The sequence below is a fragment of the Streptomyces sp. NPDC000151 genome, from assembly GCF_040301705.1.
Taxonomy (GTDB): Bacteria; Actinomycetota; Actinomycetes; order Streptomycetales; family Streptomycetaceae; genus Streptomyces.
This window is the reverse complement of record NZ_JBEPFC010000017.1, coordinates 1-56136: the sequence shown is the minus strand read 5'-3', so window position 1 is coordinate 56136 and position 56136 is coordinate 1. Positions and strand designations below refer to the sequence as shown.

Sequence of the window (56136 nt, the reverse complement as noted above, 5' to 3'; positions counted from 1 at the left end):
GGTCCAGACCGGCGTTCTCGAGCTTGAGGCCGACCTCCTCGGAGATGACGGTGCCACCGGTGAGGATGGCGATGTCGCCGAGCATGGCCTTGCGGCGGTCACCGAAGCCCGGGGCCTTCACGGCGACGGACTTGAAGGTGCCACGGATCTTGTTGACGACCAGGGTCGACAGGGCCTCGCCCTCGACGTCCTCCGCGATGATCAGCAGCGGCTTGCCCGACTGCATGACCTTCTCCAGCAGCGGAAGGAGGTCCTTCACGTTGGAGATCTTGGAGTTGACGATCAGGATGTACGGGTCGTCGAGCGACGCCTCCATACGCTCCATGTCGGTGGCGAAGTACGCCGAGATGTAGCCCTTGTCGAAGCGCATACCCTCGGTGAGCTCGAGCTCCAGACCGAAGGTCTGGGACTCCTCGACGGTGATGACGCCTTCCTTGCCGACCTTGTCCATGGCCTCGGCGATGAGCTCGCCGATCTGGGTGTCGGCGGCGGAGATGGAGGCGGTGGAGGCGATCTGCTCCTTGGTCTCCACGTCCTTCGCCTGCTCCAGCAGAGCGGCGGAGACGGCCTCGACGGCGCGCTCGATGCCGCGCTTCAGAGCCATCGGGTTGGCGCCGGCCGCGACGTTGCGCAGGCCTTCGCGGACCAGGGCCTGGGCCAGGACGGTCGCGGTCGTCGTGCCGTCACCGGCGACGTCGTCCGTCTTCTTCGCGACCTCCTTGACCAGCTCGGCGCCGATCTTCTCGTACGGGTCCTCGAGCTCGATCTCCTTGGCGATGGAGACACCATCGTTGGTGATCGTGGGGGCGCCCCACTTCTTCTCAAGGACGACGTTGCGGCCCTTGGGGCCAAGGGTGACCTTGACGGCGTCGGCGAGCTGGTTCATCCCGCGCTCGAGACCGCGCCGTGCCTCCTCGTCGAACGCGATGATCTTGGCCATGTGAAGTGGTCCTCCCGGACAGGGGTGGATTGCTCCGGACCGCGCCCGCGCCCGCGACGGACGGTCTGCGTGCCGTGTGGTTCCTTGCCCCACCCGGCCTGCGGACCTCGCTGACCCGATCCAAGTTCTGTCACTCTCACTGGGAGAGTGCTAAGCCCAATGATTAGCACTCGACCCCTCCGAGTGCAAGCTTGGGAACAGAGAAGCGCCTCCGCACCCGCGCACAACGAGAGGCCCGTGCCCCCCTCAGGGGACACGGGCCTCCGTACGCTGCAGTCGGTCGGCGCTTCAGCCGGCCACGCGAACCATGTCCGCCTGCGGCCCCTTTCTGGCCCTGCGAGATCTCGAACTCGACCCGCTGACCTTCCTCAAGGGTGCGGTAACCGTCCATCTGGATCGCGCTGTAGTGGACGAAAACATCCGCACCACCGTCGACCGCGATGAAGCCGTACCCCTTCTCCGCGTTGAACCACTTGACGGTGCCCTGAGCCATTCCTAACTCCCCTATTGCTGGCCCTTGCGCAGGACCGCACTCCGCGGACCCGGGTCAGACCTCACCCCCAAGGAGGGTGTGCGCCGGAACGCGTCGACCGCCGCTGAATGTATCTGCACCGATGCCCAGCGCAACAGGTCAATCGGACGAGAATTCTGCCCACGACCATTCGCCGATTTACGGCGAAGTCTCAATAATTCTGGGCAAGCCGGGCCGGGCATAGCTCATCAACACGACAAAATGCGCACACAGTTTGGGCACATCTTGTCGCGTTCTCATATGCGTCAGGCACGCGCGCGAAGAGGATTCACCTCAACTGTATCGCCTTTAACGACATGGAATCGCCCCGTCCGCTTTCGCTGCGGACGGGGCGATTCCAGGAGTCGTATGCCGTCACCCACGAGACGGTGCACAGGGGGCGCACACGGGGCGCACAAAGGGGCGTGCGCCGGGCGACGAGAGGCTTTTCAGCAGCCGCCGGCCACCGCGGGGATGATCGAAACGCCGGCGCCGTCCGGAGTCGGCGTCTCCAGCCCCTGCTCGAAGCGCACGTCGTCGTCGTTGACGTAGACGTTCACGAAGCGGCGCAGCTTGCCGGTGTCGTCCAGGACGCGGGCCGCGATGCCGGTGTGGTTCTTCTCCAGGTCCGCGATGACCTCGGAGAGGTTCGCGCCCTCGGCGGAGACCTCGGCCTTGCCGTCGGTGTAGGTGCGGAGAATGGTGGGGATGCGGACGCTCACGCTCATGGGGTTCTTCTACCTTCCAGGTTCCGGGAAAACGAGTACAAAGGCTCCGCGGCGCGGCGGAGCGGGGAGGCGGCGCGGGCCCGCCGACGGGCCCGCCGGAACCCCACTACTTGTCGAGGCCGGCCTCGCGGAACGCGTCCAGGCTCGGGCGGATGGTCGCGGTCGGGCCGGTGGTCGGCGCCACGGCGTCCAGCGTCTTGAGCCCGTCGCCGGTGTTGAGGACGACGAGGGACTTCGCCGGGTCGATCTGCCCGTTCTCGATGAGCTTCTTGGTGACGCCGACGGTCACGCCGCCCGCGGTCTCCGCGAAGATGCCCTCCGTGCGGGCCAGCAGCTTGATCGCGTCCACGACCTGCTCGTCATTGACGTCCTCCACCGCGCCGCCGGTGCGGCGGGCGATGTCGAGCACGTACGGGCCGTCCGCCGGGTTGCCGATCGCCAGCGACTTGGCGATGGTGTTCGGCTTCTGCGGGCGTACGACGTCGTGGCCGGCCTTGAAGGCCGTCGAGACCGGCGAGCAGCCCTCGGCCTGGGCACCGAAGATCTTGTACGGCTTGTCCTCGACCAGGCCCAGCGCGATGAGCTCCTTCAGACCCTTGTCGATCTTCGTGAGCTGCGAGCCCGAGGCGATCGGGATGACCAGCTGGTCCGGGAGCTCCCAGCCGAGCTGCTCGCAGATCTCGTACGCGAGCGTCTTGGAGCCCTCGCCGTAGTACGGGCGGAGGTTGACGTTCACGAAGCCCCAGCCCTCGCCCAGCGGGTCGCCGATGAGCTCGGAGCAGAAGCGGTTGACGTCGTCGTAGTTGCCCTCGATGCCGACCAGGTCGCCACCGTAGACCGCGGCCATGACGACCTTGCCGGCCTCCAGGTCGTGCGGGATGAACACGCAGGAGCGGAAGCCCGCCCGGCGCGCCGCGGCGCCGACCGCGCCGGCCAGGTTGCCCGTGGAGGAGCAGGACAGGGTGGTGAAGCCGAAGGCGCGGGCCGCCTCGACGGCGATCGCCACGACGCGGTCCTTGAAGGAGTGCGTCGGGTTGCCCGAGTCGTCCTTCACGTACAGCCCGCCGGTGACGCCGAGCTCGGCGGCGAGGCGGTCGGCCTTGACCAGCTTGGTGAAGCCCGGGTTGAGGTTGGGCTTGTCGGCCACGTCGGCGGGGACGGGCAGCAGCGGCGCGTACCGCCAGATGTTGTTCGGACCGGCCTCGATCTGCTTCCTCAGGCCCTCGGGGTCGCCGCTCGGCAGGTCGTAGGCCACTTCGAGCGGCCCGAAACATTCCTGGCACGCGAAGATCGGACCGAGCGGGAAGCGCGTACCGCACTCGCGGCAGGACAGCGCGGCGGCGGGACCGAGGGTGACGGCGGAAGTGGTGCTTTCGGAAGCTTGCACAGCCATGGAGGCGAGGCCCTTTCTCCTCATCTTCCTCACGACGCACTTCGCCGTGAGACGGATTTGGCACCTTCCCTAGCCGGGAGCCTCGCGCGGCGGACATCAGCGTCCTGGCGGCAAGACCGGCTGGAGGGTTGCCGGGGCTTCAACGGGCCGTATCCCTCTGCCCCTCTGGATGAGCGGTATGGCCTGTGTACGAAACACAGGCGTTTGTTCAGCGGTGACCCCGGCATGCGGTGGTCATCCGCGTTGTTCAAGACTGTAACCGAAGGGGTGGACGGTTGAGATAGCCGTCCGAACCGCGAGATGGCTCACACCGCGTAGCAAGATGGCTCACGCGCGTAGCAGAAGGAGACGGATTCGTGCTGGAAGAGGTGGAGCGCTGGCTGGCCGGCCGCTCATGGTCAGCCGCCGACCGATCGCTCGACCAGCTGCTGGCAGCGAAGAGCCGTACGGGGCAGACGGTCAGCGTAGTGCTGCCGGCGCTCGACGAGGAAGCCACGGTCGGCACGATCGTGGAGATCATCCGCCGCGACCTGATGTCCGCCGCGGTGCCGCTGGTCGACGAGCTGGTCGTGGTGGACTCCGGCTCCACCGACCGCACGGCCGAGGTCGCGGCCGCCGCGGGCGCCCGGGTCGTGCACCGCGACGCGATCCTGCCCCGGCTGGCGACGGTGCCCGGCAAGGGCGAGGTGCTGTGGCGCTCGCTGCTGGCCACCAGCGGCGACATCGTCTGCTTCGTCGACGCCGACCTGCGCGAGTTCTCCGCCGACTTCGTGTCCGGGATCGTCGGGCCGCTGCTGACCGAGCCGCGGGTGCAGTTCGTGAAGGCGATGTACGACCGGCCGCTGGGCGAGGGCGCCGGCGGCCCCAAGGGGGGCCAGGGAGGACGGGTCACCGAGCTGGTGGCCCGCCCGCTGCTCAATCTGCACTGGCCGCAGCTGGCCGGTTTCGTCCAGCCGCTGGGCGGCGAGTACGCGGCCCGCCGTTCGCTGCTGGAGCGGCTGCCCTTCCCCGTCGGGTACGGCGTCGAACTGGGCCTGCTGGTCGACGCGCTGCACACGGTCGGCCTGGACGCGCTGGCGCAGGTCGACGTGGGCGTGCGCAAGCACCGGCACCAGGACGGGCAGGCGCTCGGCCGGATGGCAGCGGCCATCTACCGCACCGCCCAGCTGCGGCTGGCACGCGGGCACCTCGTACGGCCCCGGCTCACCCAGTTCGACCGCGGTGCGGAGGGCGGCTTCGTCCCGCGGACGACCGACGTGGACACCGAGGAGCGGCCGCCGATGCGCGACATACCGGAGTACGCGGAACGGCGCGCGGCATGAGGGGACGCGGCGCCCGACGTGCGGCTGCGCCCTCGATGCGCTCCCGGCCGTACGTTTGAGCGGATCTGTGGCGGGTTAGGTCATCGGCATGGTCTCCTCCAGCTCAGGTGCCCAGGTTCTCGTCGCGTCCAACCGCGGTCCGGTCTCCTACGCCTTGGGCGAGGACGGCACGCTGACGTCCAAACGCGGCGGCGGCGGGCTGGTCTCCGGCCTGTCGGCCATCGGCCCGGACGCCGGGGCCGTGTGGGTCTGCGCCGCGCTCGGCGACGGCGACCGGGAGGCGGCGCGCCGGGCCGCCGCCGACGGCGACGGACTGCTGGACCCCGGCGACACCGGCGGGCAGTCCGTCCGGATGCTGGACATCGCGCCCGAGGTCTTCGCGGACGCGTACAACGGCGTCGCCAACTCCGTGCTGTGGTTCATCCACCACCTGCTGTACCAGACGCCGCTGGAGCCGGCGTTCGACGCGGACTTCCGCGGCCAGTGGGCGTCGTACGAGGCGTACAACGCCGCCTTCGCGGACGCGCTCGCCGCGGCCGCCGCGCCCGGCGCCGCCGTCCTCGTGCAGGACTACCACCTCACGCTGGTCCCGGGGCTGCTCCGCGAGCGCCGCCCCGACCTGCGCATCGGCCACTTCTCGCACACCCCTTGGGCGCCGCCGGACTACTTCCGGCTGCTGCCGGACGACGTGGCGGCCGAGGTGCTGCGCGGCATCCTGGGCGGCGACCGGGCGGCGTTCCTGACCCACCGCTGGGCCGCGGCGTTCGCGGAGTGCTGCGCCGCGGTGCTGGGCGCCGAGGTCGCCCGGGACGGGGAGGCGGGCCTGCGCGTCACGTACGAGGGCCGGACCACCCGGCTCGGGGTGCACGGCCTGGGCGCCGACGCGGACTTCCTGCGCGAGCGCTCCCGGCAGCCGGACGTCGACGAGCGGTTGGCGGACCTGCGCGAGCAGATCGGTACCGGGGAGGACGGCGCGCCGCGGAAGACGGTCGTGCGGGTGGACCGCACGGAGCTGTCGAAGAACATCGTGCGCGGCCTCCAGGCGTACCGGCGGCTGCTGACCGACCGCCCCGAGTGGCGCGGCCGGGTGGTGCACATAGCGTTCGCCTATCCCTCGCGGCAGGACCTGGCGGTGTACCGGCAGTACACCGAGGAGGTGGGGCGGCTGGCGGAGGAGATCAACCACGAGTTCGGCACGGACGGCTGGCTGCCGGTCGTGCTGCACGTCAAGGACGACTTCGCGCGCTCCCTGGCCGCCTACCGGCTCGCCGACGTCGCGCTGGTCAACCCCATCCGCGACGGCATGAACCTCGTCGCGAAGGAGGTGCCGGTGGTGTCCGAGGCGGGCTGCGCGCTGGTCCTCTCCCGGGAGGCCGGGGCCTGCGCGGAGCTGTCGGAGGACGCGCTGGTGATCAATCCGTACGACATCGGGGGCACGGCGGAGGCGCTGCACGCGGGGCTGACGATGCCGCGGGACGAGCGCGCGGAGCGCACGAAGCGGCTGGCGGCGGCGGCGACGGCGCTGCCGCCGGCGCAGTGGTTCCTGGACCAGCTGCGGGACCTGCGGGGCTGAAGCCGGGCGGTTCCGGGCTGCCCCGGGCGGTCCGTTGCCGGCTGGCCCGCCGTTGTGGTTGCTCGCGCAGTTCCCCGCGCCCCTGGGGCTGCGCCCCTGCGGGGCGCGCCCTCAGGCGTGCGTCGCCAGCGCCTCCGCCAGCCCCGTCAGCAGTTTCACGACCCCGGGTGGGCCCGGTACGACCAGGTCGGCGTGGGCCGCCAGTTCCTCGGCGCCCTCGCCCACCGTTGCCGAGCTGCACACCAGTACTCCGGGCAGGCCCTCGGCGCGCAGCGCGTCGACGGCGGCGTAGGCGGCCAGGTCCCCGAGGTCGTCGCCCGCGTAGAGGACCGCGCCGGCGCCCACCTCGCGGACGTACGACGTGAGCGCGACGCCCTTGTCGACGCCGGGCGGGCGCAGCTCCAGGACGAAGCGGCCGGGCTCGACGATCAGGCCGTGCCGCTCGGCGAGCGCGGCCAGCGGCGCGCGCAGCGCCTCGAAGGTGCCCTGCGGGTCGGCGGTGCGGCGGGTGTGCACGGCGACGGCCCGGCCACCCTTGGTCTCGATCGCGGTGTCGACCGGCCCGCCCTGCCAGGCTCCGGAGCCCTCCAGGAGGCCGGGCAGCTCGGCGGTCGCGGCGGCGACCCCCGGCGGCGGCGCGGGCGCCTCGATCCGGCCGGTGGCGGCCTCCCAGCGCTCCGCGCCGTAGTGCCCGAGGACGACGAGGTGGTCCAGGCCGGCCACGTCCGCGAAGCCGCCGAGCCGGACGGCCGTCTGCGCCGGGCGGCCGGTGATCACCACGACGGAGCGCAGCAGCGGGGCGAGGCGGGTGAGCGCCCGGACGACGCCGGGGTGGGCGCGGGCCTGCTCGGGGTCGGGGACGATGCCGGCGAGGGTGCCGTCGAAGTCGAGCGCGACGACGGCGTCGGCGGGCCGGGCGAGAAAGCCGGCCAGGCCCGCACGGCCCGCTTCGGTCTTCGGCTGCGCGAGGGGGTTCTCGGGGCTGCCCATGGGGCCGAGCCTATCGGTGGGGCGGGGCATACGGGGGGCGCATACCGCGATCCGTGGGCCGTCAGCGGCGGGCCCGGCGCTCCTCCCGCACCCGCCGCAGCCGGTTCACCGTCACGGGGTCGTGGGCGAGCGCGCGCGGGTCGTCCAGGAGGGCGTTGAGCAGCTGGTAGTAGCGGGTCGGCGAGATGCCGAGCCGCTCGCGTATCGCGCGCTCCTTGGCGCCGGGCCCCGCCCAGGAGCGGCGCTCCACGGCGAGCACGGCCTCGTCGCGCGCTGACAGCCGCTCGGACGGCGATTCGGGGACCACACGACCACGATAGCCCGGCGGTACGACATCCCTACTGATCACCCGGCCGGGCGGCCGCGGGGGCGGCCCGACGGGCGTCACTGCGTCGCGTTGTCCGCCTCATTGGCGGTGTTCTGGATGTCGGTGAGCACCGCCGCGGGGTCGCCGTTCTTCCCGACCGCGCCGCCCATATTGGCCTTGATGGTCTTGCTGACCAGCGGCCAGGAGGTCTTGTCGGCGGGGTAGAACTCCGCTTCCGGCAGCTGCTTCAGGAAGCCGTGCAGCTTCTTGTACTTGTCGTCCACGAGCATCTTCTGGGAGGCGGAGACGGTGACGGGCAGCAGGCCGTAGTCGCCGGAGAACCGCATGACGTTGTCCTGGTTGTAGACGAAGTCGAGGAACTGGCCGATCTGGGCGCGGTGTCCGTGCTGCTTGAAGCCCATCATCCAGTCGGCGACGCCCATGGTGGACTTGGCCGGGCCGGTGATGCCGGGGAGCGCGACGGTGCCGTAGTCGATGCCCTTGGCCTTGGCCTGCTGCATCAGCGTGGGGTGGCCGTTGAGCATGCCGGCCTGGCCGCTCGCGAAGGCGTTGAAGCCGTCCTGCCGGTTGAGCTTCGCGGGGTCGGTGCCGGTCAGGCCCGGGGCGACGAGGTTGTCCTTGACCCACTTGAACGTGCGGACGTTCTGCCGCGAGTCGATCGTGTACTTGCCGATGGAGTCGGTGTAGCCGCCGCCCCCGCTCAGCATCCAGATCATGGTCTCGGCCTGGGTCTCCTCGGGGCCGAGCGGCAGCGCGAAGGGGATCTTCACGCCCGCGGCCTTCAGGAGCTGCGCGTCCTGCTTGATGTCGGACCAGGTCTTGGGCGGGCTCGCGATGCCGGCCTGCGCGAAGAGCTTCTTGTTGTAGAAGAGGCGGCGCGTGCTGGCCCCGAAGGGCATGCCGTACTGGACGCGGTGGTACTCCCCCGCGTCCGCGAGGCCGGGCGTGAAGTCCGCCTGGGTGCTGATGGAGAGCAGGTCGTCGGCGCTGTAGAGCTTGCCCTCGGCGGCGTAGTCGGCGTAGGCGCCGATCTGGGCCATGTCGGGGGCGTTGCCGGCCTTGACCCGCTTCTCGACCTCCTTGTCGACGTCCTTCCAGCTGTAGACGTCGACGTCGACCTTGATGTGCGGGTGCTTGGCCTCGAAGGCCTCGACCACGTCGTGCCAGTAGTGCTTGCTGGAGTTGGCGGAGCTGTCGCCGTAGTCGGCGGCGACCAGCTTCAGGGTGACGTCGTCGTCGCCGACGGGGCCGCCGGAGCAGGAGGCCAGCGCCAGTGTCATGGCCGTCGCGATACCCGCCGCCGCCAGGCTCTTGTAGCGTCGCTGTACTGCCATTGCTGCCCTGTTCCGCCCTTTGAGTCCAGATGTGCACTACGTTCCGGGACGCGCCGCGGCGGTGGGGATCACCCCCCGACGGGCGCTGAGCTGCGAGTCTGCCCCGCACACCGTCACAAGGTCTACACCAAACCAGGTATCCATTTCGCATCAGCGAACCGGAATGCGAGCCTCCTCCATAGCGCCACCCGGCCGTCCCGCGCCCGCGACGCGCCGACGACCGGCCGGCGGCACGCCCGCGGCCCGCCGCCCAACTCCCCGTACACAGCGCGTGAACCGGCCTTCCGCCCCGGCGCCCGGGCACCGACACCGCAGTGGACTAGACCTCTCGGGGCGTCTCGCGGGAGACTGTGCCGCGTGAGACATGTCATCGCGCTCGATGTGGGCGGCACCGGGATCAAGGCCGCACTCGTCGGTACGGAGTCGTCGTCCTCCGACGGCACGCCGGTCCGGCCCCCCGTCCTGCTGCACGAGGCACGCCGCGCCACCGGACGCGAGCGCGGCCCCGAGGCGGTGGTCGAGACGATCCTCGACTTCGCCGCCGAGCTGCGCGACCTGGGTGCGCGGCGGTACGGCGTCCCCGCGGCGGCGGCCGGCGTCGCCGTCCCCGGCATCATCGACGAGGCCGCCGGCACCGCTGTGTACGCCGCCAACCTCGGCTGGCGGGACGTCCCGCTGCGCGCCCTGCTCTCGGAGCGGCTCAGCGGCGTCCCCGTGGCGCTCGGCCACGACGTGCGCACCGGCGGGCTCGCCGAGGGCCGGATCGGCGCCGGCAAGGGCGCTGACCGGTTCGTCTTCCTGCCGCTGGGCACCGGCATCGCGGCCGCCATCGGCATCGGCGGCCGGATCGAAGCCGGGGCGCACGGCAGCGCGGGCGAGATCGGGCACATCGTCGTACGCCCCCAGGGCGCGCCGTGCCGCTGCGGGCAGCGCGGCTGCCTGGAGACGCTGGCCTCCGCGGCCGCCGTCGGCCGGGCCTGGGCCGCCGCCTGCGGTGACCCGGACGCCACGGCGGCGGACGCCGCCAAAGCGGTCGAGTCCGGCGACCCGCGGGCCGCGGCCGTGTGGCAGGAGGCCGTCGACGCGCTGGCGGACGGCCTGGTCACCTGCCTCACGCTGCTCGATCCGCGGGTCCTGATCATCGGCGGCGGGCTCGCCGAGGCGGGCGACACGCTGTTCGCGCCTCTGCGGGAGGCGGTCCGGCGGCGGGTTACGTTCCAGCCGCTCCCCCCGATCGTTCCGGCGGCGCTCGGGGACGCCGCCGGCTGCCTGGGCGCAGGACTGCTGGCCTGGGATCTTCTCTCCACGGAGGTAACTGCCTGATGGCGGACCGAACCATCCTCAGCGGCGCCCGGGTGGCGCTGCCCGCGGGCGTCGTCGACGGCCTCACCCTCACGGTCGACGGGCACCGGCTCGCCGTGGGCCCCGCGGCCGGCGGCACCGCCGTCGACCTGTCCGGGCATCTGATCGTCCCCGGCTTCGTGGACATGCACGTACACGGCGGAGGCGGCGGCTCCTTCTCCTCCGCCGACCCCGAGGAGTGCCTGAAGGTCGCCGACACCCACCGCCGCCGCGGCACCACCTCCATGGCCGCCTCCACCGTCACCGGCGACCTGGCCGACCTGGCCCGGCAGGCGGCCGTGCTGTCCGAGCTGGTCGAGCAGGGCGAGCTGGCCGGCATCCACTTCGAGGGCCCGTTCCTCTCGGCGCACCGCTGCGGCGCCCACCAGCCCGAACTGCTGCGCGACCCGGACCCATCGGCCGTACGCAAGCTGGTCGACGCGGCCCGCGGCACGGCGAAGATGATGACGCTCGCGCCCGAGCTGCCCGGCGGCCTGGACTCCGTACGCCTGCTGGCCGACTCCGGCGTCATCGCGGCCATCGGCCACACCGACTCCACGTACGACGCGACGCGCGCGGCCATCGACGCGGGCGCCACCGTCGCCACGCACCTCTTCAACGCCATGCCGGGCCTGAACCACCGCGACCCGGGCCCGATCGCCGCGCTCCTGGAGGACGAACGGATCACCGTCGAGCTGATCAACGACGGCACCCATCTGCACCCGTCCGTACTGGAGCTGGCGTTCCGTCACGCGGGCGCCGAACGCGTCGCGTTCATCACCGACGCGATGGGCGCGGCCGGCATGAACGACGGCATGTACCCGCTCGGCCCCATGGAGGTCGAGGTCAAGGACGGTGTCGCGCGCATCCACGGCGGCCCCACGGCCGGCTCGATCGCGGGCTCCACGCTCACCCTGGACCGCGCGTTCAAGCGGGCCGTCACGATCGACGGGCTCGGCATCGAAGCGGCCGTACAGGCCCTGTCCGCCAACCCCGCCCGGCTGCTGGGCATCGACGACCGGACCGGCTCCATCGAGCCCGGCAAGGACGCCGACCTGGTCGTACTGGACGCGTCGTACGACCTGGTGGGCGTCATGCGCAGGGGCGAGTGGGTGGTACGCCCACCGCAGGCGGGGTAAGGAAACAGGTGCGGACGGTCCGGGCGGCACCCCGCCCGGACCAGGGCGCGTCTGCCGGCGGGCCGGTCCGAAAGACACGCACTGGGCCGATTGGTCCGCATCCGCGGCCCGGGCGGCACCCGCGCCCTGTGCCAACTGCCGTCAGCGATGGCATGATCGCTCGCGCACTCGTCCGTAACCGGCCGCTCACCACGGCCGTCCGACCACTGCGCGGGAGGGGGAACCATGATCCTCACGGTCACGCTGAACGCCGCACTCGACATCACCTACCGGGTACCGCGGCTCCGCCCGCGCGGCACCAACCGGGTGACCGAGGTGTCCGAACGCCCCGGCGGCAAGGGCCTGAACGTCGCCCGGGTGCTCGCCGCCCTGGGCCATGACACCGTCGCCACCGGATTCGCCGGCGGCGGCACCGGCGACGCGCTGCGCGCCATGCTCGCCCAGGAGACCGGCGTCACCGACGCGCTGGTACCGATCGGCAGCGCCACCCGGCGCACCGTCGCCGTCGTGGACACCGCGGGCGGCGACACCACTCAGCTCAACGAGCCGGGCCCCACCGTCTCCCCCGCCGAGTGGGACGCCTTCCTCACCACGTACCGCGAACTCCTCGACGACGCGCAGGCGGTGGCCCTGTGCGGCAGCCTGCCGCCCGGCGTGCCGGTGGACGTGTACGCCCGGCTCACCCGTACGGCCCGCGCGGCCGGCGTCCCCGTCCTCCTCGACACCAGCGGCGAGCCGCTGCGCCGCGGCCTCGCGGCGCGGCCCGACCTCGCCAAGCCCAACGCCGCCGAGCTGGCGTCGCTGACCGGGCACAACGAGCCGCTGCGGGCCGCCAGGGACGCGCGCCGCCGGGGCGCGCACACGGTCGCGGCCTCGCTCGGCGCGGACGGCATGCTCGCGGTGACCGCGGACGGCTCCTGGCAGGCCGCGCCGCCGCAGCGGATCGCGGGCAACCCCACGGGAGCGGGCGACTCGGCGGTGGCCGGACTGCTGTCCGGCCTGGTGGAAGGGCTGTCCTGGCCGGACCGGCTGGTCCGCGCGGTGGCCCTGTCGGCGGCGACGGTACGCGCCCAGACCGCGGGCGAATTCGACCGCGCGACGTACGGGGAACTGCTGGACCAGATCAAGGTCAGGGAGGGCCCGGCGGCCGCGTGAGCGGCCTGCCACGCGGCTACGGCTTGGTGACCTGACCCGCCTTCAGCCACACCTGATCAAGGTTGAAGTCGCACTGGTTCCCCTGCTCGCAGGAGATCTTGATCGTGTTGGTGCCCTTGGTGAGGTCGACCCAGGCGAAGGTCCGGGTCCAGCCCTTCTCCCAGTCGCCTTCCTTGGCCCCCGCGAAGTTCTTCATGTTGAGCTTCGAGTCGCGGGCCTTGCCGTTGATCGACAGCGTCGAGTCGGCGTCCTTGCCCGGCACGCCGTACCCCACGAAGACGGTGTACTGGCCGTCCTTGGGCACGTCCAGGTTCCAGGTGGCGGCGGCACCCGGCGTGTTCATGCCGGTGACGTACAGACCGCCGGCCGAGCGGGCGCCCGGGATGTCCTTGGCGGTGGTCGCCGTGCCGTCCAGCCGCAGGCTGCCCGCGTCGGCCTTGGGCAGGTCGAGCTCGGCGGGCTTGCCGGACGGCTTCTCGCTCGGCTCCTGGCTCTGACCGGTGGACGTGCCGGCACCGCCGGCCTCGTCGGGCTTCTTCTCGTCGCTGTTGGAGATCATCGCGACGCCGATGCCGACGCAGACCACGGCGACCACGGCGATGGCGCCGATGAGCAGGCCGTTGCGGTTGCGGCGCGGGCCCTGGTCACCGGCGCCGGCACCGTGCCCCGCAGGGCCCGCCGGGCGCTGGCCACCGTTCGGCAGCGTCTCGGGCGCCGCGTAGTGCGCGTTCTGCCGGCCGTACGCCTGCTGCTGCGCCTGCTGGCCGTACTGCTGCTGGCCGTACTGGCGCTCGCCGACCGCGCGCACCTGGTTGTACGACCTCCTGGGAACGCCCGGCTGCCGCACCGCCGCGCCGTCGCCCGCCGATCCCTGCGCGCCTGCCTCGCCGCCCTCCGAGCGGTAGAGGTAGCCGAAAGGATCGTCGTTCTCCGGCGTGTCCGTGCCGTTACTACCGGCCGTCATTCCGCGTCACTCCCCAGCGGTCTTGCAAACTGATGTCTACGTGATTGTGAGGCCCCCGGCGGCCAGCGCCGCATCGGCGCAGCCTACCCGGTGCGGAGCCGCGTACGCCGGTTCCGTACGGCCACAAGATCACTACAGCACGGTGAACAGCGGGCGCCCGGCGGGGTCGGCGGCGGTCAGCGCGGTGCGGGCGGCCTCCGGCGGGCCGGAGGTGTCATCGGACACATGGCCTGCCGAGGGGCGAAGGACGGCGCGAAGGGGCTGCCGGGGGCGCAAAGCGGTGGGCAGGGGCTGCCGGGGACGCAGGCGCGCCCGCTCCTCCGGGCGCCCGCCGCTCAGCTCACCCGCCGCTCAGCTCACCCGCCGGTTCGCCTTCGAGCGGGACCGCTTCTCGACGTACATCCGCTGGTCGGCGGATTGCAGGACCTCCTCGGCCGACATCCCGCAGCCGGCCCAGCCGATGCCGAAGCTGGCGCCGACCCGTACGGCCCGGCCGTCCACCCGGATCGGCGGGATGATCGCGTTCCGCAGGCGTACGGCCAGGTCCTCGGCGTCCGCCTTGCCCAGCCCGTCCGCCAGCACGACGAACTCGTCACCGCCGAGCCGGGCGACCGTGTCCCCGTCCCGTACGCCGTTGGTCAGCCGCCGGGCGACCTCGATGAGCACCGCGTCACCGGTGTGGTGCCCGAACCGGTCGTTGATCGATTTGAAGCCGTCCAGGTCGCAGAAGAGCACGGCCAGCCCCTTGGCGCCGTCGTCCTCGGGCCCGTCCGACGGCGCGACCGCGTGGACATGACTGTCGTACGTGGCACTCGTACGGGAGAGGTGGAAGCCCTCGAACGTCTCGGCGCCGCCGTCCGGCAGGAAGCCGTGCCCGTCGTCCTCCCCGCCGACCGCCGAGGCGAACGCGTCCGCCTCGTCCGTGCCCGGCGGCCGCGAGCACAGCCGGGCGCTGAGCCGGGTCCGCAGCTCGGCGCTGTTGGGCAGGCCGGTCAGCGCGTCATGGCTGGCGCGGTGGGCGAGCTGCAGCTCGTGCCGCTTGCGCTCCTCGATGTCCTCGACGTGCGTGAGCAGGAAGCGCGGGCCGTCGGCGGTGTCGGCCACGACGCTGTTGCGCAGGCTCACCCAGACGTACGAGCCGTCCCGGCGGGCCAGCCGCAGCTCGGCGCGGCCGCCCTCCGCCGAGGTCCGCAGCAGCGTCCCGATGTCCTCCGGATGCACCAGGTCGGAGAACGCGTACCGGCGCATCACGGACGCCGGCCGCCCCAGCAGCCGGCACAGCGCGTCGTTCGTCCGCAGCAGCCGGCCGTGCTGGTCGCCGCCCATCTCGGCGATGGCCATGCCGCTCGGCGCGTACTCGAATGCCTGCCGGAAGCTTTCCTCGCTGGCCCGCAGCGCCTGCTGCTCGCGCTCCAGCCGGACCAGCGCACGCTGCATGTTTGCCCGCAGCCGGGCATTACTGATCGCAATCGCGGCCTGGAAAGCGAACATCTGCAACGCCTCGCGTCCCCAGGCACCCGGACGCCGGCCGTTGCGCGGCCGGTCGACGGAGATCACGCCGAGCAGGTCGCCGCCACCCGAGGAGGCCGCGTACATGGGTGCGAAGAGGCGGTCCATCGGATGCCACTCGTCCGGGAAGCGCGGCGCGGGCCCGGAGGTGTGCCACTGGGGGACATCGTCGTCGTCCAGCACCCAGCCCTGGGTGTACGGGATGAAGCAGAGGTCGCCCCAGCGCTCCCCCATGGCCAGCCGGCGCTCCCAGGACTCCCTGGAGCCGACGCGGCCGGACAGCAGCGCCTCGGCGCCCGCGCTTCCGGCGACCGCGGCCACCACGAGATCGCCGTCGGGCCGTACGAGATTGACCGCGGCGAGCTCATAGCCCAGCCCGCCGATCGCCCCGTCGGCGACGGCCTGCAGGGTGTCCGCAAGGCTGCGTGCGGTGTTCAGGTCGGCGACCACTTGGTGCAGCTGCCGCAGGGTCGCAAGACGGACGTACGGCTCCGACTCGGTCTCCATCGCTCGCTCTCCCTGAGACCTCGACAGCAACTCCAGGCTTCTTGTCGTCCTCTAGTCGTCCGATTGCCACGGCCACTGAATCACAGTGAGCTGTACACCCGGTACACAGGGTCAACAATTACCCCTTGCTGTGACTCAAGTCACAGAACACGCCGCGAAGTTACGGAGCCCGTCCGAAGCCCCTTCCGGGCCTTTTCGCCCCCTTCCCCGACGTCCACTTCGTCACCTTCTTCGACGCATTCGTAAACTTCCTGTACGCAAATTCCGCCCCCTGGCCCCCGCGGACTCCGTCGCGGGTCCTAGGACGCGGCTGGTCCCAGGGGCCGATGCGGGCCGCCCGCGGTCCCGTTTAGCGTTCATGACGTGTTCACGAACAACCCTGCCGCCGCCGTCACCGACCCGCACACCGGATCCGCCCGGGATGCCGGGCCGCGGACGGGCCCGGAGCCGAGCCCGCCGCCGGAGACCAGCCCTGATCCGGAGATGATCCCGCATGCTGGTGGGGTGAGTGCCGACGAGTTCCGTGCCGCCCTGTCCCGGCTCGCCGCCGGGGTCGTACTGATCACCGCCCTCGACCCGGAGGACGATCCGGCCGACGGTGACGACCCTGCCGACGAGGACGACCCGGCAGGGGACGACCTTCCGGTCGGTGAGGACGCGGGGATGACCGCCACGGCGTTCATGTCCGTCTCGCTCGACCCGCCGCTGGTGATGGTGAGCGTCCGCAACGATTCACGGATGGACGACATCCTGGAGCGGCAGCCCCTGTGGGCCGTCTCGGTCCTGACGGAGGGCCAGCGCAACATCGCCGGCCAGTTCTCCATGAAGGGCCGCCTCAGCGACCGCCTGCTCTTTGCGGGCGTCCCGCACGTACGGGGCGAGAAGACCGGCGCCGCACTGGTGAAGGGCGCCCTCGCCACGATGGAGTGCCGCACGGAACAGCGCGTCGTGGCCGGCGATCACACCCTCGTCATCGGCCGCGTACTGACCGCCCACACCCCGAACATCGAGAGCAACCCGCTGACGTACTTCCGGGGGCGGTACCGGAAGCTGGGGTAGGGCCAGGTCCTTGCGGTACTCACGGGCCGGGGCAGGGCCCGGCGGGGTCCGGCCCTGTCCTGGGCCCGGTCAGTGCCAGTCGCGGCTCAGTGCCAGTCGCGGCCCGAGCGGCCGCGCTTGGTGTCGCCGCGCTGCTTCTTCTCGCGCAGCCTGCGCTCATTGATGCCGCGCGGGATCCGCGTCTTGCGGCGTGCCTTCGGCGGCGGCGCGGACGCCTCCGCCAGCAACGACGCGAGCCGGACCGCGGCCGTCTCGCGGTTGCGCCACTGGGAGCGGTGCTCGGACGCCCGTACGGACACCACGCCACCGTCGATCAGCCGCCCGCGCTCCTCCAGCCGCTGCAGCGCGCGCTCCTTCCAGACCTCGGGCAGCGCATCGGTCGCGGCCAGGTCGAAGCGCAGCTCCACCTGGCTGTCGGAGGTGTTGACGTGCTGGCCGCCGGGCCCGGAAGACCGTGAGAAGCGCCAGACGAGCTCCGACTCCGGGAGGACGACCGAACCGCGGATGACATAGGGCCCGGACATGCCCCCATGATCCCGCGTCCGGCCCCGTTCCGTCACCCGCATTTCGGCAGCCGCGCGAACGGCGCCGACGGGGACGGCGTCAGGGCTTGGCAAAGAAAGTAAAGGAAGCTGGAACCTCCTGGTCCCCGGCTGACGTTGTGCAGGGTGACGGTAGCTTCGTCCGGAGTACGGAGCCCGATGATTCGACGAGGAAAGGGCACTCCCATGGCTGTAAGCCTGTCCAAGGGCGGCAACGTCTCGCTCACCAAGGAGGCTCCGGGCCTGACCGCCGTCACGGTCGGCCTCGGCTGGGACGTCCGCACCACCACGGGCACGGACTTCGACCTCGACGCGAGCGCGATCGCGGTCAACCCGAGCGGCAAGGTCTTCTCGGACCAGCACTTCGTGTTCTTCAACAACAAGGCCACGCCGGACCAGTCCATCGTGCACACCGGTGACAACGTCACCGGCCAGGGCGAGGGCGACGACGAGCAGATCAACGTCAATCTCGCCGCGCTGCCCGCCGACGTCGAGAAGATCGTCTTCCCGGTCTCCATCTACGACGCCGAGAACCGCAGCCAGAACTTCGGCCAGGTGCGCAACGCCTTCATCCGCATCGTCAACCAGGCCGGCGGCGCCGAGATCGCCCGCTACGACCTCAGCGAGGACGCGGCCACCGAGACCGCGATGGTCTTCGGCGAGCTCTACCGCAACGGCGCGGAGTGGAAGTTCCGCGCCGTCGGCCAGGGCTACGCCTCGGGCCTGGTCGGCATCGCCCAGGACTTCGGCGTCAACGTCTGATCACGCTGACGAAAGGCCGTCCGACCTGCCGTTGAGCGGGTCGGGCGGCCTTTGCTGTCCGCATATGGCCCGCGGATGTACTGACTTCGACAACACGCCGGTCATGATGACGCCGCCTCCTCCACCTGCGGCCCGCCGCCATCCGACCGGCCCGTACGCACCTGGTCGACGGCCGCCCGCGCCTGCGACGCCGGCATCATTCCCGCCCACCCCGAGGCGACGTTGAAGCCGGTTGGTGGCGCTCAGGGCGGCTTCGGTCGGCGGGGGTCGCCACGGGCCCGCCGGTGGGGGTCAGGCGGCTTCGACCGGTGGGGACGTGGCGGGGTCGGATGCGGGGGCGGCGAGTGTCGCCAGTTCGTCGAGGGACATGCCGAGCGTCGCGCCCAGCGCGGCGACCGTGAAGAACGCCGGAGTCGGCGCCCGCCCCGTCTCGATCTTGCGCAGCGTCTCCGCCGAGAGCCCCGCGGCCGCCGCGATCTCGACCATGCTGCGATCGCCGCGCGCCGCCCGCAGCAGCGCACCCAGCCGCTCGCCGCGCTCGCGTTCCCATGGAGTCAGAGGTGTACGGACCATACCCGTGATACTAATACCGGTAAAGAAATACCGGTATAAGAATTGGCGACCGGCATCGTCAGTCGTTCCCGCGCCACACGGCCGGCATCACGGAGGTTCACCCATGGTCGAGATCAAGACCGACACCGCTCTCGAAGCGATGCGCCCCGCGGGCCGCGTCGTCGCCGACATCCTCACGGCCGTACGCGCGGCAGCCGCGCCCGGCGTGCGGCTGAGCGAACTGGACGAGGTCGCCCGGTCGGTACTGGCCGAGGCGGGAGCCACCTCCCCCTTCCTCCACTACCGCCCGTCCTTCGCCCCCGTCCCCTTCCCCGCCACCCTCTGCATCTCCGTCAACGACGCGATCGTGCACGGCGTCCCGGGTCCGTACCGGCTGCGCGACGGCGATCTGCTCAGCATCGACTGCGGCGCGGCCCTGGACGGCTGGACGGGCGACGCGGCGGTCACCGTCGCCGTCGGCACGCCGAGCCCCGAGGACCAGCGGCTCATGGACACCACCCGGCGCGCGCTGGAGGCGGGCATCGCGGCGGCCGTGGTGGGCGCCCGCATCGGCGACATCTCGCACGCCATCGGCAGCATCGGCCGCGCCGCCGGCTACGGCATTCCGGCGGACTTCGGAGGGCATGGCATCGGCCGCCACATGCACGAGGATCCGGCGGTGCCGAACGAGGGCCGGCCCGGCCGCGGCTTCGTGCTCCGCCACGGCCTCGTCATCGCCATCGAGCCGATGTTCCTGTCCGGCGGCGACGACGGGTACTACGCGGCGGACGACGGCTGGACCCTGCGCACGACGGACGGCAGCCGCGCCGCCCACTTCGAGCACACCATCGCCGTCACCGACGACGGCCCCCGCATCCTCACCCAGCACTGAGAGCGAGAGCCCGTGCCGTAAACCGGGCCGGCCGCCCGGCGCCCGGCCCCGGCCACGCCCGGCCCCGGCCACGCCCGCCCCCTGCCGCGCCCGGCCCCGCCGCGTCCGGCCCGGAGCGATCACTCCGACCGACGTGCGACCATCAGCTACGTGATCGACCTCGGCTACTCGCTCTCCCGGCGCTTCCCTGACCCCCCGCAGACGGACTACCGCACCGCGGACGCCCGCGCGCTGCGCCACGACCTGTTCTGCGGGGACGTCTATCTCGCCGACACCGAGACGGACCGGGAACTGTCCACGGCCTGGGGCTGGGTGCCGGTCCTGGACTTCGCCTGGGCCCTGTGCGACATCGTCGAGCGGCTCGACCGCGACCCGCACGGCAGCCGCGCCGCCCGCCCGCAACACGCCGAACTGGACTTCACCGAGTCAGCCGACCGGCTGCTGTTCGAGCGCCGCTTCGGCTGGGTCGACGTCACCGCCGACTGGGTGCCGGTCGACGAGGCGCCGCTCAGCTTCAACCACGCCGTGCTGCGCCGCGAGGCCCGCGACTTCCTGCACGACCTGATCGCCGACCTCACGGACATGCATGACGGGCTGGCCGACAACCCGCTCGTATGGGACCTCCAGGCCCGCTTCCCCCGCGTCTGACCACGCCCCCGCTCCCTCCGTCTCCTCCGCTTCCGCGTCCCCTTCCGCGTCCTCTTCCGGGCTCCCGCTCGTCACTCCACCAGTACGCCCACCTCGGCCGCGAAGGCCGGGGCCAGGTCCATGAGCTGGGCCGGGCTGATCACCGCGCCCGCGAGCCGGTCGACGCCCCGCGCGATGTCCAGCGCCGCCGCGCTCCGCAGATCGACGTCCCGCATCCGCGCCTGGCTGAAGTCCGTACGCGCCAGCGTGCAGCCGTCGAACGTCACGCGCTCCAGCTCGGCCCCGCCGAAGTCCGCCTCCAGCAGCACGCAGTCCTCGAACGCAACGTCGCGGAGCTTCGCCTTGCGCAGGTTGAGGAAGTCCATCTTCCCGCCGCGCACCACGACCCGCTCCAGGACCGCGCCGTGCAGCTGCGTCCCGCCCAGCCGGGCGTCCCGCACCTCCACATCGCGCAGCGACACCTGCGAGAGGTCCGTGCCGACGCCCCGCACCCCCTCCAGCACGCTGTCGATGAAACGCGCCCGGGTCAGCACCGTCTCGTCCCACGCGCACCGCCGCACCGCGCAGTCCATGAACCGGGCGCCCCGCGCCGACTGCCCCCCGAAGTCCGCGTCGGCGAACTCCAGTCCGTCGTAATCCCCCTCCGGCTCCCACTCCCCTCCGTCGTACGCCACCAGCTCCGGCAGCCGCACCTCCGGTCGTCGTACGGCCCGCATCGTCCGCCCCGCGTTCCCGTCCCGGCCGGTCACACGACCACCGCCCTTCTCCGCGCCCGATCGCGCCCGATCGCGCTCAATCACGATCGATCCGCACTCAGTCCGCTCTCGCCCACGTCCGCCCCGTCCTGATCCATCGTGCACCCCACCACTGACAATCGCTCTGACCAGCGGAAACAACCGCGTCTGCGGCGGCGGGACGCACGCTCGGACGGCGCGCCGGATGTGACGAGGTGACACGCTCTAGCCCACGATCCCCATCTCCCGGGCCGTGTTGTTCAGCCGTCGTCCGCCCGTCTCCGTGCACGTCACGATGTCCTCGATCCGTACGCCGAAGCGTCCCGGGAGATAGATCCCGGGTTCGATCGAGAAGCACATCCCCGGTACGAGGGGCAGGTGTTCGCCCTCGACCATGTACGGCGGCTCGTGTGTCGTCACACCGATGCCGTGCCCGACCCGGTGGATGAAGTACTCGCCGTACCCCGCCGCCTTGATCACCTTGCGCGCCACCCGGTCGATGTCCTGGCAGGCGGCCCCCGGCCGCACCGCTTCGAACGCCGCCTGCTGGGCCTCCCGGACGATGTCGTGGACCTTCCGCTCCTCCGCTGTCGGCTCGCCCACGTGCACGGTCCGCGTCGTGTCCGAGCCGTACCCGTCCTTCAGGCCGCCGAAGTCCAGTACGACCATGTCGCCGTTCTCGATGACCCGGTCGCCCGCCTCGTGGTGCGGGTCGGCCCCGTTGGGCCCCGAGCCCACCACCGTGAAGTCCACCTGGCTGTGCCCGTGTTCGCGCAGCAGCCGCGCCAGGTCCGCCGCCACGTCGCACTCCCGCCGGCCCCCGAAGGGCACCTCCAGGATCTCCTCGTATGCAGCGTCAGCGGCCGCGCCCGCCGCCGCCAGCCGCTCGACCTCGTACGCGTCCTTGACGGCGCGCAGCATCGGCAGCGCCTCCGTGAGCGAGGCGTACGCGCTGCCCGGCAGGGTCCGCTGCAGCCCCAGGAGGTGCATCGCCCAGGCCGCGTCGGAGATGCCGTACCGCCGCTCCGGTTCCAGCAGCTCCGCCAGCACGGCATGCGGGTCGTCGCCGTCGCGCCACCCGAGGACCTCCGTCGCGCCGGCACCCGCGGCGTGCCGCGTGTCCGCCCGCTCCAGTACGGGCACCAACAGGCGCGGCTTGCTGCCCACAGCGAGCAGCAGGGCGGTCAGCCGCTCGGTGATCGCGGTCGGCTGGTAGCCGGTGAGCCACACCAGGTCGGGCCCCGGCGTGACGATCAGCCCGGCCAGCCCGGCATCGGCGGCCGCCCGACCGGCCCGCTCCATCCGCCGCTCGTAATCCTCCCGGGTCACCCCCGTACGCGCAGTCGCATCCGTGTCAGCAGTCTCCGTGCTCGCCGTCGCCGCCGTCGTCCCCTCAGAAGTCGCCATGCCCCGGAATTTACGCGGAAAGAAGCCGTCCGGGGACCGAACGTGCCGGAGAGCCCGACATCCGCGCCCCGGACGCAGCGTTCGCTCCGCCCGGGGCGCGCGTGGGCTCAGCCCTCCAGCAGCTTCTCGACCGCCGCCAGTTCGGCGCAGAGCGCCAGCCCCTCCAGCGCGTCGCCCAGCTCCTCCAGGCGGGGGTAGCTGGGCGCGATGCGGATGTTGCGGTCCCGCGGGTCCTTCCCGTACGGGAACGTCGCCCCGGCGGGGGTCAGCGCGACGCCCGCCTCCTTGGCGAGCTGTACGACGCGGGCAGCGCAGCCGTCCAGGATGTCCAGGCTCACGAAGTAGCCGCCCCGCGGGCGGGTCCAGGTCGCGATGCCGGTGTCCCCGAGCCGCTTCTCCAGTACGGCATCCACCAGCTCGAACTTGGGCCGCAGCAGCTCGGCGTGGCGCTCCATGTGGGCGTGCACGGCCTCCGCGTCGGGCAGGAAGCGGGCGTGCCGGAGCTGGTTGATCTTGTCCGGGCCGATCGTCCGCTTGGAGAGGTGGCCGAGCAGCCAGCCCACGTTGGCGGGCGAGGAGCCGAAGAAGGCCACGCCGCTGCCGGCCGCGGTGATCTTCGAGGTGGAGCCGAAGACGAACACCCGGTCGGCGTTGCCGTACTCCTCGCACAGACCCAGGATGTCGGCGAGCGGCTCGCGCTCGCCCTCCAGCTGGTGCACGGCGTAGGCGTTGTCCCAGAAGACGCGGAAGTCCGGCGCTGCGGTCTCCATGGCGGCCAGCCGTCGCACCGTCTCCGGCGCGTAGCAGGCGCCCGTGGGGTTGCTGTACTTCGGTACGCACCAGATGCCCTTGACGCGTTTGTCGGCGACGAGGCGCTCGACCTCGTCCATGTCCGGGCCGCTCTCCGTCATCGGCACCGGGATCATGTCGATGCCGAGCTTCTCGCACAGCGCGAAGTGCCGGTCGTAACCCGGTACGGGGCACAGTACGGCCGTCCGCCCCTCCCGCTGCCAGGGACCGGGCGCCCCGGGCAGCCCGAACAGCACGGCGTCCACCACCGACTCGTACATCAGCTCCAGGCTGGAGTTCCCGAAGGCGACCAGCTGCTCCACCGGCACCTGGAGCAGCCCGGCGAACGTCGTACGCAGCTCGGCCAGCCCCTGGAGGCCGCCGTAGTTGCGGCCGTCGGTGCCGTCCTGCGCGGTGTGGTCGCCCGGGCCCGGCAGGGACAGCAGCGGCTGCGCGAGGTCCAACTGTTCGGCGGACGGCTTGCCCCGGGTCAGGTCCAGGCGCAGCCCTCTGCCCTTGAGGCGGGCGTGCTCGTCACGGAGCCCTTCGAGCCGGTCGGACAGTTCGGTGTGCGTGAGAGTGGTCAGATCCATACCTGTCATCCCTGCTCAAAGTCGCGTGCGGTACTCCGTGACCGCGGCCGGTCCGCGTCGGGGCCACGAGGCACAGCGACCGTCCGGTCCCCGCCGGCCGGCCGACGGCCCGCCGCGGTCCCCTCCACCCACCAGGCACGCGGGCAGCGCCGAGAGTACCCGGACCGTGCGGCACTGCCGATCTCTTTATGACGCGCCTCGCCGGGCCTGCCGGCCCCCGGCCGGGCCCGCGTCGTCCGTACGGGAACGGCGCGGCAGCAGTGCGACCGCCAGGAGCGGGACGGCGGCGAGGACGAGCCAGGGGGCCGGGGCCGGCAGCCCGGTGTCGAGCAGCGAGCCGGTCGCGGCGCTGCCCGCCAGGACGAGCAGGCCGGAGACCGAGGACATCGCGCCCGTATAGAGGCCGAGCCGGCCGGTGGGTGCCAGGTCCGGTACCCAGGCCCGGGCGGCCGGCGTGACCAGCATCTGGCCCAGCGTGAGGAGGACCACGAAGGCCGCGGCGGGCAGCAGCCCGGCGGTGCCGGTCCAGGCGGCCGGGCGGGCGGCGGCCACGACGGCGAACCCGGCGGAGATGAGGAGCAGCCCGGCCGCCATGGAGCGGCGGAGGTCGAGCCGGTCGGCGGCCCAGCGGGTGACCCGCAGCTGCGCGACCACGACCAGCAGCGAGGAGAGGGCGAAGAGCCAGGCCAGCGGGGACTGCGAGCCGGCGGCGCGCTCCACTTCGGCGGGGAGGGCGAGGTAGAGCTGGTTGTACGCCAGGAGGTAGGCCGCGTATGCGCCGCACACCGCGAGGAAACGCCGGTTGCGCAGCATCTCGCGCACCGCGCCCGGCGCCCGTACCCGCTCCCGGCCAGGGATGTGCTGCGGCAGCAGCCACAGGTGCCCGGCCAGTACGAGCACGAAGACCCCGGCCCCCGCCAGGCACGCCGTGCGGAAGTCGACGGCCAGCAGCAGGGCGCCCAGCAGCGGACCGAGGAACGCGCCGGCCTGACCCGCCACACTGAGCAGGCCCAGAACGCGAGTACGGGGACCGTGCCCGGTCTCCTCCCAGAGCACCGACTGGCGGGCGACCTCGGACTCGACGGCGGGCGAGAACAGGGCGGCGGCGAACCCGATCAGCAGGACGGCGCCGATGACCGCCCACGGCTGCTGCGCGTACCCCAGCCAGCCGAAACCGGCGATCCGCAGCACGCAGCCGGTGAGGACGACGGGCCGCACGCCGTACCGGTCGGTCAGGGCCCCGCCCAGTACGAAGAGCCCCTGCTGGCTGAACGTCCGCAGGCCGAGCACCAGGCCGACCAGCCAGCCCGCCATGCCGATGGCCGTGCCCAGGTGCTCGGCCAGGAAGGGCAGGACGGCGAAGAAGCCGATGTTGAAGGCGAGTTGGGTCGCGATCAGCAGCCGCAGCAGCGGGGAGAGGTGCCGCCAGGTTCGTTCGCGACGGGGGCGTCGGGAACGCCGCGCGGCGGCGATCCCCGTCACCGGGCCACCGTCCCGGCACCCGCTCCGGCCGCTGTCCCGGCCGCCACGGCCTCCCGCACCTCGGGCTCCGGTTCCGCCGCAGACGCGGAGCCGGATCCCGCGGGCACGTCCGCGCGCCGCGTACGCCGAAGAACCCGCGGCATCCGCACCCCGCCCGCCGCGGTCACCGCCAGCGCCCCCAGCAGCGCGAGCACGGCGGCCGGCGCGAGCACCGTCCAGGGGGCCCGCTCGGCGTACGGCTGGTTCTCGGAGAGCAGCAGGCCCCACTCGGGCGACGGCGGCTGCGCGCCGAGCCCGAGGAAGCCCAGCGCGGCGAGGGCCAGCGCGACGGAGGGGAGGCGCAGCAGCGCGTGGCGGGTGACGGGCGGCAGGACGGCGGGCAGCAGCTCACGCCGGAGCAGATACCAGCGGCTCGCGCCGAGGCTCCGGGTCGCCGCCAGGTGGAGCGTGGCGCGCTCCTGTTGCAGCAGCGCGGAGGCGTGGGCGGCCAGCGGTGTCCAGGTGACGGCGGCCACGGCGAGCGCGGGGGTCGCGGGTCCGCTGCCCGCCACGCCCGCGACGAGCAGACCGGCGAGCACGGGCGGTACGGCGTTGACCGTGTCGACGAGCGGCCCGGACAGCCGGGGCAGCAGGCCGAGCAGTACGCCGATGACCAGGGCGGCGGCGCTGATCGCGAGGGCGAGGGCGAGGGTGGTGAGCGCGCCGTGCCCGACCCGGGCCAGCACGTCCCGGCCCAGGGAGTCCGTACCGAACGGGTGCGCCCACGACGGAACCTCCAGCCGCGCCGCCGTATTCAGGGCGAGCGGATCGCGCGGCAGGCCGCCCGCGACGACGCACACGAGCAACGCGCCGTACAGGAGCGGCAGCCGGCCGGACGCGGGCTGCTTCGGGCCGCGCAGGGACTGCAGCGCGCCGTCGCGCAGGGCGGGGCCGAGCGCGAGCCGGGCCACGAGGCGGACCAGCCCGCCGGCCACGGCGGCGAGCAGGACGAGCGCGAGCGTACTGGTCTGCAGTACGGGCAGATCCTGCGCCACGGCGGCCTGCAGCGTCGACCGCCCGAGCCCGGGGATGTCGAAGACCTGCTCCACGGCGACCGCGCCGCCGGTCAGGCCCACGAGGAACAGGCCGAGGTTCGGCAGCAGTCCGGGCACGCAGCGACGCAGCGCCTGCCGCGCGATGCGCCCCTCCGGTATGCCGCGGGCGGCCGCGGCGCGCGCCCACGGTTCGGCGAAGGCGCCGGGCAGCTGGTCGTCGAGGAGCCGCCCGAGCAGCGCTCCGGCGGGCAGGCCGAGCGAGAGCGCGGGCAGCACCATCCACTGGGGCCCGTACCAGCCGAGCGCCGGCAGCCAGCCGAGGTGCACGCCGACCACGGTCGCGAGTACGGAGGCGGTCAGGAACTCGGGCAGCGCGGCGAGCACGGCCGCACCACTGCCGCCCGGACGGCGCCCGGAGAGCCGGCGGCGCGCGCCGAGCCGCAGCGTACGGGCGCACACCGCGGCGGCCGTACCGACGGCCACCACGATCGCCGCGCCCATCAGCAGCAGCGAGACGCCCAGCGCCTGCACCACCGACGGCAGCACCGCGTCCCCGGAGATCCACGACCGCCCCGCGTCCCCGTGCAGCAGACCGCCCGCCCACTGGCCGAGCAGATGCAACGGCCCGGCGTCGAGCCCGATGTCGGCCCGGACGGACGCCAGTACCTCAGGAGTGGGCGTACGCTCCGCCGCACGCGCCTTGAGCACGGTCAGCGCCGGATCGGTACGCGACAGCCAGGGCAGCAGCCCGATCCCGCACACGAGGGCGGCGGCGAGGACGAGCCGCCAGAGGGGCGCGAGCCCTCCACCGCGTACGAAGTGCCGTACCCCGCCGCGCACATGCCCCTTCGGCACCGACCGCATACCCCGCATACCCCGCATACCCCGTATACCCCGATACCTCGTATACCGCTCAGCGCCGGGTGCCGGTGCCGACCAACGTGCGCTCGTACGGGTCGAGGAGCACGCCCTCCACGGAGGTGCCGACGCCGGTGATGATCCGCTGGTGGACGAGCGGGACGACGGCGTCCGTGCCGAGGATCGCGGCCTCGGCGGCCATCGCCGCGTCCTGCCGCTTCCCGGTGTCGGCCGTGTCCTCGGCCTTCCGTACGGCCGCGTCGACCTTCTTGTCGCACAGCTGGGAAAGGTTGTAGCTGCCGTCGCAGGTGTAGTCGCTGGCGAGGATGGAGACCGGGTCACCGGTGTCGAGCATGGTGTTACGGGCGCCGACGAACGCGTCGAACTTCCCCGCCAGCGCGTCCCCCTCGATCCGCGCGGACTCGCGGACCTCCAGCTTCACCTTAAATCCGGCCTTCTGCAGCTGCTGCTTGAGCACCTGGGCGACCTCGGGCAGCTCGGGCCGGTTGTCGTACGTGCCGATGGTGATCGGCGTGCCGTCGGGGTCCGTCGCCGCGGCCCGCCCGGCAGGCTTGCCGCGCTTGCCGTGCGCCCAGGTCAGCGCGGGCCCGAAGACGCCCTCACCGGGGTCGGCATGGCCCTCGTACACGTCCTTGGCGAGCGCGGAGGTGTCGATCGCCTTACGGGCCGCGGCGCGCAGCCCCGGGTCCTTGAAGGCGCCGGACCCGGTGTTGAGCTGAAGACTCGTCGTACGGGCCGTGGCGGTCTCGCGCCCGCTGCCCTTGTCGAGGGAAGCGGCCTGCGAGACGGGAACCGCCTCGGCGATGTCCACATCATGTGTGCGCAGCGCGTTCGTCCGGGCGGTCCCGTCGGCGATGAACTTCGCGTCGATACCGGACGCCTGGGCGCGGCCGCCCCAGTAGTCGTCGAAGCGATCGAGGGTGGCGGCCGTGGCACCGCTGGTCTTCGTGAGCTCGAACGGCCCGGTGGCGGTGCCGACCGGGCTGACCTTGGCCCCCTTCTCGTACGCCTTCGCGGAGAGTACGGCCAGTCCAGGGCTGGACAGGCGCTGGGGAAGGGCCGGGTCGGGGGCCTCGGTGGTGATCCGGACCCGGTCGTCGCCGACGGGCTCGGCGGTGAGCGTGACGCCCGACAGCGCGGCGGTGACGGTCTTGGCCTTGGCGGCGTGCCCGAGGGCATCGGCGACGGCGGACGGCGTGACCCGCGTACCGTCCTGGAACTTCGCCTCGCGCAACGTGAACAGCCAGCTGCGGTCGTTCTCCTTGGTCCAGGACGCGGCGAGCGCGGGCGCCGCGGCGCCGTTGGCGTCGAGCTTGGTCAGGCCCTCGGTAACGCCGAGCCGGCTGAGCAGGGTGGCGTCGGCGCCGTACGGCGAGAAGTTCTCGGAGGGCGGGAAGGCGAGCGCGACCTTGAGCCGGGCACCGTCCGCCGACCCGTTCGAGGACGAGCCGCTCCCGGCGGCGAAACAGCCGGAGAGCAGGCCGGAGAGCAGGGGGGCGACCAGCAGGCCGGCTATGAGCTGACGGCGGCGGACGGAGCGCATGGTCCTCGTTCTCGGGTGGGGTTCAGGGGCGTACAGCAGCCAAAGGCTACCCGACAATCATTTTCATTAAATGCGTGCATGCACCGCCCACGAGGTGTTCGTCGATACGGCGCGACGCGCACGCACGACATCCGCGCGGCCGGAATGCGGCGCGACGCGCACGTACCGCATTCGCCCGCCTCGCTACATCCGCATGGCCACCTCGAAGTGCACGACCCGCGACCCGCCGGGCTCCCCCCGCTCGTCATGCACCGCTTTACCCATCGAGTGCCAGAAATCCTCGGCACCGGGCACCGCCGGGTCCGTGTGCAGATAGACCGACCGATACCCGCCGGCCGCCGCAGCGAAGTCGAGCAGCTCCCCGACCAGCCGCCGGGCCAGCCCGCGGCGCCGGTGCTCGGCCCGTACGTACACCCGTCGCAGCTGCGCCGTCTCCCCCGAGGGAAACCGCTCGGCGATCCAGGCCGGATTCGGCGGATGCGCGGGCCCCCGAGAGTCGAGCGCGCCGGTGGCAACGACGCCACCGTCCTCCTCATCCACCGCGACCAGCAACGTATGCCGCTCGGGCCGCAGGTAAGCCCCTTCCAGATCGATGATGTCGCCGTGCCACCGCGGCACATATCCCGTACCGAAGTCGCGATAGACGGTGTCGAGCATGACGGCACGCGCAGCGCCGACGTCGTCGCGGGTAGCTGTTCTGATGCCGTAATTACGCACTTGCGCATCATAGGCATTAAGCCGCAATGGACTGCGGCGGGTACGTACCGGGGCATCGCCACCCGGCACACAGGCCCGAATGGCCACGGCAGAAGTGCACCCACCGCGAGGAAGTGCCCTACTGATGTGGGTGCTGCACCGATGGGACGGAAAGTCGGCAGGCTGCTCACCGCGGCGCGCACCGCTCCGCACACCGGAGGACGCCCCGCTCATCCATGGAGGCCACTCATGCCCGATGTCACCGGTCCCTACGCACCCGGCACACCCTGTTGGCTCGACCTCATGGTCCCGGACCAGCAGGCCGCTCTCGACTTCTACCGTGACCTGTTCGGCTGGCAGGGAGAGGTCGGGCCGCCCGAGACCGGGGGCTACGCGGTCTGCTCACTGAACGGCAAGCCGGTCGCCGGAATCATGGCGGCGAGGAACCCGGACGGCAGCGTGCCCGACCCGATGCCGCCGACGGTATGGACCACCTATCTCGCCACCGCCGACCTGGACGCCACCGAGAACGCGGCCACGGCCAACGGTGGCCACGTGATCATGCCGGGCATGGACGTGCTCTCGCTCGGCCGCATGGCGCTGGTCAGCGACCCCACGAACGCCGTCTTCGGCCTCTGGCAGGCCCGCGACTTCCCCGGCGCCGGAATCGTCAACGAGCCCGGCGCGATCATCTGGAACGAGCTCAACACCAGCGACCCCGACACCGCCGCGTCCTTCTACTCCAGGACACTGGGCCTCACCGCCGCCCCGATGGAGGGCGCGCAGGGCTACTACTCGCTCTCGGCGGCCGACCGCATGGTCGGCGGCATGCAGGACCTCTCCGCCCTCGAGGACCTCCCCCCGGACGTACCGTCGCACTGGCTGCCGTACTTCGCGGTCGACGACACCGACAGCACGGTCGCCGCCCTGACCCGCGCCGGCGGCAACGTCCTCAAGCCCCCCTTCGACATGATGGCCGGCCGCATGTCCATCCTCCAGGACCCCCAAGGCGCCACCTTCGCCATCATCAACGCAACCGGCCCCGCGTGACCCCAGCCACAGACGCCAAACGCCCCGAACCAATCACGGTTCGGGGCGTTCGCGCAGTTCAGCACCTGAGCCCCCTGCCGGATTCGAACCGATGACCTTCGCTTTGGAAGATCTTCTTGCGGCACTGGAGGGGGCACTCTTGCAGATCAAGCCGGGGCTACAAGGTGCGCGGAGAGTTCCCGCAGTACAGCGACGCGCCCCCTTGTTGCCGTCAACGGCTGCCGTCGCGTACCCGCCACCAGCGTCGACGCTTCGAACTGATCCAGGCGAGTGTCAGACACACCTCATACGCTCATAGTAGACAGGGGAGCGGTCATCAGCGCGCTTGGAGCGCGCTGGGCTCACGAGAGTCGTGGCACGCCGAGCCTAAACGCCTACTGGCACGCTCGAATAAGACGGGAGTGCGAATGGAAAGAAGCAGAGTAGCGGAACTGCACTACATAGCGCCTATCGAAAATGTAGCGTCCATTGGCCAACATGGACTCGTCAGCCACAACATGGCCGACTCACTGCCTCACCGATCGGTGGCGTTGGAAACCGTTCAAGATTTACGCAAAGGCAAAAGAGTACCGAACGGCGAACCGCTCCACTCCTACGCGAACCTTTACTTTAGCGCCAGAAATCCAATGATGTTCCGCCTTATACATGACGGTCGAACTGGACTGGCAGTAATTCGAGTGACAAACGAAGTACTTGACATTCCACAAACCGTCATTACAGACGGAAACGCAGCCACGGCAACCACTCGCTTTTACCCTTCCCCCGAAGGTCTAGAGCATCTCGATGCAACTCGCGTGTACGCAAAGTACTGGACCAACGACAATCCATTTGAATATAACGAGCGCAAGCGTCAGCGGTGTGCCGAAGTGCTAGTCCCCGGGCGCGTTTTGCCGCAATACATCATTGGTTGCTATACTCTCACTGGGGACGACTATAAAACTTGCGTTGATTCGCAACCTCGATGGAAGGTAGAGGTAAATGCTCATGTCTACTTCCGCTAGGAACGTGCGGATCACGCAGGGAGACCTGCTTAAGTCCTCCATGCATGGCTTGGTTAACACCGTGAACACTGCGGGCGCCATGGGAAAAGGCATCGCCGCCGCTTTCAAGAAGCGGTATCCCGAGATGTACGAGGACTACGTACGTCGGTGCCACGCCGGAGAAGTGCATCTCGGCCAGCCCTACCCCTTCGATGTCGGGGATCATGTCGTAATCAATTTCCCCACCAAGGGACATTGGCGCAGCGTTAGCAAGCTAGACGACATCGTGGCCGGCCTGGAATACATGCGCGCAAACTACCAGCGCTGGGGGCTCAAGAGCCTAGCGGTGCCACCGCTAGGCTGCGGAAATGGCCAACTCGAATGGTCTGTCGTAGGCCCCACGCTGGTGCAGCATCTAGCGAAGTTCGACATTCCAGTCGAACTTTACGCCCCTTTCGGGACCAATATCGGAGGACCTGAACAGCTAAATCTCTGGGATTCCGCAGAGAATACCGAGCGTCCAATCCAATTCGTGGACTCGTGGCAAGTCGCTCTGGTTGAAATCCTAAGTAGGCTTGAGCGGCAGCCTTACCGATGGCCAGTAGGTCGTGTCATGTTCCAGAAAATCGCCTATTTCGCGAATGCCGCTGGAGTCCCGACCGACCTTGCGTATGAGCGTGCGAGCCACGGCCCCTTCGCGCCACAACTGAAACCCACTGTCGCGAAGCTCCAAAATAACGGCCTCATCAACGAGCGTCAACTCGGGAAAACGATCGAGGTTCGAGTGGGCAGCACTTTCGAATCCGCCCGCCAAGAGTATCGCGTCGATCTGGAAAAGTGGGAACAGGCAATTGATTCCACATGCGACCTCATGGCTAGGTTCGACACCACGCAGGCAGAGATTGCGGCCACCATTCACTACACTACTGATTTCCTGACCCGTAAATACGGCGCATCACCTACTGCCTCTCAGGTGATCCATGCAGTGGAGGCTTGGAAAGTGCGCCGGAGGCCTCCATTGCGACGCGAAGACATCATTCAGTCCATTGTGAACCTCGCGACGCTGGAGTGGATCTCAGTGGTGCCTGATGCCAGCATCGAGCAAGCTTTGATGGAGTTTTCACCCGCCTAGGGACACGCATAGCGCTGAAACCGAGCTGACAGTTCTCGGCGGCCCGCACTGGATGGTTCCGCTGCACGCCCCCCCCAACGCATTGTCGGGGCTGCAGTGCTGGCGGCCTCAATGTTCCCCGCCAGCGCCCGTCGCGCCTCTTCTTGACTGATGCCGCGCCTGCGCTTGCCGGCAGTGTGACAACTTCTGACATGCACAGCCACCATCCGCCAGCAGCCCGATGAAGAAGTCCAGCCCCAGCGGGGCGGCGATCTCGTCGGCGAAGAAGCGGCCCGGGGGGGGCGGCTGGACACGTGGCGGATCACCTCACCGATCAGCCAGCCGAAGGTACGACGGTGGTACCCGTGCGCGGTGTCCGGGGCCCACAGGGGACGTTGAGCGGCCAGTGCATCCGCTATCGGCTGCCAGGCCAGCGCATCGGCCAACGGCACCGGCTGGTCCAGTGCGACCAAGCCGACCTGGTGGGTGAGTAACCAGCGCACAGAGACGTCCGCCTTGCCGTTCGCGGCGAACCCCGGCCAGTACTCGGCCACCTGAGCGTCCAGGTCCAGCTCGCCGCGCAGGGCCAACAGGTGCGCCGCAGCTGCGGTGGCCCCGTTCAAGGTTCGCCGCGAACGTCTCGCGTACAGGTTCGAATCTGGGTGCGACCCCACCGTCGATCGTCGTCATGCCGCACATGCTGGCGCTGTGTCCGTTGCTCCGAGGCCGGGCTCACTCGTGATGCAACAGGCGGACCGATCTGGCCGCGATCGGCAATGTCTGAACCGGGTACGGCCCCATTCAGCGTGTGCGCTGGATACGTTCGAGGTGGATGCCGGTGAAGACAGCGACCTTGGCGCGCAGGGCCCAGGGGTCGCAGGGCTTGCCGATGTAGTCGACGGCCCCGGCCGCATACCCGCGGGCTGAGTGCTCCGGGTCGGCGCCCATGGCCGTGAGAAAGATGATCGGGATGTCGCGGGTGCGGGGCCGGCGTTTGATGTGCGCGGCGGTCTCGTACCCGTCCATCCCGGGCATCTGCACGTCCAGGAGAATTACGGCGAAGTCGTCGTGGTCCAGGAGGGCCTTGAGGGCTTCTCGTCCGGAGGAAACCGTGACGATCTCCTGATCGAGAGTCTCCAACACGGCCGTCATCGCGAACCGGTTGTCGGCCTGATCGTCCACGAGCAGCACCCTCGGCATACGCAGTTGCCGCGCCCCGGCCAGAGGCGGAGCATCGTCCAGGGACGCTGCGTCATTCATGCCCTCTTCTGCTTCTCCCTCTTCCGCCGAATTCCCCTCCAGGCTCCGCAGCTGCCGTTCCAGCAAAGCGCAGCGCTCTTCTGCCCGGACCCGGCGCAGCTCCGCCTCGTGTGCTTCGCCGACGAGCCGTTTGATCTCCTCCTGGAGTTGGTCGCGGTCCCGGATCAGTTCGGCGATGTCCGGGGCAGCTTGGGCCAACGCTTCGGCCCGGGCCCGCTCCGCGACCCATTCGGCTTCGAGCTGATGCAGCCGCATCTCCAGATCCGCGATGCGGTGTCGGCGGTCCAGCAGGGCTTCCCCGAGCACGTCGCGGTGCTCTTTCGACACGCGTGAGTCCCGGTCCGCCTGCGCCAGCTGGTTCTGCAGCAGCTCGACGCCATGCCGTGGCGAGGGGTTCGCCCGGACAGCATGACGGTACAGCGTACGCAACAGGTCGATCGCCTCCGGCTTCGGTGGCACGCCTCGATGTGCCCCAAGGTCGGTCAGAAGGTCTGTGACCACTTCCCACGGAGGGACCCGCGTGCCGTTCAGGTAGCGGGACAGGGCGCCGGGGTCGCGCCTGCGACGGGCCGCGTAGCGCCGTACCGATATTTCCAGTCCGCCGAAGATCCCGCGCAGGGCGTCGGCGAGCGCGTAGGACTCGCCGGTCAGGTCCGGGTCGAGAGGCTTCAGTTCGCCCATGTACGCTCCCCTCCCGCTTCCGCCTCGGGGCTCCGGTGACGCTGCCGGTCGCTGGTGTGGGAGGCATCGGCCCGCTCGGGCGCCACGATCCGGTTGAAGAACCCCGTTGCCACTCCGAAGCTGCCGCCGCCGCAGAGAACGCACGACGCAAGACCGCCGCCCGACAAAGCGGTCAGCACCCCGGCAGCGAGGCCGGTCAGGACTGCGAGCAGCAGCACAAGCGCAGCCCTCGCTGAAAGTAGGGGGTGGTCCATGATGCCTCCCACGGCATGAACGGATGGCCTGGCCACACAGCTTGACGGACCCGTCACGTGTTGCGCCGCGTCGTCTTTGAACCCTGCAACACCCTCAGCATCAGGCTCAGCAGCAGCTTCATTGCGGCGAGCGGTTGCTGTCTCCCCGGACGTGGCAACGGACCCGGCAACACCTCAGCGCCCCCATGATGCCGGTGGGCAAACGCACCCGTGATCGTTGCAGCGGGTGACTCGACCATTCCGCATCGCCGCTGACACGGCCGAGCTCGCCAACGCCGAGGGCGCAGCCCGGCTCGTGCCGCGCGCCCGCATGGCGGGACGGTGCCGAAAAGTCCGCAGCGAAGCCCGAGGCTGGCGGCACGTCCGCTCACGCAAACGGCCTCGGACGAGGAGTCCGAGGCCGAGTAGAGCGCCCACCTTGCGGGGAAGCCATAGATCAGCGCGTTCTTTTCTTTGAGACCTCTGTCGCTTTCGAACCGACGACCTTCGCCTTACAAGTTTTCTCCGGTCAAGTTTTCTCCGGTCAAGGGTGTGACGTACACAAACGCCGGCCATAGCGCACCTGACCCGGGAAAGCACCTCTCCCGGGTTCTCATGCGTTCGCAGCGCTTTCCGGCCTTATGTGTGCCGGACCCGTGCCGGGCCTGGCCTGTTGCGTGTGACTCTGGGGATCGCAGGATGATCGACAGGATGATCGGCAGGTTGATCGCCATCTGGTCCGATGTGTTCTGTTGTGATCCGCCATGTGGCACATGCGGGCACTTTGTCGTTAACGGTCACGGAGCGTGGCGCGGTGGTGCAGGCTGCCGTTCGCGGCACACGCAGCGGGGCGTGGAGCCGGGCCGGGGAGGGCGATCGTCGTGGCGGCGAAGTGGCAGCGCGAAGAGCCGCACGAAGAGCGGAGGGTGGGGAATCTGACCCGGCCGCGGACGGGGACGGTCGATCGCCGGGCGGAGGTGGCGGAGATCCGACGGCTGTTCGAGGGGTCGTCGCGCGAAGGGCCGACGCGGCTGGTGACGCTGACCGGGGTCGGCGGGGTGGGCAAGACCCGGGTGGCGCTGAATGCCGCCGCCGCCCTCCAGCCCGGCTTCCGTGACGGCGCCTGGCTGGTGGAACTCTCACCACTCCGCCAGGGCGAACTGCTGGCGCACACCATCGCCGAAGCCCTGCCGCTGGCCGATCAGACCACTCGGCCGATGATCGACGTGCTGACGGAGTACCTGGCCGACCGGGAACTGCTGCTGGTGCTGGACACCTGCGAGCACCTGACCGACGCCTGCGCGCTCGCCGCCGAGGCCCTGCTGCGGGCCGCGCCCGGCCTGCGGATCCTGGCCACCAGCCGCCGCACCCTGAACGTGACGGGCGAACGGGTCCTCACCGTCGAGCCGCTGCCCGTGCCCGAGGCCGACGACGCGTCGGCGGGCAGGGCGGACGCGGTGCTCCTGCTCACCATGCGCGCCACGGAGGCGGTGCCCGGTTTCACCGTCACCGACGCCGACCGCGCGGAGCTGGTCCGGCTGGCCCGACGGCTGGACGGACTGCCCCTGGCGATCGAACTGGCCGCGGCCCGCCTGCGTGATCTGCCAGTACGGGAACTGACCGCCCGGCTGGACGACCGTTTCGCCGTCCTCGGCGACACCGACGACGCCGCGCGCGACGCCGAACCTCCCTGGCACCAGGCCCTGCGCACCGCCATCGGCTGGAGCCACGAACTGTGCACTCCCGCCGAACGGCTCCTGTGGGCACGGCTGTCGGCCTTCGCCGGCAGCTTCGACGCCGACACCGCCCGGCAGGTCTGCGCCGACGACCACCTCCCGGCCCAGCAGATCCCCGCCGTACTGGGCACGCTGACGGAGAAGTCGATCCTGATCTGGCAGCCCACCGGGGGCGGCGAGCGCTACCGCATGCTGGACACCATCCGCGAGTACGGCGCCCACTGGCTGCGCGGCCTCGGCGAGGACGACACGCTGCGCCGCCGCCACCGCGACCACTATCTGCGGCTGGCCCGCCGGGGCGACGCCGCCTGGATCGGACCCGACCAGTTCGCCTGGTTCGACCGGATGACCGCCGAGCACGACAACATCCGCGCCGCCCTGGAGTACAGCCTGACCGAAGCCGAGGGCCACACCGAGGGCCACACCCCGGGCCACACCGCGCTGGAGCTGACCGGATCACTGTGGTTCTTCTGGCACGGCTGCGGGTTCCTCAAGGAAGGCCGGCACTACCTGGACCGGGCCCTGGCCGCCGACCCCGCCCCCTCCAGGGCGCGCGCGAAGGCGCTGCACGCCTGCGGCCAGCTACTGTGCTTCCTGGGCGATCTGCCCGCCCTTGAGGAACGGGCCGCCGAATCCGCCGCCCTGGCCGCACACTTCGGCGACTCGGAGCGGATGTACGCGACGGCCACCGAGCTGCGGGTGGCGTCGCTGCGCGGCGACCTGACGCAGGGGGTGTCCCTGGCCGAGGCGCAGCTCGCCACGGACTGGCGCGAGAAACCACTCACCTACCTCCCCCTGGCGGCCTTGACTCTCGGCACCCACGCGCTCGTCACCGCGGGCCGCTTCGAGGAGGCCGTCGCCTGGCTGGACGAGCTGAGCGCCGCCTGCGACCGCAACGGCGAGCGCTGCATGCGCGCCTGGGGCGACCTGGTCCGTTCCTGGGCCGAGCTGGCCCGTGGCCGGTTCCCGGCCGCGCGGGAGCACGCCCGGGCCGCGCTGCTGGTCAAGCACCGGCTGCGCGACGGCGTGGGCAGCAGCCTGGCCCTCGAATCGCTGGCCCGGGCCGCCGTCGCCATGGTGCAGAGCCGGGACGCCGCCTGGTTGCTCGGCCTGGCCTCGCAGCTGTGGGACACGCTCGGCCGGCCGCAGGCGGGCGTCGCCACAATGATGGCCGCCCGCCAAACCTGCGAAAAGCAGACCCGCGCCGCCCTCGGCGACCACGCCTACCAGCGTGCCTTCGACGCCGGCTACGCCACCGACCTGGACACCGGCATCGCCCACGCCCTCAGCCCCGACTCCGCACCACCCCCTCCCTGACCCAACAGCCACCACCGGCCGTCCGCAACGCGCCGAGGTGCCGGTCGAGAGGACCCGTCGTCGCGAAGCACGCACGGCCCCGCCAACCGTGAACAGGGGAATGTTGCTGCCGCACGCCATCACCGAGACCCTGCAGCCGTCCGGATGGATCACCTGCTCAGTGATCGACGTGCTGACCGAGGTCCGCCCGATGAACGCCCAGGCACTGTCATCGGCATCCGGCCAGCGTGCAGCGGCGCGCGGCGCCGCCAACCCGCGGCTGCCCTCATCAGCGACTCCGACCGGGCGATCAGCTTCTCGTGTCGGCGCCGGGACAGCTCGTCGTCCAAGGTCACCGTCGGCAGCCCCCCGCCTTCCGCGCGCACCGCATGTGTGCCATACGTGTGCCGCGAGCGCAGGGGCCCTCCCGTCCTCTGGACGGGAGGGCCCCTGACCTGGCGTTTCGCAGAGCCCCCTGTCGGATTCGAACCGACGACCTTCGCTTTACAAGTTCGACCCGAGCCAACACCGGCTGCTGTCATCGACTGGCACGACGACCGGGCAGAGGCACTGGTGACCAGGCTCGTCCGGCACTGTTGATGTCAGCCGGTGATGTCAGCCGGTGATGTCAGCCTTCCATCAGATTCGAGTGGAGGCAGAGCCCCAGCCTGACCACCAGCCCTGGGCGTCAACCCACGGGCCAGAGTGGCTAACCTGCGGGTTCATTTGGGACGGCTGCGACTCGTCCCTCAGTGCCGATCGTCGCTCAGCGCCCCGGCCATCGTCACACAGCCCAGAGAAGCCTACGAGACACGCGCAGGAAGAGGCACCAGCCCTGACGGATGTGCGAGTCGGCAACTACCCCTGTTAGGTAGGATGTTGTTGACCTTTCACGGATGCTCAGGGGGACTCCATGATCGAGATAGTTGCCGCCTTGATCGGCGGAGTGGCCCTACTCGGCGGCGCCGTGATCACAGCGAGGTGGACACGCTCACGATCCGCCGGTAGTCCTGCCCCCACCTCTCCGCCTCCCGCCAGCAACACGCAGTCGGACGATGGCGTCACCAGCACCCCTCACCCCCCTCGCAGCGCCCGGTCGGGCGGCTTCACCGTCAACGGACAGTTCATTGAAACTAACAATGGCACCGTGTCCCAGAATAACTACCGCGACGGCAAGCGGTGAGGCTCCCTACCACTAACGGTGCAGGGTGGCTTGGGATCGCTTATTACGTAATCGGCACTATCTTGGCCATCCTGGCGACCTTGCTCGGCATCGAACTGATCAGTAAATACTTTCCCTATGCGTGGCCAGCTCTCGAGTGGTTCATAGGGCGCCTAGTCCAGCTTTCTTCTGACGAGTACGTCGGGGCTTTTGTCCGAGATCGAGTGCTCGTGTTTGCCGTCATCGGCATGGCTTTCGTCTTGTGGGTCACACACAAGTGGCCCACCTTGGTCAGGACGATCGGCCAAGCGCTCAATCCATTTGCGCGGATCGGCGTGGCCACCGTCTCGGCTATCGCCGCGGTCTTGATCGCGATAATTCTGGCCGGTCCACTTGGCCAGTCCAAGAGCGGAGGAGAATGCGCCTCTTCTTTTCGCCTAAGTCTGGAACACGCGCCCTCACTAGTGAGCAACACGAAATGCGGTGGAGGGGATAATGGCCGGGACGGCGATTGACCAGTACATTCAAACCAACAACGGCAGCGTATTTCAGACCATTATTAACAACGAGGGGATTGACGAGGAGACCAAACGAAACGTGCGACGCCTGGCGGTCTCCTCGCCCCAGATGTTGGCCAAAGTGGATGCGATGCTGAAGGAATCGGGCGACGTGAAGGCGGCCGCTGCACTGGTCCGGGATGCGAGTGACATCCTGACTGGCAAGACAGCCTCGCCAACCCAGTTCACCGACGAGGGTGACGATCCCATGTTTCCCGGCAAAGGTGAACGTGAGCTTCGTAAGGCAGTTGCCAGTCCCTTCCTTGTGCTCGCTGTGATTGTTGCCCTGATTCTCTGGCTGTGACCCTTGCTGCAGCTGGCGAGGGTTCGATAGCCACCCGCCCTTACCCACCACTCACCCCGGCTCCCATCCAGCGCACGCCACACTCGGAACTCGCCTACGGTGCCCCCATACATCACGGCAGCAGGAGGGCCCCACGGGGCGCACGTCTTTGACCGCGGCCGTGTTCGTTCGGGCTCCTGCTCTCCGGCCGTCGCTCGCTGCGGTCCCGGGGGCCAGCCCGCGCCGTGCGCGGGCACTCGACCCCATAGAGGCCGACGGACCGCGAAGAGGCCGGCCATGTCGCCTGGGTGCTGCTGGCAGACACCTGGTCTCATCGCCCAGGGGCAGTTGATGGGGTCAGGACGCTTGCTGCCCTGTTTCACACCCCTGGCTAGTGCCTCTGCCGCCACCCCGTGAACAGGCCGTTTTGATGGTGATGACGCGCTGAGTCAGGCAGTCGCTTTGCCCGACCCGGCTAATACTGGAAGCCCGGCACCCACGAGCACAGCAATCTAAGTTCGATCTTGCGCATCACGGACCAGCGCCTTAGCCCCTTGCCAAGGTAGGCAGTTCTGTCAGTCCAATTGATTTCGCTGCTACATCAGGCGACACTAGAGCAGTGCCGGGATGTTGCTCACAGGCAGCCTGGCCAAGTCTCAGTAGGGTGGGGGCATGGGGATGGAGCCGCGAGTTTTTGGATCTTGGCGCCTTCACGGCGGCCGTTACGAGCAGCACGGTTTGCCCGTTGAGGTACTAGCCGAGTTCTCACGCTATGAGCGATTGGTGGTAGACGTCGCTCGGGGCATCTACAAGCAGCGTCACGCATCCCGGCAGCGCGTACCAAGAGGGTTCGCCTCATCTTTTTCTCTACGCCTTTCCGACATCCGTGTCGGCAGCGTAATCCCCGTGCTCGAAAGGACACAACCCGACGCCACGTCATTGTTTGATGACGTCGGTGCAGGGATTTTCGAAGAAGCGCGTATGGTGATTCAAAACGCTCTGCGCTCAATCGAGGCAGGTAAAGGAATTCCCCGCTCCTTCCCTCCGAACGCACTGAGGGAATTTTCGCGCTTCGGTCGAAGCCTCCAAGACAACGAGTTTATCGAGTTCGACGAGGGCACCCCTACGTCTGCGACTTATTCACAGTCTCTCCGCCGCCTGATCCATGAACAGGCCCGCTTGGACCGATTTGAGATCGAAACCAAGCTCTCCGGTCAGGTCACTAGCGTAAACGCAGAGAAGAGCACTTTCGACTTCCGCCTCACGCGAAGCGGCAGGGTAATCTCAGGGCGCTTTTCATCAGATGACCTCATTGGGGATCTTCGACAGTATCTTGATCGATCCACGATGGCGCCAACTGTAACCATTAGCGCGGTAGCCATTCAGTCGATAGATGAAGAGGCAATCGAGATCCAAGACGTCCTGGCGATCGAACCAGGCTTGCCGCCAGAGTGGTCCGAGCGTCTTTATGAGTTGCTCCAACTCGAAGAAGGGTGGCTCGACGGCGTGGGCGCGCCGGTGAGCCGCACGGTGCTACGCGAAGCCGAATCGCTACTTCTAGAATTCCTGGATGAAGGCGTCCGGCGGCCTTACATTTACCCAACCGAAGCCGGCGGTGTGCAGTTCGAGTGGCCTTTCTCGACAGGCGAGGTCATGGTGACTGTCACTCCAGAGGAGAAAGTGGAAGCTTTCTCATTCTCCAAGGAGGACGACAGGGAAACCGAACGCACCTTCCACTGGAGGCAACTGGAAGAAGTCAGAGAGTTCGCGCTCGGGGGGATTCGAGAGTATGCAGACTGAAAATGAGAACCTGAAGCCTGGCGAAACTGAGATATTGGATCACGCTGAGCGTCTTTGGCGCCAGGTACACCCGGTCTGGATACAAGAAGGGCGAGTCACTAGCCAGGTTTTTAGCCCAACACCCAAAGATACTGGGCAACTTTCCGTGACGAGATCCTCGCGTCTGAGCGCAGAAGAATCTTTCGCCCATCACACGACATCCATGGGGCTCGATTCTGTCGGAGTCTACTCGGTGGACGTGGCAGAGGTCGAAGAGGTCGGACTACGCGCTGTGGACGACTCTGAGGGGGCCGACGGAGCAAACCGCCCTCCAGGTCACGCTTTCGTCGACTTCAGGTCGGTACCCAACAGCAACCAGCGGAAGAAGCGCGCAGTGAAACTGCGCGACAAGGCAGAAAAGCGAGGCTGGCAATATCAGCCTCCTGCGCAATAGGCCCTTCCCGAATGCGCGGCGGATACCAATCTGAATAGACCAATCCGATTTCAGGGCTCCGCGCAGTGTTCCCATCTGTCGTTTACCGTACGGTGGATTGCTAGAGTGCGCCCGTCGTCACGGAAGGCCACGCCACCGACAGATGCCGAGCAAGAGGGCTACTCACTGGCATCAGGGGGCGCCCACGAGTCGGCTCGTGAAGCCGTCATTCCGGAGGCGACGGAACGACTCGACGACGTCGGCCGGCACCACTTGCTCGATCATGAAGCCTTGCTTCGGGTAGATCATGAGCCGTTGCAGGGCCCCCACGAGCATGTCGATGACGAGGTGTTCGTCTCCGATGGAGTCGACGTACTCCTCGTAGGTCATGGGTGATGAGGCGCAGATTACGTCCACCTCGGGCCAGAGCTGCCGGGCGGTGGCGTAGGCGCGGCGTTCCTCGTATGGCTTGGTGACGAGGAGGATCGAGTCGACCGCCACGCCGGCTTCGTCCAGGGCCGCGCGGGAGAAGCGGATGTTCTCGCCGGTGTTCGTGGCCTTCGGCTCCACGATGATGGCTGACTCAGGGACGCCCAGCTCGACGGCGTGCTCCTTGTAGTGCACCGCTTCGCCGCGGGGCATCCGCTCGCGCGTCGTGGGGCTGTTGGAACCGGTGAAGACGATCAGGGGCGCCAGGCCGGCCAGGTACAGGTTCGCCGTCGCGGTCGCTACACCGAGGTCGTGGCTGCCCAGGCCGATGGCGACCGAGCACGGCCGCGGCTCGTGGTGCATCTGGTGGTAATCCCAGATGCGGCGCGCGTCTGCCCGGGCCTGCTCGGAGATCACTGTGCGGCCTTTCCGTCGCGGGTGGAGTCGGGGACCTGGAAGTCGTACTTCCAGGCGAAGCGCGAGGCGGCGTGGACGCCGATCGCGTACTCGACCACGGTTCCATCTGCCGTGTACGTGGTCCTGTGCAGCTCCACGACGGGTTCGCCGGCGGGCAGCTGCAGGAGCTTCACCTCGTCCGGGGTGGGGATGCGGGCGAACAGCTCCTCGGTCATGTGGTCGATCTCGTAACCGGCGTCGTACAGCACCCGGAAGCCACCGCCGCGCCCGGCGGGGCCCGGAGTCGGGTCGACGATCCGCGTGCCTTCAACGTGCTCGGGGCGGTAGTAGCTGGTCAGGGTGTGCGTCGGCTGCTCGCCTTCCTTCACCAGGCGAGCCCGTGCGTATACCTCCGCGCCCGGCTCCAGGCCATGGGCAGCAGCGACGGCCGGCGGGGCCTCGATACGGCTGACGCTTTGCGTCTGCTCTCCACGCCGGTACGAGCGTCCGGTGGCCACACGGTCAGCGATGAAGGCCACCTCATCGGCGTCGCGCCACTTGGCCTTGTCGTACCGGGCGGTGCCGAGTCGCTTGAGCGGAGTCTGCTGGCGCACAACGGTGCCGTGGCCTCGTGACGAGGTGACCAGCCCTTCTGCCTCCAGCGCGCGGTAGGCCGCATGGACGGTGGACTTCGAGCCCTCCCCTGCCTCAACGAGGTCCCGGATGTGCGGCAGCTGCTGGCCCGGCGCGTACTCGCCGTTCCTGATGCGCTCGGCCAGCTTGTCCGCCAGCTCTCGCCATTTGGGCGCCATGGAGCCCTCCTCTCGACATGCCCAGTCAAACACAGTCCCAGGACTGTTGACAGTCCTGGGACTGTGCGGCATGGTCTTGCTCACGGCCTCGCAGTCCTGGGACTGCAAGGCGGAAGTGGCCCTATTTGGGCTGCTTCAGCACGCCCGGAGAGCTCTGCGGGGCTCGAAGGAAGCGCACGTTCTTTGACAACTGGATGGGGATTACGCCGCCTCTCCTCGGCCAAGTAGGCGGCCACGCGGTCTTCCGCGTGAGGTACAGCGCAACCCGACCTGTTCCGCAGCGCTTCGCGTGCTGCGGCCGGTTGCCTCCTCCGTCCGTCCGGCCGCCGTGGCCGTACGGGCGGGGTTGAGGGGAGCCGGAACCCTTCGACTCCACACGAGCGCGGCCCCGGTGCTGGCACACCGGGGCCGCTTCTTTGGGCCGTTCCACAACGAGAGGAGCCCGACCCCATGAAGCGCATCGGCACTGTTCACAGCCCTGTTACCGACCGCGAGCCGACGGCCGCGGAGCTAGACGCGATCGAGCACGAGATGCCCGTCATCCAGGCGGAGGTCGAGCTGCTGGACGCGTACATCGTCACTCTCTACCGGCCGGCATCCGAGCTGGACACCCGCCGCCTCCTCCGCACCCGCCGCAAGGTCCTCGCCGCCCGCCGCGCACTGGAGGAGCGCCGCGGCCGGGCCGGTTCGCCGGAGGCCGCCTGATGCCCACCCCCACCGTCACCGCACAGATCAGAGCGCTCAACCGGCTGCAGGCCGGCCTGACGAGCGTCCTGGTGGTGGTCGCGGTGATCGCGCTGGTTTTCACCGCCACCAACGTGACCACCTTCGCCACCGATCACCACGTCTCGCCGTGGATCGCCTGGCTGCTGGACCCCATGGTCGCCGTCGCCCTGGGCGCGGTACTCATCTTCGACGGGCGACTGTCGGAGTACGGCGTCCACCCCTCCGGCTGGGCCACCGGGCTCCGCTGGTTCGCAGGACTTGGCACCTGGGTCATGAACTGCTGGGGTTCGCTGTGGCCAGAGGGGACGCCGTTCGGTGTCCCCCGCGCGGTGGATCCGGCGGGGCTGGTTCTCCACTCCATCCCCCCGGCCCTGCTGATCATCCTGGCCGAGGCGATCACCCACTACCGGCGCGCGATCCTGGCGAAAATCGCCGAACTCCGCGCTCAGGTGGACACCGTCACGGCCGCGGGGGACGCGGTGGTGGAGAAGGTGGACGGCCCGGCCGGTCACCCGGCATCCACCGCGCCGTCCACCGTCCGTCCGACCCCGGTGGCCGCCGAGCCTGCCGTGGCACCGGTGCGGCGGCCGTCGCTGGTCATCTGCGGTGACCGGCAGGTGTATCCCCTCACCGTCCCTGCGGCGTCCACCTCGGAGCCGCAGGAGGCGCCGGAGCCGGAAAAGCTGTCCTCCTTTGAGGCGCTGAACGTCATCCGGACGTGCTGGGTGATGGGCGAGACCATCGCCGAGGCAGCCCGGAAGTCCACCCGGTCCACCTCATACGTCCACAAGGTCTACCAGCGCCTGACCAAGGAGAAGGAAGCCGCCGAAACGCAGCCGGCCCCCGCCCGGCTGGCGCTGGAGGCCGCCCGATGACGCCTCTCGTCCTGGCCTGGTGGGCGGTTACCGCCCTGGCTCTGGCCGGCCTGGCCGCCGTATCGCCCCGGCGGATTCTCCCCGCCCTGTGCGCCACCGCCGTACTGCTGCCCGTCGCCGTGGGCCTCGCCCTGGCCTGCGCCGCCCTGTGAGGAGGGCCGATGACCACACCACCGCCGATGCCCTCCGAACCGCCGACCGTCCACCTACCGCAGCAGGTGGACACCGGAGCTGACGACTGGTGGGACCGCCTGTACGCCGACGAGGACCAGGTCCCCGCCGAAGACCCGGCCCCGCTCCGGGTTGCCGTTCCGGCCGACCGGCTCCCGGACTGGTGGGCGGACAAGCCCGTCCACCTCGGCCCGGAGGAGGACACCGAGCCTGAGCCGGAGGACACCGACCCCGACGAGGTGGACGAAGAGCCGGAGGAACTGGAGGAGACCCACGGCCAGGAGCACGACGCCGACGGCTCCGACGGCATCGCGGCTCCGGTCCCGGCCCCGAAAGCTCCGGCCGCCGACTCGTTCTGGCGAGGTTGGGCGCCGGCGGGTGCGGTGGGCATGCAGCTGCTCCACCCCAGCCGCGGCCGCCGCCTGATCTACAACGCCTCGGCCGCCGCCCTGGGCTGGGGCTTGCACCTGGACGACCCGGTGCAGCAGCTGGTCGCGTACGTGGGCCGCGAGTTCTCCGACACCGCCGTTCTCATCCTCAGCGCCGCCCTGGTCGTCGCGGTCGGCGTGCTGATTGACCACAAGACCCGCCACTGGTGGCCACCACTCGCCTGGATCTGTCGCATCCCGCTCGCCACCACCCTTCTCGCCCTCGCCCTCGCCTACTTCTAAAGAGTCCCGTGTACACCGCTGTTCTCGCCGCCGACGGCATCCAGGCCGGGCAGATCTTCGGCAGCCTCGGCGCCTCCGGCGCCGCCCTCGCCGTCACCGTCTTCCTCATCCTGGGCATCAAGGGCAAGCACAAGATCAAGCTGGATGCCGATCAGGCCGCCATCGTCGGCCTGATCGCCGGCACCCTCTACGCCACCGCCGCATCCGTATGGAGCACACCCGGCAGCATCACCAAGGGCATCGCGGCCGCCGTCCAGTCAGGCATCGGCGGCAACGTCGGCCTCGGCGCCATCGCCCTGGTCATCTGCCTGATCATCTACGGCGCCAAGCTCAAGCCCCGTACGGCAGCCCTGTTCGGCATCGCCGCCGCCTCCGTCTTCGGGGCCGCCGGCGGCCTGTGGAGCATCCTCAGCACCGTCCTCGCCTCCGGCCTCAACCAGGTCCTGGGAGTGGCCTGATGACCGACGAGACCACGGGGGAGCGGCCCACCGAGGAGGCCGCTCCCGGCCGGACCCGCATCGACGTGCGGCCCTACCTGCCCAACCGTGAGGCCGCCGGTGCGCTGTTCACCGGCTCCTCCGCCCTGATCGCCCGCGGCTGGGCCTGGGTCACGGCGGAGGACTGGAAGGAGGCGCTGGCCCGCCTCGGCTATGTCGCCGGAGGTGGCTACGTCCTCGCCTACCTCGCTCACAACCATCCGTCGGTCGTGATGCCGGTCGGCCTGGTCGGCTGGGGCGTCGCCGCCTGGATGCACACCCCCTCCCCTACCCCAGCCACCAAGAGGCCAGCGGCCGCCGAGGACGCGGACCAGGAGCATGACGAGGATCTGGACGACCAAGCCTTCTCCCCTGCCCCGGACCTGGAGTTGGTGGCCGCGCTCGTACGGAAGCTGGCCGGGACCGAGCACCAGGGCGCCCACCTGGACGACCTGATCGCCACGGGCGAGCTGGGCGACTGGGAGAAGGCCGATCTCAAGGCCGCGCTCACCGCCTGGGAAGTGCCGGTCGAGGAGGGCCTGAAGCTCCGCTTCAACGGCCAGCAGCGCAACCGGCAGGGGGTGCGGCTGCGGGACCTCCCGGCCGGGCTCGGGGAGGCCCCCGCCGAGGCCGGGGAGGGGGCCCCACCGACGCCCGCTCAGAACCCCGCCCCGGTCGCCGCCGAGCACCCGCCCGCGGCCGCCGCGTGAGGGGTCGCCGGGGGCCGCGCCGACCGCTCCCCTCCCCTATCGCTCCGGCCCTCTCCTGGGGTCCCGGTAGGGAGGTAGGAACCGCAGGTCAGAGTGCCTGCCTACCACCTTCCTACCGGCCGCCTACCTACCGCGCCTACCACCCACGAAACGGACATTTGATGACACGCCACCGCTACCGCTGCGATCGCTGCAAGAGGACCTGGCCGCCCGTTACGACCCGAGAGGAAGCCGACCAACAGCGGGCCCGCCACCGCGCAGTCGTCCACGGCGGAGCCGTCCCGGACGGGGACGACATCTGGCTCCTGGAGGACCGGCCCGTCGACGGCGCCGGCCTCTCCCGCCCGGCCCGCCGGATGCTCATCGGCCTCGGCATCGGCGGCACCGCGATGGCCGCCTGGAACTGGATCGACGGCCACTGACAGCTGCCCGTCCGCCCCGCGGCCACCGCCGGGCGGGCGGGGAGCCGGACAGCAGTCCGCGCTCCAGGCATGAATGCCGGGCCGGTCGTCATCCGCCAAGACACCGACCGACCCGGCTCCTATCCCGCTAGAGACAGGAGCCCCATCGTGGCATTACGTCGCGACATGCCGATCAGCGACCCCGGCCGGGACGGCGAACGGCCGCAGGACGTACGGGAGTACAGCCAGACCAGCGGCGGTTGGACGCGCGACCCCAGCCCCCGTCCCGTCCCCGGCACGCCGAAGGGCGGTGACCGGCGATGACGGACGCAGAGCGCGCCGAGCTGGAGCGCAAGGTCGCCGAGGCCAACCGGCAGTCCACCGGCCCCAACGGCGGAAAGAACGGCTGAGGGGTCGACGTGGACAGGAACAACCCGGCTGACCGCATCTGCCGCATCCAGCGCTTCGGCAGCACCCCCATCACACCTCAGCAACCGCCGCCATCACGCTCCTACGAAGCCTGCTGCGGGCCTCCACCTCCCACGGCATCACCCTCGCCGACTGGGACAAGGTCACCGACCTGCCCGCAGCCTGCCTCGGCGTGGTCATCACAACCCACCACTGACCCACATGAAGAACAAGGCCCCGCCGAACCAGGCAGGGCCTCCACATCACGCACGACAAGGGCGGCCCGCGTCTCGCCAAAGCCTCGGGCCGCCCTGCCCTCCCATCCCAGTCACGACACAGGAGGTGTCCAGCATGACCTGTTCCCTGTTCTGGCCCAAGGCACTGCGCGACGCGCTGACTGTCGCGGGCCGTGGCCTTCCCGTCTTCCCACTCGCCTCCAACAAGCTGCCGGCTCTCCGCAGCCCGCATCAGCGCGGCGAAGCGTGCCTCGGCGAGTGCGGGCGTCCCGGCCACGGCGTCCATGACGCCACCACCGACCGGGACCGCATCCGTGCGCTCTTCCACGCGGCCGGACGCGCGACGGGTTACGGCATTGCCTGCAACCGGGCGCCGGTTAACCTGATCGGCCTGGACCTCGACCGCAAGAACGGCGTGGACGGTGTGGCCGCCCTGCGCGGTCTCGCCCACGAGCACGGCTTCGCCATCGGCAGCACTGTCACCGTGAGCACTCCGAGCGGCGGCCTGCATCTGTGGCTGTTGGCCCCGGCCGGGACGGTCGTGCCGAACTCGGCCAGCCGCATCGGCCCCGGCATCGATGTCCGCGGCCAGGGCGGCTACCTGGCCGGCCCTGGCTCCTGGACCCCGCGCGGCGAGTACCGCCTGTGCCCCGGCACCGGCGCCACCGTCGCGCCCGTGCCCCCGGCACTGCTCCGGCTGATGCTTCCCGCTCCCTCCGCGACACAGCCTCGGCAGCAGACCTCTCCGGTCGGCCATGGAGACGATGACGCGCTGGTGCGCTTCGTTCGCGACGCACCGCGAGGCCAGCTGAACAACCGCCTGTTCTGGGCCGCCTGCCGCGCCTATGAGCAGGCCGCCGACCCCGACACCACCGCCGAGCAGCTGCTCGCCGCTGCCATCGAGGCCGGCCACCCGGAGCGCGGCGCGGCTCGCACCATCGCCAGCGCCCGCACGCGCATCGCAGGGAGGGCAACCCGTTGAGCGAGAAGGAAGGCAAGGGCCCCTCCCAGGCCAGCCAGCTCGTCACCATCGCCCGCGACCGGTACGAGCTGGTGACCTCCGAGGACGGCCGCCCTTACGGCGTGAAGAAGAAGGGGCCGAACCTGGCGATGCCGCTGCGCGGAAAGGCCGGCCTGCGCTCGCAGCTCGCCCGCATCTACACCGACCTCAACGACGGCGCGGTGGCCTCTCAGTCGGCCCTGGCCGACGCCATGACGGTGCTGGAAGGCATCGCCGGCGCCACCGACCCCGTACCCGTGCTGCTGCGCGTGGCCGGGGACGCGGACCAGGTCGTCGTCGACCTCGGCACCGCCGACGGCCGCTGCGTCGTCGCGGACCGCTCGGGCTGGTCGGTCCTGGAGCGGTCCCCGGTGCTCTTCCGCCGCTCCGGTGCGATGGCGCCGATGCCCGAGCCTCAGCCCGACGGCGACGGCCTGGCCGCGCTCCGCTCGCTGGTGAACATGGACGACGACGCCTTCCACCAGCTCGTCGCCTGGCTGGTGGCCGCATGGATCCCGCACATCCCGCACCCGGTCCTCACCTTCAAGGGCGAGCAGGGCACGGGGAAGTCCAAGGCCGCGCAGACGATCGTGAACCTGGTGGATCCCTCACCCGCGGCCAAGCGCTCGCAGCCGCGGGACGTGAAGTCCTGGGCGACGCAGGCGTTCAACTCCTGGGCGCTGTGCCTGGACAACATCAGCACCATCCCGCCGTGGCTCTCGGACACCCTGTGCAAGGCCGTCACCGGCGACGGCATCGTCGACCGTGCCCTGTACACCGACGACGACGTCGTGGTCCTCACCTTCCGGCGCGTATTGGCGATGACCACCATCGACGCTGGCGCCCTGGCCGGAGACCTCGCCGAGCGGCTGCTGATGCTGGATCTACAGCTCATCGACGAGAACAAGCGCCGCACGGAGGAAGAACTGGACAGCGCCTTCCGCGACGCCCGGCCCTCGATCCTGGCCTCCCTATTCGACCTGCTCTCGGCGGTGCTCAAGGAGCTGCCGAACGTGCAGTTGGAGCGGATGCCGCGGATGGCGGACTTCGCCCGCGTCCTGGCGGCCGTCGACCGCATCAAGGGCTGGCGCACACTCGCCTCGTACACCGCCTCGTCCGCCAACGTCGCTGCCGACGCTCTGGAGGGCGACCCGTTCGGTAGCGCCGTGGTCTCCCTGGTGGAAGCCAACGGCGGCTGGGAGGGCACGGCCGGGATGCTCCTGGAGCACCTGCCGCACCCCGAGGTGCCGCACCCGAAGTGGCCCAAGGACGCCACCCGCGCTGGCGGCCAGCTCAAGCGCCTCGCCCCGATCCTGCGCTCGGTCGGCATCACCTTCGACGACACCGCACGCACCCCCGACCGCCACCGGCAGCGCCTGTACAAGCTCACCGCACCCGCGAACACCAGAGATGAGCGGATTTCAGCGTCCGCAGCGTCCACAGTGTCCGCAGCGGTCTCTGACCTGGGTGGACTCGCGGACACTGCCGGCCTTCGCAGTGTCCGCGAAGTGTCCGGTCAGCGTCCGCAAAGCGCACTTGCGGACGCTGCGGACAGCGGACCGGACGCTGGGTCCACATCAGCGTCCGCAGCCACCCGTGCGTCTGAGCTGCAGGAACACCAGTCGCCGGACGCTACGGACACTGCGGACGCTGGAAAACACGCAATCTCTGGACGACAGCCCCTCTGCGCCGTCTGCCACGAACCGATGGACCGCGGCCTGGCCGCCCTCGGGGACACCACGCACACCTGTTGCGCTCGCTAGCCGCCGCATCGCGGCAGCAGCCGCCTGCCCTCTGAGGAGGAAATTCGTGCACTTCTCCCTGCCCACCTCGCACAAAGCACTCACCGTTCCCGAGGTCATGAAGGCACTAGGTCTGGGCCGGAGCACGGTCTACGACCTCATCCGCTCCCGTCGGCTCGAAAGCTTCACCGTCGGCCGGTCCCGCCGTATCCCCGCCGACGCACTCCACCGCTTCATCCAGCACCAGGTAAAGGAAGCCGCTTGATGGCCCAGCAGCGAAAGCGCAATCCCAACGGTGCCGGCACCATCACCAAGCGGAAGGACGGCCGCTACCAAGCCGCTGTCTACGTCCTCCAGCCCGATGGCACCCGCGCCCGGAAGTTCGCCTACGGCAAGACGTGGGCCGAGTGCGACGAGAAGCGCCGCGACCTGCTCGACAAGGTCAGCAACGGCATTGCCGTACCGACCCGTTCGGCCAAGCTCGCCGAGTGGCTGCCGTACTGGCTGGAGAACGTCATCAAGCCGAACCGAAAGCGAAGCACGTACAGCAAGTACGCGATGCACGTGCGGCTCTACCTCGTGCCGCTGGTCGGTAAGAAGCGGCTGGAGAGTCTTGGTCCACGTGACGTCCGGGTGTTCCTCGCCGAGGTCTCCCGGAAGTCGTCGGCCGCCACGGCCAAGGAAGCCCACCGCGTGCTGCGTACAGCTCTCACGGCGGCCGTCCGGGAGGAGCTGGTGACGCGGAACGTCGCTTCGCTCGTGGAGGCGCCGAAGGTCGTCAGCCGGGAGACGACGCCGTGGTCTCTGGACGAGACGCTGAGGTTCCTGGAGGAGGCACGGAGTGACCCGCTGTACGCGGCCTTTGTGCTCGCCATCGCGATGGGACTGCGGCGCGGTGAGGTGCTGGGGCTGCGCTGGTCGGATGTGGACCTGGACGGGCGCGTCATCCGCATCAGCAACCAGGTGCAGCGCATCGGCGGCGAGCTGTACCAGGACACCACGAAGACGGGGAAGCGCCGGCCGGTACCTCTCCCGCTGATCTGCCTGGCCGCTCTCCGCTGGCATCGGCTCCGCCAGGCCGCCGAGGCGGAGAAGCGGGGCACGGCGCTGGTGCAGGACGACGCGCTCGTCTTCACGACCCGCTACGGCCGTCCCATCGAGCCGCGGAACCTCAACCGGTCCTTCTCCCGGCTCACCGCGTCCGCCGGCCTCCGCTCCATCCGGCTGCACGATGCGCGGCACGGGTGCGCGACTCTCCTCACCGCCGCCGGAGTCGCGCCCCGCGTCCTGATGGAGATCCTCGGCCACAGCCAGATCAGCATGACCATGGACGTCTACACGCACGTTGCGCAGGACACCCAGCGAGAAGCGATCAGTCACATGGATCGGCTACTGAAGAGGCGAGTCGAGCGCGAGCGGTGATCGTTCCGCCGGTCGGCTGATGTCGATCGTGGATGTCAAAACGCCCCGGCCGGACCCTCGAAGGGGCCTGCCCGGGGCGTTTACGCAGTTCAGCGCGCCGAAGCGCTCCGAGCCCCCTGTCGGATTCGAACCGACGACCTTCGCTTTACAAGAGCGGTGCTCTGGCCAGCTGAGCTAAGGAGGCGTGCCTGGTGAAGTGTACCCAGGGCTGCAGGTTACCTGGGTGGAGAATTTTTGTGATGTCCGGGCTACTGACACCGGGTGTCGGTGCCGGTACCGTCCCTGGCAGTTCGTGCGCAGTGGACTACACCACATCGCGCACCGGGCTGCCCCATTCATTCCTTTACTCGGATCGTCCGGCACGTTCCTGCCGGTGAAGGGACACATCACCATGGCTACGGTCACGTACGACCAGGCAACCCGCGTCTACCCGGGTTCCGACAAGCCCGCCGTCGATCAGCTCGACATCCAGATCGAGGACGGGGAATTCCTCGTCCTGGTCGGGCCGTCCGGGTGCGGCAAGTCCACCTCCCTGCGGATGCTCGCGGGCCTGGAGGACGTCAACGGCGGCGCGATCCGCATCGGCGACCGCGACGTCACGCACCTTCCGCCCAAGGACCGGGACATCGCCATGGTGTTCCAGAACTACGCGCTCTACCCGCACATGACCGTCGCCGACAACATGGGCTTCGCGCTCAAGATCGCGGGCGTGAACAAGGCGGAGATTCGGCAGAAGGTCGAGGACGCGGCGAAGATCCTGGACCTGACCGAGTACCTGGGCCGCAAGCCGAAGGCCCTGTCCGGTGGTCAGCGGCAGCGTGTGGCCATGGGGCGCGCGATCGTGCGTGAGCCGCAGGTGTTCCTCATGGACGAGCCGCTGTCCAACCTGGACGCGAAGCTGCGCGTCCAGACCCGTACGCAGATCGCGGGCCTGCAGCGCCGTCTCGGGATCACAACCGTGTACGTCACGCACGACCAGGTCGAGGCCATGACCATGGGCGACCGGGTGGCCGTACTCAAGGACGGGCTGCTGCAGCAGGTCGACTCGCCGCGGAACATGTACGACCGGCCGGCGAATCTCTTCGTGGCCGGGTTCATCGGGTCGCCCGCGATGAACCTGGTGGAGGTTCCCATCACCGATGGCGGGGTGAAGTTCGGGAACAGTGTCGTACCGGTGAGCCGGGAGGCGCTGACCGCCGCGGCGGACAACGGCGACCGTACGGTCACGGTCGGCGTGCGACCCGAGCACTTCGAGATCGTGGAGCAGAACGGCAGCGCGGCGAAGACGCTGGCCAAGGAGGCCGCGGACGCGCCGGCGGGCCTCGCCGTGACGGTCAACGTCGTCGAGGAGCTGGGCGCGGACGGGTACGTGTACGGCACGGCCGAGGTCGGCGGCGAGGTCAAGGACCTGGTCGTCCGCGTGAACGGGCGGCAGGTGCCGGAGAAGGGCGCCCAGCTGCATGTCGTGCCGCGGCCCGGCGAGACGCACGTCTTCTCGACGTCGACGGGCGAGCGGCTCAGCGACTGAGCAACTGAGTGACTGCGCGACTGCGCGACTGCGCGACTGCGCGACTGCGCGACTGCGCGACTGCGCGAACGGGAGCTGTCGCATACCCCGCGCCTCAGGCGCGTCACGCGCGTGAGCATGTTGTAGGTGCCCGGAACGGGTGAGTTTGGCGGCGGGCGGGGTGGTCTTCCTTGGGGAGGGCCGCCTCGGCCGCCGTTTTCGCAGTCCGGCCCACTGGTTACGGGGGACGCGATTCGCTTGCGGTACGGGCGGTTTGAGGCGGCGGGCGGGTTGGGGAGGTACGTGAGCTTCCCCGTTGTCGACAAATACCCCGGCAGTTCCGCCATTTCGAGCAGTGTGCGTCAACATCATTTAACGCACGACAGGCGAATTCATCCCTCGACCGGGTGACTAAATGTCGCCAAATCATCACTGCTCGCTACCATCACGGACGTGAACTCCGCAGCCCGGCGTATCGGCCGAACTCTCGCTCTCGTCCTGCCCGTCGTCCTCGTACTCTCCGGGACGCTCGCCGTCACCCGCGTGCCGTGGGCCTCGCCGACCTCCGAGTCGCAGATGCTCACCGCGTCCTCCGGCACGGCCACTGGCCACCAGCAGCCCCGCAACAGAGCCCCGCAGGACCTTCTGCGTGACCAGCTCCTGGCCGAGCTCCAGGAGAAGAACCCGGGGACCGCCCTGACCCACCTCCAGGAAGCCACCACCAAGCGTCCGTCGCTGGCCAAGCACTGCGCGTCCATCGCCCGCGCCCTGGGCCGCGCCGCGGTCGAGAAGTACGGCGCCGCGCACCGCGCGCAGGCGTACTCGCGGCCGGTCTGCGACACGTCATTCGCGAGCGGGGTCGCCGCTGCGCAGTGACAGCAGCAGAAGCAGCAACGGCAGTAGAAGTTGCAGCAGTAGCAGGTGATGTACGTACGCGGCGCGCGGCGTTCCCTCTCGGAGCGCCCCGGAAACCGGCCGTCGGCCCCCTGGTCGCGGTGGCCACCGTCGGCCACCGCGATCACGGCATAGGGTGCGGATCATGACAGGTGTCCCGTATCCGCATCCCACGCAGGCCGTGGTCCTGGCAGGCGGCCAGGGCTCGCGGCTCCGCCCGTACACCGATGACCGGCCCAAGCCGATGGTCGAGATCCCGGGCACCGGAACCCCGATCATCGGCCACCAGCTGGTCTGGCTGGCCGCCGAGGGCGTCACCGACGCGGTCGTCTCCTGCGGCCACCTCGCCGAGGTCCTCCAGGACTGGCTCGACCAGGCCGAACTGCCCTTGCGGGTCACCACCGTCGTGGAGACCGAACCGCTGGGCCGCGGCGGCGGACTGAAGTACGCCGCCGCCTCACTCCCCCGCCCCGACCAGCCCTGGTACGCCACCAACGGCGACATCTGGACGCGCTTCTCCCTGCGCGAGATGGCGGACTTCCACCACGAACGGGGCGCGGAGGCCACGCTGGCGCTGGCCCGGCCGCGGATCCCCTGGGGCGCCGTCGAGACGGATCCCTTCGGGCACGTACTGGACTTCATCGAGGCGCCGCCGTCGCCGTACCTGATCAACGCGGGCGTGTACGTCTTCTCGGCGGCCTTCAGAGGGCTGCTGCCGGACCGTGGCGACCACGAACGGATGACGTTCCCGCGGCTCGCGCGCGAGCGCCGGCTGGCCGGTTTCCCGCTGCCGCACGGCGCCTACTGGCGCGCGATCGACACGGCGAAGGATCTCACCGAGGCGGCGAGCGAGCTCGCCAGGTACGGACACGGGCACGGGCACTGACACGGGTAGGGGCGCGGGTAGGGCCGGGGCCGCTGAACAGCCGCGGGCCGGCTCCAGTACCAGCACCATGTGCCAGCACCGCACCGCCACAAACACCGGCACCGCCGACCGCCACCGGTGCCGATACCGCCACCGCCACCAAATGCCAGTACCCATAACGGTCCAGTCGCCGCACTCATACGACATCCCCTTCACGGACCCAATCCGGGACCGTGAAGGGGATGTCGTATGTGCCGAGGACCTGCGGACAGGCCTACCGCCAGCCCGGCCGTCAGTCCGGCCCTCAGTCCGGCTCTCAGCCCGGCTCTCAGCCCAGCAGGCCGCCCAGCGTGCCGCCGCCGGAGGAGCCTCCTGAGGAGCCGCCCGAGGAGGAGCCGCCCGAGGAGCCGCCGCCCGTCGTGCCGCCGCCCGTGCCGGCCGTGGAGGTCGGGGCCTGGGTGGCGGGCGGGGGGTCGGCCGGGGCCGAC

Annotated in this window: 53 protein-coding genes, 2 tRNA genes, 2 pseudogenes and 1 riboswitch (1 of these 58 only partly in view); of the genes and pseudogenes, 31 read left to right on the top strand and 26 right to left on the bottom strand. The window is 70.0% G+C overall.

All coding sequences use genetic code 11. The annotated features are described in order from the left end of the window. The 4 genes and pseudogenes from groL to thrC all read right to left on the bottom strand — a co-directional run. Positions 1-940: the 5' portion of a chaperonin GroEL gene (gene groL / locus ABT381_RS08360; RefSeq protein ID WP_030254570.1), read on the bottom strand. Its footprint begins 686 nt before the window's first position; 940 of the gene's 1626 nt are visible here — the first part of the coding sequence; the start codon lies at positions 938-940; the stop codon falls past the left edge of the window. A 288-nt stretch (positions 941-1228) separates the two neighbouring features. Beyond that, positions 1229-1433, bottom strand: a pseudogene (locus ABT381_RS08355) (cold-shock protein). Between the two features lie 467 nt (positions 1434-1900). Next, positions 1901-2179 carry a MoaD/ThiS family protein gene (locus tag ABT381_RS08350; protein WP_351589627.1) on the bottom strand — a complete coding sequence of 93 codons (279 nt, stop codon included), beginning with the start codon at positions 2177-2179 and terminating at the stop codon, positions 1901-1903. 106 nt (positions 2180-2285) lie between these two features. Beyond that, positions 2286-3572, bottom strand: coding sequence for a threonine synthase (thrC, locus tag ABT381_RS08345; RefSeq protein WP_351589624.1), 1287 nt, complete (start codon positions 3570-3572; stop codon positions 2286-2288). Between the two features lie 17 nt (positions 3573-3589). Then, positions 3590-3748, bottom strand: a riboswitch (SAM riboswitch). Between the two features lie 180 nt (positions 3749-3928). On the opposite strand from thrC, the gene ABT381_RS08340 reads away from it, so the two are divergent. Next, a complete protein-coding gene (locus ABT381_RS08340; protein ID WP_351589622.1) occupies positions 3929-4894 on the top strand; it encodes a glucosyl-3-phosphoglycerate synthase in 966 nt (321 codons plus the stop codon). 88 nt (positions 4895-4982) lie between these two features. After that, on the top strand, positions 4983-6467 hold the full coding sequence (locus tag ABT381_RS08335; RefSeq protein WP_351589620.1) for an alpha,alpha-trehalose-phosphate synthase (UDP-forming): 1485 nt from the start codon (positions 4983-4985) through the stop codon (positions 6465-6467). A gap of 111 nt (positions 6468-6578) precedes the next feature. On the opposite strand, the gene otsB is transcribed toward ABT381_RS08335, so the two are convergent. The 3 genes from otsB to ABT381_RS08320 all read right to left on the bottom strand — a co-directional run bounded on the left by otsB (position 6579) and on the right by ABT381_RS08320 (position 9119). Then, positions 6579-7457, bottom strand: a complete 879-nt coding sequence (gene otsB, locus ABT381_RS08330) for a trehalose-phosphatase (protein ID WP_351589618.1) — start codon at positions 7455-7457, stop codon at positions 6579-6581. A gap of 61 nt (positions 7458-7518) precedes the next feature. Then, the gene (locus ABT381_RS08325; RefSeq protein ID WP_351589615.1) at positions 7519-7764 is read right to left on the bottom strand and encodes a DUF3263 domain-containing protein; all 246 of its coding nucleotides are present in this window, start codon (positions 7762-7764) and stop codon (positions 7519-7521) included. A gap of 77 nt (positions 7765-7841) precedes the next feature. Then, positions 7842-9119, bottom strand: coding sequence for an extracellular solute-binding protein (locus tag ABT381_RS08320; protein WP_351589612.1), 1278 nt, complete (start codon positions 9117-9119; stop codon positions 7842-7844). Positions 9120-9476: 357 nt separating this feature from the next. Between ABT381_RS08320 and ABT381_RS08315 the strand changes: the two genes are divergently transcribed. From ABT381_RS08315 to pfkB, 3 genes are all read left to right on the top strand, one after another. Then, complete coding sequence (locus ABT381_RS08315; RefSeq protein ID WP_351589609.1) at positions 9477-10442, top strand: ROK family protein; 966 nt, start codon at positions 9477-9479, stop codon at positions 10440-10442. Beyond that, entirely contained in the window at positions 10442-11599 is a 1158-nt protein-coding gene (gene nagA, locus ABT381_RS08310; protein ID WP_351589605.1) for an N-acetylglucosamine-6-phosphate deacetylase, read from the top strand. Before ABT381_RS08315 ends, nagA begins: the two co-directional genes overlap by 1 nt. Positions 11600-11824: 225 nt before the next feature. After that, positions 11825-12754 carry a 1-phosphofructokinase gene (gene pfkB / locus ABT381_RS08305; RefSeq protein ID WP_351589600.1) on the top strand — a complete coding sequence of 310 codons (930 nt, stop codon included), beginning with the start codon at positions 11825-11827 and terminating at the stop codon, positions 12752-12754. Positions 12755-12770: 16 nt separating this feature from the next. Here the strand turns inward: pfkB and ABT381_RS08300 are convergent, their stop codons facing one another. Continuing rightward, positions 12771-13718 carry a CBM35 domain-containing protein gene (locus ABT381_RS08300; RefSeq protein ID WP_351589597.1) on the bottom strand — a complete coding sequence of 316 codons (948 nt, stop codon included), beginning with the start codon at positions 13716-13718 and terminating at the stop codon, positions 12771-12773. 351 nt (positions 13719-14069) lie between these two features. Beyond that, positions 14070-15734 carry a diguanylate cyclase CdgB gene (gene cdgB, locus ABT381_RS08295; protein ID WP_351589594.1) on the bottom strand — a complete coding sequence of 555 codons (1665 nt, stop codon included), beginning with the start codon at positions 15732-15734 and terminating at the stop codon, positions 14070-14072. Between the two features lie 483 nt (positions 15735-16217). Between cdgB and ABT381_RS08290 the strand changes: the two genes are divergently transcribed. Then, positions 16218-16793, top strand: coding sequence for a flavin reductase family protein (locus ABT381_RS08290; RefSeq protein WP_351589706.1), 576 nt, complete (start codon positions 16218-16220; stop codon positions 16791-16793). Positions 16794-16879: 86 nt separating this feature from the next. On the opposite strand, the gene arfB is transcribed toward ABT381_RS08290, so the two are convergent. Then, positions 16880-17317: an alternative ribosome rescue aminoacyl-tRNA hydrolase ArfB gene (arfB, locus tag ABT381_RS08285; protein ID WP_351589591.1), complete on the bottom strand. Its 438-nt coding sequence runs from the start codon at positions 17315-17317 to the stop codon at positions 16880-16882. Between the two features lie 204 nt (positions 17318-17521). Here arfB and ABT381_RS08280 point away from each other — a divergent pair, with 204 nt between their 5' ends. Beyond that, the gene (locus tag ABT381_RS08280; RefSeq protein WP_351589588.1) at positions 17522-18097 is read left to right on the top strand and encodes a TerD family protein; all 576 of its coding nucleotides are present in this window, start codon (positions 17522-17524) and stop codon (positions 18095-18097) included. Between the two features lie 291 nt (positions 18098-18388). Here ABT381_RS08280 and ABT381_RS08275 read toward each other — a convergent pair whose 3' ends face one another. Beyond that, a complete protein-coding gene (locus ABT381_RS08275) occupies positions 18389-18670 on the bottom strand; it encodes a helix-turn-helix domain-containing protein (protein ID WP_351589585.1) in 282 nt (93 codons plus the stop codon). A 103-nt stretch (positions 18671-18773) separates the two neighbouring features. On the opposite strand from ABT381_RS08275, the gene map reads away from it, so the two are divergent. Then, positions 18774-19541, top strand: a complete 768-nt coding sequence (gene map / locus ABT381_RS08270; RefSeq protein WP_351589582.1) for a type I methionyl aminopeptidase — start codon at positions 18774-18776, stop codon at positions 19539-19541. Positions 19542-19691: 150 nt separating this feature from the next. Then, positions 19692-20189 (top strand): hypothetical protein, encoded by a 498-nt coding sequence (locus ABT381_RS08265; protein WP_351589579.1) that lies wholly within the window; start codon positions 19692-19694, stop codon positions 20187-20189. Between the two features lie 71 nt (positions 20190-20260). Here ABT381_RS08265 and ABT381_RS08260 read toward each other — a convergent pair whose 3' ends face one another. The 7 genes from ABT381_RS08260 to ABT381_RS08230 form a co-directional block, all read right to left on the bottom strand. Continuing rightward, complete coding sequence (locus ABT381_RS08260) at positions 20261-20905, bottom strand: pentapeptide repeat-containing protein (protein WP_351589703.1); 645 nt, start codon at positions 20903-20905, stop codon at positions 20261-20263. Between the two features lie 243 nt (positions 20906-21148). Further along, complete coding sequence (locus ABT381_RS08255) at positions 21149-22252, bottom strand: M24 family metallopeptidase (RefSeq protein ID WP_467754475.1); 1104 nt, start codon at positions 22250-22252, stop codon at positions 21149-21151. Positions 22253-22437: 185 nt separating this feature from the next. After that, complete coding sequence (locus ABT381_RS08250; protein WP_351589576.1) at positions 22438-23712, bottom strand: aspartate aminotransferase type Ic; 1275 nt, start codon at positions 23710-23712, stop codon at positions 22438-22440. A 186-nt stretch (positions 23713-23898) separates the two neighbouring features. Then, positions 23899-25185, bottom strand: a complete 1287-nt coding sequence (locus tag ABT381_RS08245) for an MDR family MFS transporter (protein WP_351589699.1) — start codon at positions 25183-25185, stop codon at positions 23899-23901. 5 nt (positions 25186-25190) lie between these two features. Beyond that, positions 25191-27092 carry an ABC transporter permease subunit gene (locus tag ABT381_RS08240; RefSeq protein ID WP_467754467.1) on the bottom strand — a complete coding sequence of 634 codons (1902 nt, stop codon included), beginning with the start codon at positions 27090-27092 and terminating at the stop codon, positions 25191-25193. Between the two features lie 49 nt (positions 27093-27141). Beyond that, positions 27142-28650, bottom strand: a complete 1509-nt coding sequence (locus ABT381_RS08235; RefSeq protein ID WP_351589573.1) for an ABC transporter substrate-binding protein — start codon at positions 28648-28650, stop codon at positions 27142-27144. 183 nt (positions 28651-28833) lie between these two features. After that, complete coding sequence (locus ABT381_RS08230) at positions 28834-29367, bottom strand: GNAT family N-acetyltransferase (RefSeq protein WP_351589570.1); 534 nt, start codon at positions 29365-29367, stop codon at positions 28834-28836. Positions 29368-29595: 228 nt separating this feature from the next. On the opposite strand from ABT381_RS08230, the gene ABT381_RS08225 reads away from it, so the two are divergent. From ABT381_RS08225 to darG, 3 genes are all read left to right on the top strand, one after another. Further along, positions 29596-30396, top strand: coding sequence for a VOC family protein (locus ABT381_RS08225; RefSeq protein WP_351589567.1), 801 nt, complete (start codon positions 29596-29598; stop codon positions 30394-30396). A gap of 407 nt (positions 30397-30803) precedes the next feature. Then, complete coding sequence (locus ABT381_RS08220; protein ID WP_351589564.1) at positions 30804-31397, top strand: DUF4433 domain-containing protein; 594 nt, start codon at positions 30804-30806, stop codon at positions 31395-31397. Between the two features lie 4 nt (positions 31398-31401). After that, the gene (darG, locus tag ABT381_RS08215) at positions 31402-32508 is read left to right on the top strand and encodes a type II toxin-antitoxin system antitoxin DNA ADP-ribosyl glycohydrolase DarG (RefSeq protein ID WP_351589561.1); all 1107 of its coding nucleotides are present in this window, start codon (positions 31402-31404) and stop codon (positions 32506-32508) included. Here the strand turns inward: darG and ABT381_RS08210 are convergent. The 4 genes and pseudogenes from ABT381_RS08210 to ABT381_RS08195 form a co-directional block, all read right to left on the bottom strand. Further along, positions 32505-32714, bottom strand: coding sequence for a DUF6233 domain-containing protein (locus ABT381_RS08210; protein ID WP_351589558.1), 210 nt, complete (start codon positions 32712-32714; stop codon positions 32505-32507). The genes darG and ABT381_RS08210 overlap by 4 nt on opposite strands. Position 32715: 1 nt before the next feature. After that, positions 32716-33104 (bottom strand): annotated as a pseudogene (locus ABT381_RS08205) (serine hydrolase domain-containing protein); the annotation flags it as partial. A gap of 184 nt (positions 33105-33288) precedes the next feature. Next, positions 33289-34428 (bottom strand): response regulator, encoded by a 1140-nt coding sequence (locus ABT381_RS08200; RefSeq protein ID WP_351589555.1) that lies wholly within the window; start codon positions 34426-34428, stop codon positions 33289-33291. Continuing rightward, positions 34416-34646, bottom strand: coding sequence for a hypothetical protein (locus tag ABT381_RS08195; protein WP_351589552.1), 231 nt, complete (start codon positions 34644-34646; stop codon positions 34416-34418). The genes ABT381_RS08200 and ABT381_RS08195 overlap by 13 nt, the downstream gene beginning before the upstream one ends. Before the next feature lie 896 nt (positions 34647-35542). Between ABT381_RS08195 and ABT381_RS08190 the strand changes: the two genes are divergently transcribed. Continuing rightward, positions 35543-37714, top strand: coding sequence for an ATP-binding protein (locus ABT381_RS08190; protein ID WP_351589549.1), 2172 nt, complete (start codon positions 35543-35545; stop codon positions 37712-37714). 451 nt (positions 37715-38165) lie between these two features. Here ABT381_RS08190 and ABT381_RS08185 read toward each other — a convergent pair. Beyond that, positions 38166-38226 (bottom strand) — tRNA-Tyr (locus ABT381_RS08185). Positions 38227-38956: 730 nt separating this feature from the next. On the opposite strand from ABT381_RS08185, the gene ABT381_RS08180 reads away from it, so the two are divergent. The 3 genes from ABT381_RS08180 (at position 38957) to ABT381_RS08170 (ending at position 41495) form a co-directional block, all read left to right on the top strand. Beyond that, positions 38957-39370 carry a hypothetical protein gene (locus ABT381_RS08180; RefSeq protein WP_351589546.1) on the top strand — a complete coding sequence of 138 codons (414 nt, stop codon included), beginning with the start codon at positions 38957-38959 and terminating at the stop codon, positions 39368-39370. Beyond that, the gene (locus ABT381_RS08175) at positions 39351-39716 is read left to right on the top strand and encodes a hypothetical protein (RefSeq protein WP_351589543.1); all 366 of its coding nucleotides are present in this window, start codon (positions 39351-39353) and stop codon (positions 39714-39716) included. Before ABT381_RS08180 ends, ABT381_RS08175 begins: the two co-directional genes overlap by 20 nt. 651 nt (positions 39717-40367) lie before the next feature. Further along, positions 40368-41495, top strand: a complete 1128-nt coding sequence (locus ABT381_RS08170) for a hypothetical protein (protein ID WP_351589540.1) — start codon at positions 40368-40370, stop codon at positions 41493-41495. A 604-nt stretch (positions 41496-42099) separates the two neighbouring features. Here the strand turns inward: ABT381_RS08170 and ABT381_RS08165 are convergent. Then, positions 42100-42753, bottom strand: coding sequence for a YdcF family protein (locus ABT381_RS08165; protein WP_351589537.1), 654 nt, complete (start codon positions 42751-42753; stop codon positions 42100-42102). Beyond that, complete coding sequence (locus ABT381_RS08160; RefSeq protein WP_351589534.1) at positions 42750-43544, bottom strand: GntR family transcriptional regulator; 795 nt, start codon at positions 43542-43544, stop codon at positions 42750-42752. The genes ABT381_RS08165 and ABT381_RS08160 overlap by 4 nt, the downstream gene beginning before the upstream one ends. A gap of 450 nt (positions 43545-43994) precedes the next feature. On the opposite strand from ABT381_RS08160, the gene ABT381_RS08155 reads away from it, so the two are divergent. From ABT381_RS08155 to ABT381_RS08100, 12 genes are all read left to right on the top strand, one after another. Further along, positions 43995-44249, top strand: coding sequence for a DUF6284 family protein (locus tag ABT381_RS08155; protein ID WP_351589532.1), 255 nt, complete (start codon positions 43995-43997; stop codon positions 44247-44249). Continuing rightward, a complete protein-coding gene (locus ABT381_RS08150; RefSeq protein WP_351589530.1) occupies positions 44249-45145 on the top strand; it encodes a hypothetical protein in 897 nt (298 codons plus the stop codon). Before ABT381_RS08155 ends, ABT381_RS08150 begins: the two co-directional genes overlap by 1 nt. Next, the gene (locus tag ABT381_RS08145; RefSeq protein ID WP_351589527.1) at positions 45142-45297 is read left to right on the top strand and encodes a hypothetical protein; all 156 of its coding nucleotides are present in this window, start codon (positions 45142-45144) and stop codon (positions 45295-45297) included. The genes ABT381_RS08150 and ABT381_RS08145 overlap by 4 nt, the downstream gene beginning before the upstream one ends. 9 nt (positions 45298-45306) lie before the next feature. Next, positions 45307-45987 (top strand): hypothetical protein, encoded by a 681-nt coding sequence (locus ABT381_RS08140; RefSeq protein ID WP_351589525.1) that lies wholly within the window; start codon positions 45307-45309, stop codon positions 45985-45987. 8 nt (positions 45988-45995) lie between these two features. Then, positions 45996-46445 (top strand): hypothetical protein, encoded by a 450-nt coding sequence (locus tag ABT381_RS08135; protein WP_351589523.1) that lies wholly within the window; start codon positions 45996-45998, stop codon positions 46443-46445. After that, positions 46445-47173, top strand: coding sequence for a hypothetical protein (locus ABT381_RS08130; protein ID WP_351589520.1), 729 nt, complete (start codon positions 46445-46447; stop codon positions 47171-47173). The genes ABT381_RS08135 and ABT381_RS08130 overlap by 1 nt, the downstream gene beginning before the upstream one ends. A gap of 161 nt (positions 47174-47334) precedes the next feature. Then, complete coding sequence (locus ABT381_RS08125) at positions 47335-47595, top strand: hypothetical protein (protein WP_351589517.1); 261 nt, start codon at positions 47335-47337, stop codon at positions 47593-47595. Positions 47596-47742: 147 nt separating this feature from the next. Then, positions 47743-47898, top strand: coding sequence for a hypothetical protein (locus ABT381_RS08120; protein ID WP_351589514.1), 156 nt, complete (start codon positions 47743-47745; stop codon positions 47896-47898). A 435-nt stretch (positions 47899-48333) separates the two neighbouring features. After that, the gene (locus ABT381_RS08115; protein ID WP_351589511.1) at positions 48334-49200 is read left to right on the top strand and encodes a bifunctional DNA primase/polymerase; all 867 of its coding nucleotides are present in this window, start codon (positions 48334-48336) and stop codon (positions 49198-49200) included. Next, complete coding sequence (locus ABT381_RS08110) at positions 49197-50981, top strand: AICE element replication initiation protein (protein WP_351589508.1); 1785 nt, start codon at positions 49197-49199, stop codon at positions 50979-50981. The genes ABT381_RS08115 and ABT381_RS08110 overlap by 4 nt, the downstream gene beginning before the upstream one ends. A gap of 46 nt (positions 50982-51027) precedes the next feature. Beyond that, positions 51028-51225, top strand: coding sequence for a helix-turn-helix domain-containing protein (locus ABT381_RS08105; protein ID WP_351589505.1), 198 nt, complete (start codon positions 51028-51030; stop codon positions 51223-51225). Beyond that, on the top strand, positions 51225-52382 hold the full coding sequence (locus tag ABT381_RS08100; protein ID WP_351589502.1) for a tyrosine-type recombinase/integrase: 1158 nt from the start codon (positions 51225-51227) through the stop codon (positions 52380-52382). The genes ABT381_RS08105 and ABT381_RS08100 overlap by 1 nt, the downstream gene beginning before the upstream one ends. Positions 52383-52492: 110 nt before the next feature. Here ABT381_RS08100 and ABT381_RS08095 read toward each other — a convergent pair. After that, positions 52493-52566, bottom strand: a tRNA-Thr gene (locus ABT381_RS08095). A 207-nt stretch (positions 52567-52773) separates the two neighbouring features. On the opposite strand from ABT381_RS08095, the gene ABT381_RS08090 reads away from it, so the two are divergent. The 3 genes from ABT381_RS08090 to ABT381_RS08080 all read left to right on the top strand — a co-directional run bounded on the left by ABT381_RS08090 (position 52774) and on the right by ABT381_RS08080 (position 55669). Then, positions 52774-53910 (top strand): ABC transporter ATP-binding protein, encoded by a 1137-nt coding sequence (locus ABT381_RS08090; protein WP_351589499.1) that lies wholly within the window; start codon positions 52774-52776, stop codon positions 53908-53910. A gap of 432 nt (positions 53911-54342) precedes the next feature. Then, positions 54343-54765 (top strand): hypothetical protein, encoded by a 423-nt coding sequence (locus ABT381_RS08085; RefSeq protein WP_351589496.1) that lies wholly within the window; start codon positions 54343-54345, stop codon positions 54763-54765. 163 nt (positions 54766-54928) lie between these two features. Next, a complete protein-coding gene (locus tag ABT381_RS08080; protein ID WP_351589493.1) occupies positions 54929-55669 on the top strand; it encodes a nucleotidyltransferase family protein in 741 nt (246 codons plus the stop codon). Positions 55670-56136 lie beyond the last annotated feature (467 nt).

Bases quoted from the DNA above. Each gene is read 5' to 3' on its own strand.
- ABT381_RS08350 (WP_351589627.1), bottom strand. From the start codon at position 2,179: ATGAGCGTGAGCGTCCGCATCCCCACCATTCTCCGCACCTACACCGAC.
- thrC (WP_351589624.1), bottom strand. From the start codon at position 3,572: ATGGCTGTGCAAGCTTCCGAAAGCACCACTTCCGCCGTCACCCTCGGT.
- ABT381_RS08335 (WP_351589620.1), top strand. From the start codon at position 4,983: ATGGTCTCCTCCAGCTCAGGTGCCCAGGTTCTCGTCGCGTCCAACCGC.
- otsB (WP_351589618.1), bottom strand. From the start codon at position 7,457: ATGGGCAGCCCCGAGAACCCCCTCGCGCAGCCGAAGACCGAAGCGGGC.
- ABT381_RS08320 (WP_351589612.1), bottom strand. From the start codon at position 9,119: ATGGCAGTACAGCGACGCTACAAGAGCCTGGCGGCGGCGGGTATCGCG.
- nagA (WP_351589605.1), top strand. From the start codon at position 10,442: ATGGCGGACCGAACCATCCTCAGCGGCGCCCGGGTGGCGCTGCCCGCG.
- pfkB (WP_351589600.1), top strand. From the start codon at position 11,825: ATGATCCTCACGGTCACGCTGAACGCCGCACTCGACATCACCTACCGG.
- ABT381_RS08300 (WP_351589597.1), bottom strand. From the start codon at position 13,718: ATGACGGCCGGTAGTAACGGCACGGACACGCCGGAGAACGACGATCCT.
- cdgB (WP_351589594.1), bottom strand. From the start codon at position 15,734: ATGGAGACCGAGTCGGAGCCGTACGTCCGTCTTGCGACCCTGCGGCAG.
- ABT381_RS08290 (WP_351589706.1), top strand. From the start codon at position 16,218: ATGATCCCGCATGCTGGTGGGGTGAGTGCCGACGAGTTCCGTGCCGCC.
- arfB (WP_351589591.1), bottom strand. From the start codon at position 17,317: ATGTCCGGGCCCTATGTCATCCGCGGTTCGGTCGTCCTCCCGGAGTCG.
- ABT381_RS08280 (WP_351589588.1), top strand. From the start codon at position 17,522: ATGGCTGTAAGCCTGTCCAAGGGCGGCAACGTCTCGCTCACCAAGGAG.
- ABT381_RS08275 (WP_351589585.1), bottom strand. From the start codon at position 18,670: ATGGTCCGTACACCTCTGACTCCATGGGAACGCGAGCGCGGCGAGCGG.
- map (WP_351589582.1), top strand. From the start codon at position 18,774: ATGGTCGAGATCAAGACCGACACCGCTCTCGAAGCGATGCGCCCCGCG.
- ABT381_RS08260 (WP_351589703.1), bottom strand. From the start codon at position 20,905: ATGCGGGCCGTACGACGACCGGAGGTGCGGCTGCCGGAGCTGGTGGCG.
- ABT381_RS08250 (WP_351589576.1), bottom strand. From the start codon at position 23,712: ATGGATCTGACCACTCTCACGCACACCGAACTGTCCGACCGGCTCGAA.
- ABT381_RS08240 (WP_467754467.1), bottom strand. From the start codon at position 27,092: ATGCGGTCGGTGCCGAAGGGGCATGTGCGCGGCGGGGTACGGCACTTC.
- ABT381_RS08235 (WP_351589573.1), bottom strand. From the start codon at position 28,650: ATGCGCTCCGTCCGCCGCCGTCAGCTCATAGCCGGCCTGCTGGTCGCC.
- ABT381_RS08225 (WP_351589567.1), top strand. From the start codon at position 29,596: ATGCCCGATGTCACCGGTCCCTACGCACCCGGCACACCCTGTTGGCTC.
- ABT381_RS08220 (WP_351589564.1), top strand. From the start codon at position 30,804: ATGGAAAGAAGCAGAGTAGCGGAACTGCACTACATAGCGCCTATCGAA.
- ABT381_RS08210 (WP_351589558.1), bottom strand. From the start codon at position 32,714: ATGGTGGCTGTGCATGTCAGAAGTTGTCACACTGCCGGCAAGCGCAGG.
- ABT381_RS08200 (WP_351589555.1), bottom strand. From the start codon at position 34,428: ATGGGCGAACTGAAGCCTCTCGACCCGGACCTGACCGGCGAGTCCTAC.
- ABT381_RS08175 (WP_351589543.1), top strand. From the start codon at position 39,351: ATGGCCGGGACGGCGATTGACCAGTACATTCAAACCAACAACGGCAGC.
- ABT381_RS08170 (WP_351589540.1), top strand. From the start codon at position 40,368: ATGGGGATGGAGCCGCGAGTTTTTGGATCTTGGCGCCTTCACGGCGGC.
- ABT381_RS08160 (WP_351589534.1), bottom strand. From the start codon at position 43,544: ATGGCGCCCAAATGGCGAGAGCTGGCGGACAAGCTGGCCGAGCGCATC.
- ABT381_RS08155 (WP_351589532.1), top strand. From the start codon at position 43,995: ATGAAGCGCATCGGCACTGTTCACAGCCCTGTTACCGACCGCGAGCCG.
- ABT381_RS08150 (WP_351589530.1), top strand. From the start codon at position 44,249: ATGCCCACCCCCACCGTCACCGCACAGATCAGAGCGCTCAACCGGCTG.
- ABT381_RS08145 (WP_351589527.1), top strand. From the start codon at position 45,142: ATGACGCCTCTCGTCCTGGCCTGGTGGGCGGTTACCGCCCTGGCTCTG.
- ABT381_RS08140 (WP_351589525.1), top strand. From the start codon at position 45,307: ATGACCACACCACCGCCGATGCCCTCCGAACCGCCGACCGTCCACCTA.
- ABT381_RS08130 (WP_351589520.1), top strand. From the start codon at position 46,445: ATGACCGACGAGACCACGGGGGAGCGGCCCACCGAGGAGGCCGCTCCC.
- ABT381_RS08125 (WP_351589517.1), top strand. From the start codon at position 47,335: ATGACACGCCACCGCTACCGCTGCGATCGCTGCAAGAGGACCTGGCCG.
- ABT381_RS08115 (WP_351589511.1), top strand. From the start codon at position 48,334: ATGACCTGTTCCCTGTTCTGGCCCAAGGCACTGCGCGACGCGCTGACT.
- ABT381_RS08100 (WP_351589502.1), top strand. From the start codon at position 51,225: ATGGCCCAGCAGCGAAAGCGCAATCCCAACGGTGCCGGCACCATCACC.
- ABT381_RS08090 (WP_351589499.1), top strand. From the start codon at position 52,774: ATGGCTACGGTCACGTACGACCAGGCAACCCGCGTCTACCCGGGTTCC.
- ABT381_RS08080 (WP_351589493.1), top strand. From the start codon at position 54,929: ATGACAGGTGTCCCGTATCCGCATCCCACGCAGGCCGTGGTCCTGGCA.